This window comes from Methylobacterium oryzihabitans (assembly GCF_004004555.2).
GTDB classification, from domain to species: Bacteria; Pseudomonadota; Alphaproteobacteria; order Rhizobiales; family Beijerinckiaceae; genus Methylobacterium; species Methylobacterium oryzihabitans.
Window position 1 is genome coordinate 1 of sequence record NZ_SACP01000030.1, and the last position, 53,826, is coordinate 53,826.

Below are 53,826 nucleotides of genomic sequence, written 5' to 3' on the forward strand. Positions count from 1 at the left end.
GGCCCGCTGCGCCGCGGCGCGGCGCCCGCGGCCCCGGTTCCTCCGCGGGCCGGGGACGGCGAGGCGATCCTGGCGCCCGGCGCCCTGCGCGGGGCCGGGCGGGGGCGCGATCTCGACCGGCTGTCCCGCACCCTGTTCCTGCGCATCTACCCGGTCATCGGCGCGGTGGTGCTGCTGACCCAGGTCGCGGTCGCGTGGGTCAATTACGGCGACCAGATCCGCCTCTACGGCGAGCGCGCGGCGCTGACCGCGGCCCTCACCGCCAACGCGATCGCCGCGGCGGGCGCGGCCCGCCAGCCCGACGCGGCCCGGTCGCAGCTCCACGCCCTGTCCCTCGACCCCGCCTTCCGCTCCGCCACCCTGCGCGACGGCGCCGGCGCCGTCGTGGCGAGCCTCGGCGAGCCGCCCCGCGGGCGCAGCTTCGAGCTGGTCCAGGTCGCGGTCCCGGTGGCCCAGGCCGGAGGCCCGCCGGGACAGCTCACCGTCGTGCTCTCGGCCGAGGCCCTGCGCGCCGGCGCCGAGAACCAGTTCCTGATCGCTCTCGCCGCATGCCTCGTGCTGATGCTGGCGGTCGTCGTCACCCTCGACGCCACGATGCGCCGCCACGTCATCGCGCCGCTCCGGCGGCTCAACGCGGCGATGCGCGAGGTCGAGCACAAGCGCTGGACCACCGTCGACCTCGGCGGCGGCGCCCGGGCCGGCAACGAGATCGACGCGATCGCCTCGGCCTTCAACCGGATGGTCGAGGGCCTGCGCAGCGGCGACGAGGCCCGGCACCTCCTCGCCGAGCTCGAACGGGCCCATGCCCGCCTCGCCCGGGCCAACGCCCTGGTGCTGGAGAGCATCGGCTACGCCCGCCGGATCCAGGATTCGGTCCTGCCCGACCGCGCCGCCCTGGCCCCGGCCGGGATCGAGGTCGCGGTGCTGTGGGAGCCGCTCCAGGTCGTCGGCGGCGATTCGTTCTGGATCGAGGATCTCGACGGCACCAGCATCCTGCTCGTGGCCGACTGCACCGGCCACGGCGTGCCCGGGGCGTTCCTGACCCTGATCGTGGCGACGGCCCTCGACCGCATCCTGCACGACCACGGCCTGCGCTCGCCCGCCGCGATCCTCGCCGCCCTCGACGGCATGGTGCGGGCGCGCCTGCGCCAGGATCGCCCCGGCTCGGATTCCGACGACGGCCTCGACTGCGCCGTCTGCGTCCTCGACCGGGGCGCCGGGACCTTGCGGTTCGCCGGCGCCGGCCTCGGCCTCGCGGTGATGGCGGAGGGCGGGATCACCCGCATCCGGGGCGCCCGGCGCGGCCTCGGCTACCGGCTCGGCGCCCGCGCCCCGGAGCCGCCCGCCGACGTCGCGGTGCCGCTCGCGCCGGGCGCGGCGTTCTACCTGATGACCGACGGCGTGACCGACCAGATGGGCGGCGAACGCCGCCGGCTGCTGGGCCATTCGGGCGTCGCCGCGATGCTGCTGCGCCACGGCGCCCTGCCGCTCGACGCCCAGGTGCGGGCGCTGGAGGCCGACCTCGCCGCGTGGCGCGGCGACGAGCCGAGGCGGGACGACATGACCCTGCTGGCGTTCCGGCCGCGAGGGTGAGGCGTCCAGGGCAATCGCTCCGAAGCGACTGCCCTGGTGAGGCGTACTCCCCCTGTCGACAAGCCGCCCGCGCTCCTGTATGGAGCCGGCCAACTCACAACAGGATGCCGAAATCCTGCACCGGACCTCATCCCGAGGGCCGGGCGCCCGGCCGGAGCACGACATGAACATCATCCAACAGCTCGATCAGGAACAGATCGCCCACCTCAACAAGACGGTCCCGGACTTCGAGCCCGGCGACACGGTCATCGTGAACGTCAAGGTGAAGGAAGGCGAGCGCACCCGCGTCCAGGCCTACGAGGGCGTCGTGATCGCCCGCGCCGGCGCCGGCATCAACGAGAACTTCACCGTCCGCAAGATCTCCTACGGCGAGGGCGTCGAGCGCGTCTTCCCGATCTACTCGCCGCTGATCGACTCGATCAAGGTGAGCCGCCGCGGCAAGGTCCGCCGCGCCAAGCTCTATTACCTGCGCGATCGCCGCGGCAAGTCGGCCCGCATCGCCGAGCGCGCCGAGCGCGGCTCCGAGAAGGGAAAGAAGACCGTCGCTGCCGAATAATCCGGCGCTCCATCCCGTTTCTCGCGAAGGCCGTCTTCCCCTAGGCAAGGCGGCCTTCGTCGCGTCAGGGTACCGGGCGCGGCTGCGCGAAGGTCCACAGCCGGTGGCCGGCGAAGTTCCAGAACAGGACGAGGCCGGTGGTGAGGAGCTGCGCCGGCAGGTAGGCGAGGCCGGCGCCGCGGGTGAGCCCGCGCATCACGCCCCAGGTCAGGCCGAGCCCGACCGTCGCCACGACGGCGAAGCGCCAGCCCGCCTCGGCGTGGGGCCGCTCGCTGGCATAGGTGAGGCGCCGATTGAGCCCGTAGGAGGCGACGCCCCCGGCGACGTAGCCGGTCATCGCCGACGGGACCGGATCGACCGCCAGCGCCTCGACCAGGAGGACGAGCAGGCCGTAATGCACGGCGAGCGCCACGAGGCTCACCGCCACGTAGACGACGAACTGGCGGCCCAGCGCGGTCAGACCCTCCCTGCGCGACAGGATCGGGCTTCCGGTCACGCGTTCGATTCCCATTCCGCCCCCGCCGGCTCCCGCATCGCGGACCCGTTCCCTGTGGCGGGGCGGGACTGAACCGGAGATGACGGCCTCCGGATCAGCCCTGGATCCGGGCCGCGACCTTGCGGCTGAGGCGCCGCGGCGCGAGGCGGGCGCCGAGCACCGCGGCACGGTTGGCGAGGCCGGTCACCACCACGGCCCGACCGGCGCAATGGCCGTCCACCGCGATCCGCGCCACCGCCTCCGCGCTCATCCCGCCGCGCCGGCGGCGCGATCCCCACTCCCCGGCCCTCGCATTGAACTCCGTCGCGGTCGTCCCCGGGCAGGCGGCGGTGACCACCACCCCGTGCGGCCGCGCCTCCTCGTGCAGGGCTTCCGACAGCGACAGCAGGTACGCCTTGGTGGCGTGATAGACTGCCATGTTGGGCCCCGGCAGGTAGGCCACCACCGAGGCGACGTTCAGGATGCCGCCCCGCCGCCGGGCGATCAGGTCCGGCAGGATCAGGCGCGCCAGCATCGTCGGCGCCGCGACGTTGAGCGCGATCATCCCGGCGACATCCGCCTCGGGATGCGAGACCAGACGCCCGCGAAGGCCGAACCCGGCATTGTTGACCAGCGTGTGCAGGGCGATGCCGCGCTCGGCGACCCGGGCGAGGAGGCGTCCCGGCGCCTCCGGCTCGGCGAGGTCCGCGGGAACCACCTCCACCGGCACGAGGCCGCCCAATTCGGCGGCGAGATCCCGGAGCCGGTCCTCGCGCCGGGCGGTCAGCACCAGGGCGTGACCGCGGGCCGCGAAGGCCCGGGCGATCGCCGCGCCGATGCCGCTCGACGCTCCCGTCACCAACGTCCAGTCGCGTGCGTCCATCGGTGTCTCCGCGTTCCCGTCCTCACGCAGGCCCGACGACCCGTCGAGGGGGGGATCGGCGGACTTGATCGGCAATGCAAATGCATTACCCTCCTGCGGATGCAAGGGACGCGACCATGACCAAGCCGGCTGGCCTTCTGGAGATCCCCGCCACGATCACCGAGCGGGGACAGACCACGGTCCCGGCGGCGGTGCGGCGGATGCTTCGGTTGGGCGAGTCCCGGCGCGTCGTCTTCCGCGGACTCCCCGACGGCACGGTCGTCATCGCCAGGGCGGATCCTCCGGCCGGGGACGATCCGGCGCTCGGTCCGTTCCTGGACCTGCTGGAGCGCGATCTCGCGGAGCGGCCGGAGGCCATCGGGCCCGTTCCCCGAGACCTCTACCGGCGTGCCGCGGCCTTGGTCGAGGGCGTCGAGGTCGATCTCGACCAACCTCTGCCGGACGACGAGGAGTGAGCGACGATCCCCCGGTCATCAACGGGTGGACGATCTACGCGCACCCGCTGTTCCTGAATCAACTCGAAGGCTTCGTCGCCGATGTCGAGAAGGCCAGGTCGAAGGACCCGGAGGGATTTTCGCGGAAGCGCGCGGCCAAGCTGCTCGCGGCGGTCCTGAGGGTCGCGTTCGAGATCATCCCGGAGGACCCGACCCGGCCCGAGTACCGTCAGGGCGGTACCCTCGGCGACGGCCACGCGCATTGGCGCCGCGTGAAGTTCCTGCAGCAGTTCCGGTTGTTCTTCCGCTTCAGGGCCAGCGGCGGGAGCCGGGTGATCGTTCTCGCCTGGGTGAACGACGAGACCACCCTGCGGGCCTATGGACGCCGGTCCGATGCCTATGCGGTCTTCCGGGGGATGCTCCACAAGGGCGATCCGCCCGACGACTGGAGCGCACTGGTGGCGGCTGCGGCCAGCCGATCGGCGCGCGCGCGCCTCGGACGATCCCGCGCCGCGACGCCGGTGCCGGCCACGCCACCGGAGCCGGGGCCGCCGGACGGGGCGGATTGACCCGACGGCGTGCCGGACACCCGGATGCGCCGCCCGGGCCGCTCACCGGATCGTCGCCGTCCACCGTGCCGGCGCTCTCCGATTCCGCCCGCCCTTCCTTTTCGCGCTCGCTCAATGGTATAGGCGCGCAACGACAATCCCCGCCGCTCCGGATCCCCTCGCCCGCGGCCGCCCTCCCGGGTGGCACTTCGCCGGCGCGAAGACCGGCGCGCGCCGCACGAGACCGAAGCGCCCGATGCCCAAGCGCACCGACATCTCCTCCATCCTCATCATCGGCGCGGGCCCGATCGTCATCGGGCAGGCGTGCGAGTTCGACTATTCCGGTACCCAGGCGTGCAAGGCCCTGCGCGAGGAGGGCTACCGGATCGTGCTGGTCAACTCGAACCCGGCGACGATCATGACCGATCCGGAGATGGCCGACGCGACCTATGTCGAGCCGATCACGCCCGAGATCGTCGCCAAGATCATCGAGAAGGAGCGCCCCGACGCGCTGCTGCCGACGATGGGCGGCCAGACCGCGCTGAACTGCGCGCTGTCGCTCAAGCGGATGGGCGTGCTGGAAAAATTCGGCGTCCAGATGATCGGCGCCACCGCCGAGGCGATCGACAAGGCGGAGGACCGCAGCCTCTTTCGCGACGCGATGACCAAGATCGGGCTGGAGACCCCGAAATCGGCGCTGGCCAACGCCTCGGCCGCCAAGAAGGGCGACCGTGACGCCTACCTCGCCGAAATCGCCCGGATCGAGGCCGCCGAGAGCGACCCGGCCGCCCGGAAGGCGGCGCTCGCCGCCTACGAGCGGAAGTGGGCCGCCGGCGAGGCCGACCGGCGCAAGCGCTACAGCGAGCACGCGCTCGGCCAGGCCCTGATCGCGCTCGCCGAGGTCGGCCTGCCGGCGATCATCCGGCCGTCCTTCACCATGGGCGGCACCGGCGGCGGCATCGCCTACAACCGGGAAGAGTTCCTCGACATCGTCGAGCGCGGCATCGACGCCTCGCCGACCAACGAGGTCCTGATCGAGGAATCGGTGCTCGGCTGGAAGGAGTACGAGATGGAGGTCGTCCGCGACAAGGCGGACAACTGCATCATCGTCTGCTCGATCGAGAACCTCGACCCGATGGGGGTCCATACCGGCGACTCGATCACCGTCGCGCCGGCCCTGACGCTCACCGACAAGGAGTATCAGGTGATGCGCGACGCCTCCCTCGCGGTCCTGCGCGAGATCGGCGTCGAGACCGGCGGCTCCAACGTGCAGTTCGCGATCGACCCGAAGACCGGGCGGATGATCGTGATCGAGATGAACCCGCGGGTGTCGCGCTCGTCGGCGCTGGCCTCGAAGGCGACGGGCTTCCCGATCGCTAAGGTCGCGGCCAAGCTCGCGGTCGGCTACACCCTCGACGAGATCGCCAACGACATCACCGGCGGCGCCACCCCGGCCTCGTTCGAGCCGACGATCGACTACGTCGTCACCAAGATCCCGCGCTTCGCCTTCGAGAAGTTCCCGGGCGCCGAGCCGACGCTGACCACCGCGATGAAGTCGGTCGGCGAGGCGATGGCGATCGGGCGCTGCTTCGCCGAATCGCTCCAGAAGGCCCTGCGCTCGCTGGAGACCGGGCTCACCGGCCTCGACGACATCGAGATCGAGGGGCTGGGCAAGGGCGACGACCGCAACGCGATCAAGGCGGCGCTCGGCACGCCGACCCCGGACCGGCTGCTGAAGGTCGCCCAGGCCCTGCGCCTCGGGATCAGCCACGAGGACGTTTACGCCTCCTGCGCCATCGACCCGTGGTTCCTGGAGCAGCTCCAGGCGATCGTCGACCTCGAGACCAAGGTGCGCCGCTTCGGCCTGCCGAAGACCCCCGGCGCCTTCCGCCAGCTCAAGGCCGCGGGCTTCTCCGACGCCCGGCTCGCGGTTCTCGCCCGAACCGACGAGGCGGCGGTGCGCGAGGCCCGGCGGGCGTTGCAGGTGCGTCCTGTGTTCAAGCGCATCGACACCTGCGCGGCCGAGTTCAAGGCGCCGACCGCCTACATGTACTCGACCTACGTCGCGCCCTTCGCCGGCGCGGTCGCGGACGAGGCGCTGCCCTCGGACAAGAAGAAGGTCATCATCCTCGGCGGCGGCCCGAACCGGATCGGGCAAGGCATCGAGTTCGACTATTGCTGCTGCCACGCCTGCTTCGCGCTGTCGGATGCCGGCTACGAGACCATCATGGTCAACTGCAACCCGGAGACGGTCTCGACCGACTACGACACCTCGGACCGGCTGTACTTCGAGCCGCTGACTGCCGAGGACGTGCTGGAGATCATCGAGACCGAGCGGCAGGCCGGCACCCTGCACGGCGTCATCGTGCAGTTCGGCGGCCAGACCCCGCTGAAGCTCGCCCGCGCCCTGGAGGAGGCCGGCGTGCCGATCCTCGGCACCTCGCCGGACGCGATCGACCTCGCCGAGGACCGCGACCAGTTCAAGCGCCTGCTCGATAAGCTGCACCTGAAGCAGCCGAAGAACGGCATCGCCTTCTCGGTCGAGCAGAGCCGGCTCGTCGCCGCCGATCTCGGCCTGCCCTTCGTGGTGCGCCCGAGCTACGTGCTCGGCGGGCGCGCGATGGCGATCATCCGCGACGAGACGCAGTTCGCCGACTACCTGCTCGACACCCTGCCGAGCCTGATCCCGTCCGACGTCAAGGCGCGCTACCCCAACGACAAGACCGGCCAGATCAACACGGTGCTGGGCAAGAACCCGCTGCTGTTCGACCGCTACCTCGCCGACGCGATCGAGGTCGACGTCGACGCGGTCTGCGACGGCACCGACGTCTACATCGCCGGCATCATGGAGCACATCGAGGAGGCGGGCATCCATTCGGGCGATTCCGCCTGCTCGCTGCCGCCGCGCTCGCTACCCCCTGAGACCATCGCCGAACTGGAGCGCCAGACCCGCGCGATGGCCCTGGCGCTGAAGGTCGGCGGCCTGATGAACGTGCAGTACGCGATCAAGGACGGGGTGATCCACGTCCTGGAGGTCAACCCGCGCGCCTCGCGCACGGTGCCGTTCGTCGCCAAGGTGATCGGCGAGCCGATCGCCAAGATCGCCGCCCGGATCATGGCCGGCGAGCGGCTGGCCGATTTCGGCCTCAAGCCCAAGACCTTGGCCCACATTGCGGTCAAGGAGGCGGTTTTTCCCTTCGCCCGCTTCCCAGGCGTCGACGTGCTGCTCGGGCCGGAGATGCGCTCGACCGGCGAGGTGATCGGCCTCGACCGCGGCTTCGGCGTCGCCTTCGCCAAGAGCCAGCTCGGCTCCGGCACCCAGGTGCCGAAGGCCGGCACGGTCTTCGTGTCGGTGCGCGACGACGACAAGGCCCGGATCCTGCCGGCGGTGCGGATGCTGGCCGATCTCGGCTTTTCGGTGCTGGCGACCACCGGCACCCAGGTCTACCTCGCGCGGAACGGCGTCGCGGCGACCCGCATCAACAAGGTGCTGGAGGGCCGGCCGCACGTCGTCGACGCGATCAAGAACGGCGGCATCCACCTCGTGTTCAACACCACCGAGGGCGCCGGGGCGCTGTCGGACTCCCGGTCCCTGCGCCGGGCGGCCCTCTTGCATAAAGTGCCGTACTACACCACTCTCGCCGGTGCCATGGCCGCGGCCGAGGGGATCAAGGCCTATCTCGAGGGAGATCTCGAGGTGCGCGCCCTTCAGGAATACTTCGCGGCGTGAGCGGCAGCGGGACAGGCGCGCCCGCATCCGACACCCCGCGCCGCGCGCGTGGGACGGTTCAGTTCAGGCCCGGTGGAGTGCGGCGGCGCATTCCCCGGGCCCATTGCTTGTGACGCGAGACAACGACGATGGACAAGGTTCCGATCACGATCCGGGGGTTCGCCGCTCTGGAGGAAGAGCTGAAGCATCGCCAGCAGGTCGAGCGCCCGCGCATCATCCAGGCGATCGCCGAGGCGAGGGCGCTCGGCGACCTCTCCGAGAACGCCGAGTACCACGCCGCCAAGGAAGCCCAGTCGCACAACGAGGGCCGGGTCCTGGAACTGGAGAGCCTGATCGCCCGCGCCGAGGTCATCGACGTCACCAAGCTCTCGGGCTCGAAGATCAAGTTCGGCGCCACCGTGAAGCTCGTCGACGAGGACACCGAGGAGGAGAAGACCTACCAGATCGTCGGCGAGCCCGAGGCCGACGTGCGCTCGGGCCGGGTCTCGATCACCTCTCCGATCGCCCGGGCGCTGATCGGCAAGGGCGTCGGCGACACCGTCGAGGTGTCCACCCCCGGCGGCGGCAAGTCCTACGAGGTCGTCGGCGTCCGGTTCGGCGCCTGAGCCGCTCGGGGCCGAAGCGTTGCCGTTCGCTCCCGTCCCGTCTATGCCGCGGGACCGAAGCGGGAGGATCCGATGACGCGATGGTCGAGGCTACTGGTCGCCGCGGGGCTGCTCGCCGCCGGCCCGGCGGCGGCGCAGGACGCGACCCTGGCGCCGGGGACGCGCTTCTCGGCGGTGCGGGTCGATGTCGGCCCGCTCTACGCCCGCGGGCTCGACGTGTTCGCCGATCGGGTCCGGGCCGACCTGCAGGCCGCTCTCGACCAGGCCTTCGCCGACCGGATCGGCGGCCGCGGGCCCTCTCTGGTGGTGCGGGTGACCGGCCTGTCGCTCAATCCCTATGCCGGCAGCGAGAACGGCCGCGGCCGGGGCGGCAACGGCACCAACACCGATTATCTCGACGGCGAGGCGCTGGTGGTCGGCCCGCGCGGCGAGGTGCTCCTGCGCCACCCGCAACTCTCGGCGACGCCGGCGAGCTTCGGTGGGGCCTGGTACGACCCGGCCTCGGAAAGCCGCCGCGTCGTGGCGATCACCCAGCACTACGCGCAGTGGCTGCGGCGGAATCTCGGCGGGGACTGAGCCGGGTCGGGAGCGAGCCGGGGCGTGATGACACGCCCCCGCCCTCAATCGAGATCCAGCATCAGCCGCAGGTTCTGCACCGCGGCGCCCGACGCGCCCTTGCCGAGGTTGTCGAGGCGCGCCACCAGGACCGCCTGCCGGTGGTCGTCCGAGCCGAACACCCGCAGTTCCAGGCGGTCGCTGTCGTTGAGCGCCTCGGGCTCGATCCGCTCGCGATGCGCCCCCTCCTCCGCCCCGGTCACGACCGAGACCTGACCACCGCCGGCGTAGTGCGCCACCAGCGCCGCTTCGAGGTCGCCCGCCGACGGCCGGCCCGGCAGGGTGTCGAGGTGGAGCGCGATGCTCACCAGCATGCCCTGCCGGAAGTTGCCGACCGAGGGAATGAAGATCGGACGGCGGGTCAGGCCGGCATAGGTCTGGAGTTCCGGCAGGTGCTTATGACCGAAGCCGAGGCCGTAGAGCTGGAAGGCCGGCGCGGTGCCGGCCTCGTAATCGGCGATCATCGACTTGCCGCCGCCGCTGTAGCCGCTGACCGCGTTGACGCTGACCGGGTGGTCGGCGGGGAGGAGCCCGGCATCGATCAGCGGCCGCAGCAGCGCGATCGCGCCGGTCGGGTAGCAGCCCGGATTGGCGACCCGGCGCGAGGCGCGGATCGCCGCCTCCTGGCCGGGCGCGAGCTCGGCGAAGCCGTAGGTCCAGCCCGGGGCGACCCGGTGGGCGGTACTGGCGTCGAGCAGCCGCGGCCCGCCATCCGGAAGCGAATCGGCGAGCGCCGCGGTCTCGCGCGAGGCGTCGTCCGGCAGGCACAGGACCACGAGGTCGACTTCGGCCAGCAGCGCCCGCTTGGCCTGCGGGTCCTTGCGCTGCTCGTGCGGGATCGAGCGCAGGGTGAGGTCGTCGAACCCCTGGAGGCGCTCGCGGATGCCGAGACCGGTCGTGCCGGCCTCGCCGTCGATGAAGACGCTGGGACGTTGCAGGGTGGTCATGGCGGAACTTCCGGATCGCCGTCGCGGTCGGAACGGACCCGATCGGCCGCCGGTGGATTGGGGATCCGTGTCGCCCGAGTCAAGCGGGGATATCGCGCCTCGCAGGGGAATCGCTTCAACGATTGTCCTGCGGTCGCCCGCAGGGCGACGCTCGATGGCGGGCGCGAAGAGCGCCCCGCGGAGCAGGTTCGGGCGGACGAATGTCCGCCTGAACGCAGAGCGGAGCGAAAGCCAAAGTCACGGCGACACGACGTGTCGCGCGTGACTGCCGGCGCCTGAGGCCAAGCAAAAAACCAGGGCAATCGCTCTGAAGCGATGGCCCTGTCGCACCTTGCCGGCAAAGCCTCCATCCACACCCGTGACGCAAGGGACTCGGAACCGGCCCGGGCACGCTCCTGTTGACCGGTCGACTCAGCCCAACAGGATCACGCCATGTCCGAGACCGCACAGAAGTCCGACCCGAAGCTGTGGGACAAGGTCAAGAAGAAGGTCACCCAGTCGTCGAAGGGCGGCAAGCCCGGCCAATGGTCGGCCCGCAAGGCCCAGCTCGCGACGCACGACTACAAGGAGGCCGGCGGCGGCTACAAGGGCAAGAAGAGCGACGACAATCATCTGAAGCAGTGGACCGACGAGGAGTGGGGCACCAAGTCGGGGCGTGAGAGCGGCAAGACCGGCGAGCGCTACCTGCCGAAGAAGGCCCGCGAGAGCCTCAGCGACGAGGAGTACGCCCGCAGCACCGCCAAGAAGCGGGCCGACAGCGCCAAGGGCAAGCAGCATTCCAAGCAGCCGAAGGACGTCGCCCGCAAGGCGGCCGCGGCGCGCAAGGACGGCGGCGCCACCAAGGCCGACCTGATGAAGCAGGCGCGGGCGAAGAACATCCCCGGCCGCTCGTCGATGTCGAAGGGCGAGCTGGAGCGGGCGCTCGCCGCCTGATCCGGGAACCCCGCTCGACAAAAAAAGGGTAGGCCCGCGAGGACCTGCCCTTCCCTGTGGCGCGAGGCGCCGGATCAGCGCTTCGAGAACTGGAAGCTGCGGCGGGCCTTCTTGCGGCCGTACTTCTTGCGCTCGACGACGCGGGCGTCGCGGGTCAGGAAGCCCTCGCGCTTGAGCGGCGAGCGCAGCTCCGGCTCGTAGTAGGTCAGCGCCTTGGCGAGGCCGTGGCGCACCGCGCCGGCCTGGCCCGACAGGCCGCCGCCCGCGACCGTGACGACGATGTCGTACTGGTCGATGCGGTTGACGATCTGGAGCGGCTGCTGGAGCAGCATGCGCAGCACCGGGCGGGCGAAGTAGGTGTCGATCGGACGGTCGTTGACCGTGATCTTGCCGGCGCCGGGCTTGATCCAGACGCGGGCGACCGCGTCCTTGCGCTTGCCGGTGGCGTAGGCGCGGCCCTGGGCGTCCAGCTTCTGGACGTGGACCGGGGCCTCGTTCTCGCCCTGCGAGAGGTTGGCCGAGTTGGCCTGGCCGAGATCGGCGAGGGACTGAAGGGTCGCCATCTTACGCGCTCACGTTCTTGCGGTTGAGAGCGGCGACGTCGAGCGTCTCCGGCTGCTGGGCGGTGTGGGGGTGCTCGGTGCCCTTGTAGACCCGCAGGTTGCCGAGGATCTTCCGGAACAGCGGGCCGCGCGGCAGCATGCGCTCCACGGCCTTCTCGACGACGCGCTCGGGGAAGCGCCCCTCGAGGATCGCCTTCGCCGAGCGCTCCTTGATGCCGCCCGGGAAGCCGGTGTGGTGGTAGTACACCTTTTGATTGTACTTGCGGCCGGTGAACTTCACCTTGTCCGCATTGATGACGATGACGTTATCGCCGCAATCGACGTGGGGCGTGTACTGGGCCTTGTGCTTGCCCCGCAGACGCATCGCGATGATCGAGGCGAGACGGCCCACGACGAGGCCGTTCGCGTCGATGATCACCCACTTCTTCTCGACGTCGGCGGGCTTCAGCGAAAAGGTCTTCATCGCGCTGGATCCCGAAGAGCTTGAGGGAAAAACAGGACGCCGCCGCGCTGGGACGCGCGGCGGCGATGGCGGGGTCTCTAGCGCTGGCAAGGACCGGCGTCAAGCCGGTTCGGATCGAATGCGGTCAGGAAAACCCTATGTTTCCGAGCAGGTTCGTCGATGCGGTATCATGATACCGCGTTTTTCTCCGGAGCCGGGATCGCGTAGGTGCCGGTGGCGTGGCAGACGAGGTCGTCGCTCCCGTCGCTGCGGATCAGCACCTCGCCGACCGCGAGGCGCCGGCCGAGCTTCATGATCCGGGCCTCGCCGAGGAGGTCGCGCCGGGCCGGCTTGCGCAGGAAGTTGAACGACAGGCTGGTGGTCACCGCGAGCGGCACCGGGCCGAGCTGGACCAGCAGCGCGACGTAGAACGCCACGTCGGCGAGCATCATCATCGCGGGGCCCGACAGGGTGCCGCCGGGCCGCACGTGGCGGTCGTGGTAGGGCAGCCGCAGGACCGCGCTCATCGGCCCGACCGCGGCGACGACCGGCCCCGGGCCGCCGTGGTGGATCTGCGGAAACACCTCGTCGAGGTAGGCGGCCACGGCGTCGCGGCTCATCACGGGTTCTGTCGTCATGCAGGGCTGGCTCGGCGGGAACCGTCTCCTTGCAGCACGGACCGCCCCGCCCGACAATGGCGCGAAGGAACGGCGTCTCACGGGAGGGGCGCTCCGGGAGCCCGACGATGGACGACAGCCTTCTCCTGCGCAGCGACCGCGACGGGGTCGCGACCCTGACGCTCAACCGGCCGCGCGCCCGCAACGCCCTGTCGGCCGCCCTGCTCGGCGCCCTGCGCGACGCCTTCGCGCGGCTCGCCGACGACGCCTCAATCCGCGCGGTGGTGGTGGCCGCGGCCGGCCCGGCCTTCTGCGCCGGGCACGACCTCAAGGAGATGACCGCCTACCGCGAGGCGCCCGACCGCGGCGCGGCGCAGTTCGCCGCCCTGTTCGACCTGTGCTCGCAGGTGATGATGGCGGTGCCGGCGCTGCCGCAGCCGGTGATCGCGGCGGTGGAGGGCATCGCCACGGCGGCCGGCTGCCAGCTCGTCGCGAGTTGCGACCTCGCGGTGGCCGGCGAGGAGGCGCGCTTCGCCACGCCCGGCGTCCAGATCGGACTTTTTTGCTCGACCCCGATGGTCGCGCTGTCGCGCAACCTGTCGCGCAAGGCCGCGATGGCGATGCTGCTCACCGCCGAACTCGCCGATGCCGAGGAGGCGAGGGCGCTGGGCCTCGTCAACCGGGTGGTGCCGGCCGGTACGGCGCTCGCCGCGGCGCAGGACCTCGCCGCCGGCATCGCGGCGCGCAGCGCCTACACCGTTCGGGTCGGCAAGCGCGCCTTCTACGAGCAGCTCGAGATGCCGCTCGCCGACGCCTACGCCCATGCCGGCCGGGTGATGACCGAGAACATGCTGGCCCGGTCCGCCGAGGACGGCATCGCGGCGTTCCTCGGCCGCAGGGGCGGCTGACCGCGCCCGGGCTACACCACGAGGAAGTCCGCCGCGATCAGCGGCGCCCGGTTGTCGAGGCTGGCGAACTGGATCCGCGCCCCGGCGCCGCTGCCGTCGGCATCATAGAACAGGGCGCCGGTCCTGCCGTCGTAGAGGATGCGGTCGTCGGCGCCGAGCGGATCCGCGCCGACGACCGAGAACGCCGCCGGAGCCAGGGACCCGGGCCTGAGCCCCTTGAAGGCGCTCGCGGCGAGCCGGATCGTGTCGTGGTCGCCGGGGGCGGCGTCGAAGTCGGCGATGTGGTCGATCGTCCCGGCGACGAGCGCGGCGATGACGAAGACGTCGTCCCCGGCACCGCCGGTGAGCGTGTCGGCGCCGCCGCCGCCGTCGAGGACGTCGTCCCCGGCGGCGCCGCGCAGCAGGTTGGCGATCTCGTTGCCGGTCAGCGAGAGCCCGACGCGGGAGTTCGGATCGAGCGCGTAGAGCTTCTCGATCGACTGGCCAGCGGCGAGCCGGTAGTCCGCGCGCGCCTGCACGGTATCGATCCCCTCGCCCGCCGCCTCGATCACGACGTCGTCCTGGCTGTCGATCCGGTAGACGTCGTTGCCGCCGAGCCCCCGCAGCACGTCGCCGCCGCCGCGCCCGTCGAGCCGGTCGGCGCCGGCGCCGCCGACGATGGTGTTGGCGAACTCGTTCCCGTTCAGGATCAGCCCGGCCGTCGCGGTCGGGTCGGCCGCCGCGAGCGTCTCGACCGAGACGCCGCGTCCGAGGCCGTAGCTGACGCGGGCGAGTACCGTGTCGGTCCCCTGCCCGGCCGCCTCGACCACCACGTCCTCGGCCCGGTCGACCTCGTAGACGTCGTTGCCGGTGCCGCCCCGCAGGGTGTCGATGCCGGCCCCGCCGATCAGGGTGTCGGCGCCAGCGCCGCCGTCGAGGAGATTGGCGAGTTCGTTGCCGACCAGAGTGTCGTTGCCGGATCCGGTGATGCCGGTCTCGACCACGGTCCCGAAGGCGATCGCGAGGTTGTTGACGAGCCCGTTGGCGCTGCTGAAGGCGCCGTCGTTGAGGTCGAGCCGCGAGGACCGCGAGAAGCCCGACAGGTCGATCGTGTTGCCGGTGCCCTGGCTGTAGACCGTCACCACCGGCAGCGGGTTGAGGGTGAAGTCGAAGAAGCGCGCCAGCGACCCCGTGATGGTGCTGTTGAAGCCGTAGGTCTGGCCGCCGCGGAACGGCGTCGTCTTGGCGGGACCGTACAATTGCTGGATCGCCAGGATGTCGACCGGCATCCAGGTGTGCGGCGAGTAGATCACCGCGCCTTCGGCCAGGTTGGTCCAGTCGGTGCCCGTGGCGGCATAGCTGTCGCTGTACTTGCCGTACGCCCCCATGCTGGGGCTGATGTAGGACATGATCGTCCACATGCGCAGGTCGTAGGCGCTGAACTGGTCGGTCCCGGGATTGGCGCTGCCGTTGTAGGGACCGGCATGGCCGAGGCCGAGGGCGTGGCCGAGTTCGTGGATGATCGTGCTCATCCCGTAGCCGCCGACGAGGCTCAGCGAACCCGAGAGGTCGAAGCCGTAGCGGGCGGTCTCGATGTTGACGATCGTCTGGCCGGCGAACGAGCCGATCCCGCCTCCCGCCCCGCTGACCGTCGTGCTGCGGGTGTTGGCGCCGGTGTTCTTGGCGCCCCGCGTCAGCCTGATGTCGGCGCCCACGCTCCCGACCACGAATCGCACGTCGGCCACGGCGGACCACATGTCGAGGGCGTCGCGGAACGTCGCCCGCTCGGTCTCGGTGAAGGCCGAGACGCTGTCGAAGGTGTAGGTGACGGTGGCGCCGGTCCCGAGGATCGCCGCGCCGCGCTTGGCCGGCGGCCGGCCCCAGTAGGTCGCGAACGTGTCCTTGGCACGGGTTCCGTCCGGGTTGATCCCGGTGAGGAACGTGACCGTGTCGGTGAGGCTCGGGCTCAGCGGCGCCGGCGGCATCGCGGCCGGCGCGGCCGCCTGCGGGACGCCCTCGTCCGACGGCTCCCCGCCGTGCAGCAGCCGGTCGACCCCGCCCTCGGCGATGCCGCCGAGCGGATCCGCCCCGGCTTCGTGCTGTCTCACCGCCACGCCCCCCTCCATGACGCGAAGTCGATCACCGGACTCCCGGCGACGATTCCGCTGCCGGACGGTCGGCAGCCGAGTCGTCCGTCGCTGCGGCAAGCCCGAAGCCAGATCTCGACGGCGCCCCTCTATAGTCGATCGGACGGTCGGCGATCCAGATGCAAGTTGACGGACCCGAGAGCGGAGCGGCCGGCCGGTTCTCGCGACCCTAGGTCCTTGCCGGCCGGCCGGCTATCCCCGGGGAGTGCTGAGACGGCGGCGCTTCCCGGGGCGGCAGGTCCGCCGTGCCTTGACGCGATCCCCGCCGGAGGCCACAGGACGGCCGCGCCCGACGCCGCGCCCGAGTCCCGCCCATGTCCGACATCCTCGTCATCGACAACTACGATTCCTTCACCTGGAACCTCGTCCACCTGATCGGGCCGCTGGTCGGATCGATCGAGGTGGTGCGCAACGACGCGGTGAGCGTGGACGACATCCGCCGCCTCGCGCCCGACGCCGTGGTGCTGTCGCCCGGGCCGTGCACCCCGAGCGAGGCCGGCATCTGCCTCGACGTGGTGCGCGCGCTCAGCGACAGCGTGCCGATGCTCGGCGTGTGCCTCGGCCTCCAGGCGATCGGGCAGGCCTTCGGGGGCCGCGTCGTGCGGGCGCCGGCGCCGATGCACGGCAAGGTCTCGCAGGTCGAGCACCGGGCACGCGGCCTGTTTCGCGGCATCGACGGTCCGTTCGCCGCCACCCGCTACCATTCGCTGATCGTCGATCGCGGGAGCTGCCCGGCGGATCTGGCCGTCACCGCCGAGGCCGACGGCCTCATCATGGCGCTGGAGCACGCGAGCCGCCCGGTGCACGGGGTGCAGTTCCACCCCGAGAGCGTGCTGTCGCAGCACGGCGAGCGGATGGTGTGCAACTTCCTCGATCTCGCGGCGGCCTGGAACGCCGGCCAGGGTGACAAGCGCGCCCGCGCCGTGCATTGACGGGCCTGCATTCACTCCGCCCGCGCCGACCCACCTAGGCCCGTTCCCGTCATGGACTCGTTCAAGCCCTACCTGGCGAAGGTCGCCACGGGCGCCGCGCTGACGCGCGACGAGGCGCGCCGCGCCTTCGACCACCTGCTGTCGGCCGAGGTCACCCACGCCCAGGCCGGCGCCTTCCTGATGGCCCTGCGGGTGCGCGGCGAGACGGTCGAGGAGATCACCGGCGCGGCGATCGCGATGCGCGAGCGCATGACCCGGGTGACGGCGCCGGCCGAGGCGATCGACATCGTCGGCACCGGCGGCGACCATTCCGGCAGCTACAACGTCTCGACCCTCGCGGCGATCCTGGTCGCGGCCTGCGGCGTGCCGGTGGCCAAGCACGGCAACCGCGCCGCCTCGTCGCGCTCCGGCGCCGCCGACGTGCTGGCCGCCCTCGGCGTGAAACTCGGGCTCGATCCCGCCGGTCTGTCGCGCTGCCTCGCCGAGGCCGGCCTGTGCTTCATGTTCGCCCAGGCCCACCACGCCTCGATGCGCCACGTCGCGCCGGTGCGGGTCGAGCTCGGCACCCGCACCCTGTTCAACGTGCTGGGGCCGCTGTGCAATCCCGCCGGCGTCGGCGGGCAGTTGCTCGGCGTCTACGCCGCCTCCCTGGCCGAGCCGATGACCGCGGTGCTGGGCGAGCTCGGCAGCCGGCGGGTCTGGACCGTGCACGGCTCGGACGGGCTCGACGAGATCACCACCACCGGCCCGACCGCCGTGGTCGCGCTGGAGGACGGGGCGACGCGCCGATTCACCCTCGACCCGCGCGAGTTCGGCATCGCGCTCGCGGCGCCCGAGGACCTGCGCGGCGGCGACCCGGAGCACAACGCGGCGGCGCTCACCGCCGTGCTCGACGGAGCCCGCACCGCCTATCGCGACATCGCGATCCTCAATGCCGCCGCGGCCCTGGTGGTGGCGGGCAAGGCCCCTACCTTGCCGGAGGGCGTTGCCCGCGCGGGGCAGGCGATCGAGACCGGTGCGGCCCGGGCCGTCCTGGCGCGTCTCGTGGCCGTGTCCAACGCCTGAGGTGAGTTTTTCCGTGCTTGCTGCGACTCTCCTCCGGAAGGAGCCGGCCTTGCTCGAGACCGACCCGAACCCCGCCGCCCCCCGGCCCCGCCCGGCCGACGTGCTGGCCCATATCGAGGCCTACAAGCGCCGCGAGATCGCCGAGGCGAAGCTGCGCGTGCCCCTGGCCGAGCTGGAGAAGCGGGTCGCCAAGGCCGATCCGCCGCGCGGCTTCGCCGACGCCCTCGCGGCCCATCTCGCGGCGGACCGCCTCGCCCTCATCGCCGAGATCAAGAAGGCGTCGCCCTCCAAGGGCCTGATCCGGGAGGATTTCGACCCGCCGGCGCTCGCCCGGGCCTACGAGGCCGGCGGCGCCTCGTGCCTGTCGGTGCTCACCGACGAGCCGTCGTTCCAGGGCAGGCCGGACTACCTGCGCGCGGCCCGCGCGGCCTGCGCCCTGCCGGTCCTGCGCAAGGACTTCATGTTCGAGCCCTACCAGGTCTTCGAGGCCCGGGCCTGGGGCGCCGACTGCATCCTCGTCATCATGGCGAGCCTCGACGACGAGGAGGCCGCCGCCCTGGTCGAGACCGCCCACGACCTCGACATGGACGTGCTGGTCGAGGTCCACGACGAGGCCGAGCTCGCCCGGGCGATTCCCCTCGGCGCCCGGATGATCGGGATCAACAACCGCAACCTGCGCACCTTCGAGGTCTCCCTCGACACCGCGATCCGCCTCGCCCCCGGCGCGCCGAAGGACCGCATCCTCGTCGGCGAGAGCGGCATCGCCGGCCATGCCGACGCCCGCCGCCTCGCCGACGAGGCCGGGATCCGCGCGCTGCTCGTCGGCGAGAGCCTGATGCGCGAGGCCGACGTGACCGCCGCGACCCGCCGGCTCCTCTTCGGCAAGACGACCTGATTCCGACAAGACCCGATCCCGCCGGGAGACCCGCCATGGCGAGCCTGACCCACCTCGACGCCGCCGGCGCGGCCAACATGGTCGACGTCACCGACAAGCCGGCGACGGACCGCACCGCGCGGGCGGAGGGTCTGGTGGTGATGCTGCCCGACACGCTGCGGCTGATCCGGCAGGGCGATGCCAAGAAGGGCGACGTGCTCGGCACCGCCCGGCTCGCCGGCATCATGGCGGCCAAGCGCACCCACGAGCTGATCCCGCTCTGCCACCCGCTGCTCCTGACCCGGGTCCGGGTGGAGTGCGAGCCCGACGACGCCCTGCCGGGCATCCGCGTCACCGCCGAGGTCCGGGTCCAGGGCCCGACCGGGGTCGAGATGGAGGCGCTGACCGCCGTCTCGGTCGCCTGCCTCACGGTCTACGACATGGTGAAGGCCGCCGACCGCGCCATGCGGATCGAGGGCGTGCGGCTGCTCGCCAAGAGCGGCGGGCGCTCGGGATCCTTCGAGGCGGAGCCGGCGCCGTGACGCCGCCGCTCCTCCCGGTCGCCGAGGCACTCGCCCGCATCCTCGCCGGCGTGGTGCCGGTCGAGGCCGAGACGGTGGCGATCGACGCGGCCGCCGGGCGCACACTGGCGGCCGACCTGCCGGCGGTTCGCACCCAGCCGCCCTTCGTCACCTCGGCGATGGACGGCTACGCGGTCCGCGGCGAAGACGTGACGACGATGCCCGTGCGGTTGCGGGTGGTCGGCGAGAGCGCCGCCGGCCGCGGCTGGCGCGGCCGGCTCGGCCCGGGCGAGGCGCTGCGGATCTTCACCGGCGCGCCGATGCCCGACGGCGCCGACTCGATCGTGATCCAGGAGGACACCCGCGCCGAGGGCGACCACGTCGTCGTGCTGGAGGCCAACCCGCCCGGCCGCTACGTCCGCGGCAGCGGGCTCGACTTCCGCGAGGGCGACGTGCTGCTGCGGGAAGGCGAGCGTCTCGACGGCTGGCGCACCGCCCTCGCGGCCGCCGGCGGCCACCCGCGGTTGAGCGTGCGGCGCCGGCCGCGGGTCGCGATCCTCGCCACCGGCGACGAGCTGGTGCGGCCGGGCGAGCCGGCGTCCTGGGACCAGATCGTCGCCTCGAACGGCCTCGCGCTCGCGGCGCTCGCCCGCGAGGCCGGGGCGGAGGCGATCGACCTCGGCATCGCCGGCGACAGCTTTTCGGAACTGGAGGCCGCCATCGCCCGGGCGCGCGACGCGCGGGCCGACCTGCTGGTGACCCTCGGCGGCGCCTCGGTCGGCGACCACGACCTGATGCAGTCGGCCCTGGTGCGCCAGGGGCTCGACCTCGGCTTCTGGCGGGTGGCGATCCGGCCCGGCAAGCCGCTGATGCACGGGCGGCTCGGCCCGATGGCGGTGATCGGCCTGCCGGGCAACCCGGTCTCGTCGGTGGTCTGCGGCCTCGTCTTCGTCCGTCCGCTGATCCGCGCGCTCCAGGGCGATCCGTCCGCGGCGGCCGACCGCAGCGAGCCGGCGCTCCTCGGCACCGACCTGCCGGCCAACGACACCCGCCAGGACTACCTGCGGGCGCGCCTCGACACCGCCCCCGACCGGCTGCCGGTGGTGCATCCGGCCCCGCGCCAGGATTCCTCGATGCTGTCGGTGCTGGCGAGCGCCGAGGCGCTGCTGATCCGCGAGCCCCACGCCCCGGCGGCGAAGGCCGGCGATCCCTGCCGCATCCTGCGCCTCGACCGGACCCTGTAGCGCCGGCCCTCGGGCCGGTGCCGGCTCTGGAGCCGGTGCCGGCCCGAGGGCCGGCGCCTGGGCATCAGCCCGGCGACTGCGTGCCGGCGACCGCGGCGACGCGGCAGATGTTGCTCGCCGGACCGAGTTCCGCGAGCGCGGTCGGGCGGGCACGGACCGGCGCCGCATGGGCGACCTGGACCAGAGCCTGACGGAAGGACGGCAGCGGCGCGCCGTGCGCCACCTGGACCGGAGCCGGCGCCGCATCGCGGGCGCGCGGGCGCTTCTCGTAGAAGGCGTTGCCGCCCGCGAAGGCGACGTAGTGCATGTTGTTGTAGGGGAAGCGCAGGCCGGCGGTGTGGAAGAACATCGCGCTGCCGACGCTGCCGTGGCGCTCGCCGGAGAGCAGCGCGTCGGCGACCTCCGCGGCCTTCTCCCGCTCCTTGTCGCGCATCGGCTTCGACAGCACGCCGGGGGCGAACTGGCGCTTCTGCCCGACGACGCCGCAGATCGAGGCCGGGTACTGCTCGGCCTCCAGGCGGTTCATCACCACCGTCCCAACGGCGAACAGGCCCTCCTCGCTGGTCCGGTTCGACTCGAAGTACATCGCCCGGGTCAGGCACTCCTTGTCGGCGGAGGTGACGGCGGCGAGGTGCTTGGTGGTCTTCGGCAGGCTGCCGGTGGTGTCGAAGCCCGGCTGGACCAGGCTGCAGGCGCCCAGGTGGGGGCCCGCGACGGCGACCGCCAGGGCGGCGATGGAGAAGCTCCGGATCCGCGGCATGCAGCCCTCTTGCGTGCAGTGGGTCGGACGGCGCGAACCGTCCCGCTTATCCGGTCACGCTTGTGTCGGAATGTGGCGAAGGCGGGGCGAACCGTTGCCGGCTCGGCGGTGGAGGCGGGCGTGGAGATCGGTTCGGAGGCTACCTGTGGCCGGAAAGCCTCGAAACCGGCGCTCACCGGACCGTGATCCGGGCATCATCACGGCGCCACGAAGGCGGCCGACCGTGAGTTCGGGACGCCCCGGTGTCGGCGAGCGTCCCGCGGAGGCCCGGTGACCGATGGACCTGCTGCAACTCTACTGCCTCGTCGCGCTTCCCGTGGCCGCGCTCGGCCTCTACGGCCTCGCCCGGACCGTCGGACGCCGAGCCCCGCTCTCCGACGACGCCCCCCGCTCGCCGGAGGCCCGGTCATGAGCCGGTTGCGCCTTGACGCCGACGGGCCGAGGGGCTTTTAAGACCGGACGCCCCGGACCGTCGCGGTCCGGCCGTGCCGGTGTAGCACAGCGGTAGTGCAGCGGTTTTGTAAACCGAAGGTCGGGGGTTCGATCCCCTCCGCCGGCACCATCCGGTCTCTCGGCGCCGCACACCGTCACGGCGTCCCGTTCTGGGTCACGGTTCCGCGAAAGACCGCGTTGCCCCGGCTGTCGAGGGACGCCACCGGCTGTCCGTTCCAGATGGTGACGAGGCGCTGCGTGCGGGAATCGTAACGCTGGCAGACGTTGAATCCGGCGAAGCAGACCTGCTGGCCGGGGGCAACGACGAGCGCGGTCGGGGCGCCGCCCTGCGGGTCGATCGTGGCGGCTTGCGTGTCGATCGCGGCGTGCGACTTGTGGCCGGCGACCTGCAGGCTGACCTTGCCGGCCGCGCGGTCGAAGATCAGGGCCTCCGAGAACGTGTCGCCGCCGAGGTCGAGCTGGTTGGCGGCCAGCCCGTATTTCGAGCTGCTGTCGAGCGCAATCAGTGCGTCCGAGGACAGGTTGCGGCCGCTGAAGCGCAGGCCCCAGATGGTCTTGTGGCGCTCCGTGCCGTCGCTGGCGATCTCGATCGCGTGGGTCGCCTTGTTCTCGCCGCCCAGGCCGATCCGCAGCGCCGTGCAGTTGTGGCCGAGCGGACAATCCATCCCCGACTTGTTCGAGAAGTCGAGTTCGGTGTTGATGTTGAAATTCGTCGGCGCCCCGGGCCGCATGATGAAGTTGTTGGCCTGCACCCAGGCATTGCCGGAGCCCGGCATGACCTCGGTCTCGAAATAGGCGGCGAGCTTGGCCGCGATGGCGCCGCGGTTGATCCAGGCCAGCCGGCACGATCCGTCGGCGACGACCGCACCCTTCGGGTCGTTCTGGTCGGGCAAGGCCGGCGCCTTCGTGCCGGAGGTGCAGGCATCCCGGACCCGGAAGACGTTGTCGCCGGACCGGACGTAGACGTTGGCGCCCGCCGCGTAGGAGGCCCCGGCGCGCCAGTCCGTCAGCCGCCCCGTCCGGGAGGTGAGCGACAGCGCGAGGAGCTGCTCCTCGGCCTCGCCGTCGAGCTTCGTCTCGCCGGAGACGACCAGCGAGGCGCGCTGGTTGCGGTCGACCGACCCGACGAGGCAGGCGAGGCCGGGACAGTACGCAACCCCCATGCCGGGGGCGGCGAGGATCGCGTCGGGGTTCGGCGTGCTCTGGAACGTCGTGTCGGTCGGGGCGACGCCGGTCAGCCGCAGGCTGCGGAGCGAGGCGGCGCCGGAGGGCGCGACCGTCACGTCGCCGAGGGCCGGGCGGGCGTCGTCGCGCGCGGCGGCCGACCCGGCCAGGATCAGCAGGAGAGCGAGCGGGCGGAGCATGGACGGGCCTCGGGGCAGGGAGGGTTCGGGCGCCCGATCATCCGGGCTCCACCTCACCCGGCGATGAACGCCCCGGCGATCGCCGCGCTCGTCAGGTTCGACAGGGTGCCGGCGAGGATCGCCCGCAGGCCGAGGGCCGCGACCTCGGAGCGGCGCTCGGGCACGAGGCTGCCGAAGCTCGCGAGCTGGATCGCGATCGACGCGAGGTTGGCGAAGCCGCACAGGGCGAAGCACAGGATCGCGGTGGTGCGGGTCCCGAGTTCGCCGCTCCTCAGCACCGGCGACAGGTTGGCGTAGGCCAGGAACTCGTTGAAGGCGATCTTCTGGCCGATCGCGCCGCCGACCAGCGCCGCGTGCTCGGCTGGGACGCCGAGGAGGCGGGCCAGGGGCGAGAAGACGAGGCCGAGCCCGCCCTGGATCGAGGCGCCGGGCAGGCCGGCGAGGCGGCCGAGCCCGGCCACGCACCCGTCCACCAGCGCGATCAGACCGACGAAGGCGACGAGCATCGCCCCCACCGCCACCGCGACCGCCACCCCCTTCTGGGCGCCGTCGGCGGCGGCCTCGAACAGGTTGACCGCGCGCCGCTCGCCGAACTCGACCCGGGTCGTGGTCACCCCGGTCGGCTCGGTCGAGGGAACCAGGATCTTGGCGTAGAGCAGGCCGCCGGGGATCGCCATGAACGAGGCCGCCAGCAGGTACTCCATCGGCACCCCGAGGGCGGCGTAGCCGGCGAGGATCGAGCCGGCGGTCGAGGCGGCCCCGCTCGTCATCACGGCGAACAGCTCGGCCCGGGTGAGCAGGGCGAGGAACGGCCGCAGGGCCACCGCGATCTCGCTCTGGCCGATGAAGATCGTGACCACCGCCGAGAAGGTCTCGATGCGCGACGTGCCGAGCAGCCGCTGGAGCGCCGCGCCGAGCCCCCGGGCGAGCGCCTGCATCAGCCCGAGATGGTACAGCACCCCGATCAGCGCCGAGACGTAGATGATCGGCACCAGCACCCGGAAGGCGAGCACGAAGCCACCCCCGCCGAACAGCTCCGCCATCCGCGGCCCGACGAGGCCGCCGAACAGGAACTCGGTGCCGCGGTCGCCGTAGGACAGGACGGTCTGCACCCCGGCCGCGACTGCGCCGAGCGCCTCCCGGCCGAGCGGCCAGAACAGCACCAGGGCCCCGACCGCGACCTGGAGGCCGAGGGCGGCGAGCACCGTGCGCAGGCGGATCGCCCGTCGGTCGGTCGAGAGCAGCACCGCGACGCCGACGAACAGCGCGATGGACAACGTTGCGTGGATCACTCGTTCGAACATGCCGGCCCACCGTGACGCTGCGGTCGATCTGCAAGGCCGATGCCGGCCGACGGCTGTTGCGCCGAGCCCACACCCCCGGGCAACACGCAGGAGACCGAGTCCGGATGGTAGCCGGCTTTCGATATCAAGTGGTTGCGATAGGAGGGTTTTTCGCCGCAGCACGGGAGCGGGGGGAGTCTACGTCCCCCCGCGCGGGATTTACAAGCCAAGGTTGGCGTGGATTCAGGACGGACCCTTCCCAAGCGACAGCGGTCGACCATGCCGATGCCCCGCCTCGCCCTCCGCGCCCGGCCGACGATCCTCCCCGCGGTCCTGGCCGGAACGGTCCTGGCGGGCGTCCCGGCGCTGGCGGCGGATCCCGGTATCCGACCGGTGCCGGGTGGCCCGGGGCCGGCCTATATCGACTGGTCGGGCCCGTATCTCGGCCTGGAGGGCAGCGCCGGCGCCTCGTTCGGCGACTATGCCTTCGGGCCGACGACGATCGGCGGGCGCGCGATCCCGGCCTTCCGCTCGGGCGATTCGACCCGCCGCTCGGATGCCGGCCGCGACGCCACCACGGCGGTCGGCGGCGTGTTCGGCGGCCACAACTGGCAATGGGGTCCCTGGCTCGCCGGCGTGGAGGCGGACGTCTACGGCGCCAACCTGAAGCGGCCGGTGCCCTCCACGATCCGGGGCTTCGGCTACGAGGACGCCCCGGCCTTCGCCATCATCCGCGACAAGACCGACGTCTACGGCACTGCCCGGGGCCGGGTCGGCTACGCCTTCGACAGCGCCCTCGTCTACGCCACCTTCGGGCTCGCCGGCGCCAATGCCCGCATCCTCGCCGACTACCCCGACCTCGCCACCGGCGAGGTCGCCAGCGCCCGGCGCGAGCGCTCGTTCCTCGGCTTCACCCTCGGCGCCGGCCTGCAGATCGCGGTCGCCCCGACCCTCTCGCTCGGCCTCGACTACCGCTACGTCGACCTCGGCAGGAGCGGGCGGTTCGCCCTCGGCACCGTGCCGGGGCCGGCCGGCGGGCCGGTCGCGACACAGGCCGCGTTCGCCTCGCACCAGATGATGGCGCGGCTGGCCTGGCACCCGGAGGGCCTGCGCCTGCCGGCGGACGCCGACGTGCCGGACGACCTGTCGAGCCGGTTCTCCCTGCACGGTCAGACCACCTTCCTCAACCAGGGCGTGCCCGGCTTCCGTTCGCCCTATCGCGGCGAGAACAGCCTCGTGCCGCGTCAGGCCCAGGCGACCACCACCGCGACGATCTTCCTCGGCCTCAAGCTCTTCGAGGGCACCGAACTCTACTACAACCCCGAATTCAGCCAGGGCTTCGGCCTGTCGCGGACGCTCGGCGTCGCCGGCTTCGTCAACGGCGAGGCGCAGAAGGCCGGCGCCCCGTTCCCGAAGCTGCGCTCCAACCGCTACTTCGTGCGCCAGACCTTCGGGCTCGGCGGCGAGACCGTGACCGTCCCGGACGGCCCCAACCAAGTCGCCGCCACCTACGACGTCGAGCGCATCACCGTGGTCGCCGGCAAGTTCGCGCTGGGCGACTTCTTCGACGGCAACGTCTACGCCCACGACCCGCGGGTCGATTTCATGAACTGGTCGCTGTGGGCGTCCTCGGCCTGGGACTTCCCGGCCAACCTGCCCGGCTTCACGCAAGGCGTGATGGTCGAGTACAACCGGGCCGAGTTCGCGATCCGCGCCGCCTACACCCAGGTGCCCAAGCAGCCCTCGAACGACGTGCTCGATCCGCGGGTGTTCGAGCGGGCCGGCGTCAACGTCGAGTTCGAGGGGCGCTACACCCTTCCGGTCCTGGCCCAGCCGGGCAAGCTCCGCCTCGGTCTGTTCTCCAATGTCGGCAACTCGGCGAGCTACCGGCAGGTGCTGGCGCTGACCGGGGCGGGCGCCTTCGACGACATCAACGACGCCGCCGAGGCGACCCGCCGGCCGCGGCGCAAGTCCGGCGCCTACGCCAACCTCGAACAGGCAGTGACGGCGGATCTCGGCGTCTTCGCCCGCGCCAGCGCCTCCGACGGGCGCAGCGAGAGCCTGTCCTTCACCGACATCGACCGCAGCCTGTCGGGCGGGATCTCGCTCAAGGGCACGTCGTGGGAGCGGCCCGCCGACACGGTCGGGATCGGCGCCGCCGTCAACGGCCTGACCCGGGCGCACCAGGACTACTTCGCCGCCGGCGGCCTCGGCCTGCTGATCGGCGACGGCCGCCTGAACTACGCCCCCGAGCGCGCCTTCGAGGCGTACTACGCCGCGACGCTGATCCCGCGCGTGGTCGCGACCCTCGACTACCAGTTCGTCGCCAACCCGGGCTACAACCGCGACCGCGGCCCGGCCCACTTCTTCGCCGCCCGGCTGCACGCGGATTTCTGAGCACCGACGTTCCGACATCACCTCCGCAGATTGACTTTTCGCAGTGCCCCTGTCAGTCAGCCGCCTTCGCACCGGGCGGCGCCGCGTCGCCCGGCCCTGGCGTTCGGCCCCGGCCGGCGCGGCGATCCGTTCCACACCCGCCGGACCAAGAGACCAAGACCATGAAGATCCGCAACTCGCTGAAGTCGCTGCGCGGCCGGCATCGCGACAGCCAGCTCGTGCGCCGCAAGGGCCGCGTCTACGTCATCAACAAGACCCAGAAGCGCTACAAGGCCCGCCAGGGCTGAACCCCCGCGCCGGCTTCGCCGCCGCGGCAAGCCATCGCGTTGACGGACCCGCGCCGGCGCCGGAAGGTGCCGGGATGCGCCGTCCGCTTCTCACGATCTGCATCCTCGCGATCACCCAGGCCGGTTTCCTCGGGACGCCGGCCTTTTCCGCGTCCGAGCCGGCCCCGGCCCGCAAGGACGCGCCGCGCCCGCCCGTCACCCTCGACGACCTCTACGCCCGGCTGAAGCAGGCCGGCGACGACGCCGAGGCCAAGGGCGTCGCTCAGCTCATCGAGCGCCGCCTCGACCGCTCCGGCAGCGACACCGCCGACCTGCTGGCGAACCGCGCCGGCGAGGCGCTGAAGGCGAAGGACTATCCGCTGGCGGTCGAACTGCTCGACAGGGTCGTGGCCCTGGAGCCGGCCTGGGCCGAGGGCTGGAGCCGGCGCGCCACCGCCTTCTACCTCCTCGACGACCCGACCGGTGCGGTGGCCGACCTGCACCGGGCGCTGAGCCTGGAGCCGCGCCACTTCGAGGCCTGGGCGGCGCTCGGCCAGATCTACCTCGCGGGCGACGACAACGCCCGGGCACTCGCCGCCTTCCGCCGGGCCGAGGCGCTGTATCCGCGCATGGGCAAGCTGCGCGAGGCGATCGAGCGCCTCGCGCCCGACGTCGACGGCCGCGATCTTTGACGCCCGGTGACCGGCGCACGAGATGGCGGCGGGTCGGCCGCGTGACCGCGATCCTGGCCGGGATCCTCCTCGGGCTTCCCTTCCTCGTGCTGGCCGGCGCGGCGGTGGCGACCCTCGTCATCACGAGCCAGATCGAGGCGCGCTATCCGCCGGCCGGGCGCCGGGTCGCGGTGCCGGGCGGCCATCTCGCGGTGATCGAGGCCGGGCCCGGCGAGGGCGCGGCGAGCCGCGGCACCGTGGTGCTCCTGCACGGCGCGTCCGCCAACGCCATGGACCCGATGCAGGCGATCGGCCGGCGGCTCGCCGGCGACGGCTTCCGGGTGCTGTCCTTCGACCGGCCGGGATTCGGCTGGAGCGACCGGATTGAGGGCGCGGCCGCCGCCTCCCCCGCCGTGCAGGCCCGGCTGATCGCCGCCGGGCTCGGCGCCCTCGGGGTCGGCCCGGCCCTGGTGGTCGGCCATTCCTGGTCTGGGGCGCTCGCCGCCACGCTCGCCCTCGACGCGCCGGAGCGGGTGGCCGGGCTGGTGCTCCTCGCCCCCGCCACCCATCCCTGGCCCGGCGGCACCGTGCCGGGCTATGCCGGCTGGTACCGCTCGGTCTTCGGCCGGACGCTGCTCTGGATCGCCGCGCGCACCGTGGCGGCGCCGTTCGGACTCTACGCCCTCGACCGTTTCGCCGCCGTGGTGTTCAAGCCCGACCCGATGCCGCCGGGCTACGCCGACGCCGCCCGGGTCCCGCTGGTGCTGCGGCCCTCGACCTTCGAGGCCAATCTCCAGGATCTCGACGGGCTCTACGAGTTCCTGGCCCGGCAGCGCCCGCGCTATCCGCAGATCGCGGCTCCGACCGTCATCATCGCCGGCGATGCCGACCCGATCGTGCGCACCCCGGTCCACGCCGAGGCGATGGCCCGCGACGTGCCGGGCGCCCGTCTCGTGGTGCTGCCCGGCACCGGCCACATGCTGCACTACACCGCGAGCGACGCGGTGGTGGCCGAGGTGGAGGCGCTCGCGGCGCGGGTGCGGGCGGGGGCGGAGTAGGCGGTTCGGGAGGCGCAGACTCGACGCCCGAACCCTCCCCCCTCTGCGGGGAGGGTGCCCGGCGGATGCCGGGCGGGAGAGGGGATGCCGTTTCCGGAGAAGCCGCGACCCTGGTCAACGCCGCTACGTTCTGAACCGTCGCGTTCCCCTCTCCCGGCTCACTCCGCTCGCCACCCTCCCCGCAGAGGGGGGAGGGTCGAGGTTGCGGCCGCTTCGACCGACCGTCCGGAGCCGTGACGAGTCTCCCGGTTCGGAGCACTCCCCGCACCCCCTCCCGCTCACACCTCGCGGGCGATCATCATCTTCTTGATCTCGGCGATCGCCTTCGCCGGGTTCAGCCCCTTCGGGCAGGTGTTGGCGCAGTTCATGATCGTGTGGCAGCGGTAGAGCCGGAAGGGATCGTGCAGCGTGTCGAGCCGCTCGCCGGTGTGCTCGTCGCGGCTGTCGATCAGCCAGCGATAGGCCTGGAGCAGGGCCGCCGGGCCGAGGAAGCGGTCGCCGTTCCACCAGTAGCTCGGGCACGAGGTGGTGCAGCAGGCGCACAGGATGCACTCGTACAGCCCGTCGAGCCGGGTGCGGTCCTCCGGCGTCTGGCGCCACTCCTTCTCGGGGGTCGGCGACTCGGTCTGGAGCCAGGGCTCGATCGCGGCGTGCTGGGCGAAGAACGCGGTCAGGTCCGGCACCAGATCCTTCAGCACCGGCATGTGCGGCAGCGGGTAGATCTTGATCTGGCCCGACTGGCAATCGTCGATGCCGAGCGTGCAGGCGAGGGTGTTCTGCCCCATGATGTTCATGGCGCAGGAGCCGCAGATGCCCTCGCGGCACGAGCGCCGGAAGGTCAGGGTCGGATCGATCTTGTTCTTGATCCACAACAGCGCGTCGAGCACCATCGGACCGCAATCGTCGCGATCGACGTAGTAGGTGTCGATGCGCGGGTTGGCGCCGTCGTCCTGGTTCCAGCGGTAGATCCGGAACTCCTGGACGTTCTGACCGGCAGGCCGGGGCCAGGTCTTGCCCTCGGTGTACTGCGAGTTCTTGGGAAGGTTGAACTGGGCCATGGCTTGAGCGAACTCCGGATCAGTAGAGGGTGCGGTGGCCGACGGCGGTGTGCCAGGGCGCCGTGTCGGGGCGCTTCTCGAAAACCACCATGCTGTCGTGGAAGGCGATGCCGTGGGTCATGTCGGCGAAGGCGGTGTCGCGGTCGGCCGCATCGCCCTCGACGACGTAGCGGGCATTGAGGCGGTCGAGCTGGCGCTTGGCGAACTCGACGAACGAGCCCGGCCGGCGCAGTCCCCCCTGGAACTCGGGCCAGTACGAGCTGTGCACGTCCTCGACGACGTAGACCCCGTCCGGCGCGATGCGCGGGTAGAGGTGCTCGAACGAGGCGATCTGGTGATCGTTGCGGTGGCTGCCGTCGTCGATGACGACGTCGACCCCGCCCATCGCGGCCATGGCCCGATCCAGCACAGCCGGATCGGCCTGACTGCCGATATGGACGTGCAGTCCGGGATCGTCGAAGGCGGCGCAGCGCGGGTCGACGTCGATGCCGTGGATCACCGCCGCCTCGCCGAAGTAGCGCCGCCACATCTGCAGCGAGCCGCCGTGGAACACGCCGAGTTCGAGCAGCCGAACCGGCTTGCCGCGGTAGCGCGACAGGTGGCGGTCGTAGACTTCGAGGTAGTGGTGCCACTTCAGCGCGAGGCAGTCGGTCTGGGCGTAGAACGCCGCCTCGGCCGGGTTGCGGGCCCGCGCCAGTTCCGCCGCCTGATCGACCGCGACCTGACGGCTGCGGACGATCTCGGCCCAGGCCGGGCTCGCGGCCTCCGCCGCGGGGCGCCGCCAGAACTTCAGCATGACAGGGTTTCCCGAGGGGGCCGGCGCCACCCGGATCCGGGCGGCGCGCGGCGGCGCATCAGTACACGCGGGCCTTAATACACACGAGCCTTGGGCTCGATGTACGAGATGTCGTTCGACATCGTGTAGGTGTGGACCGGCCGGTAGTCGATCGCGACCTTGCGGGCGTCGGGGTCGAGCCACGCCAGGGTGTGCTTCATCCACTGCTTGTCGTCGCGGTCCGGGAAGTCCTCGCGGGCATGCGCGCCGCGCGACTCGGTCCGGTTGGCGGCTGATTCCATCGTGACCACCGCCTGACCGATGAGGTTGTCGAACTCCAGCGTCTCCAGGAGGTCGGTGTTCCACACCAGCGAGCGGTCGGTGACCCCGACATCCTCCGAGCCGGCCCAGACCTTGTGGATCAGGCCCTTGCCCTCCTCCAGCACCTCGCCGGTGCGGAACACGGCGCAGTTGTTCTGCATCGTCTTCTGCATTTCGAGGCGGAGTTCCGCGGTCGGGGTGGCGCCATCGGCGTAGCGGAAGCGGTCGAGGCGGGCGAGCGCCCTGTCGGCCGAGTCCGCCGGAAGGTCGGGCTGGCGGGCACCGGCCTCGACGATCTCGGCGCAGCGCAGGCCCGCGGCGCGGCCGAACACCACGAGGTCGATGAGCGAGTTCGAGCCGAGGCGGTTGGCGCCGTGCACCGACACGCAGGCCGCCTCGCCAATCGCCATCAGGCCCGGCACGACGTGGTCGGGATTGCCGTCCTTCAGCGTCAGCACCTCGCCGTGATAGTTCGTCGGGATGCCGCCCATGTTGTAGTGCACGGTCGGGATGACCGGGATCGGCTCCTTGGTCACGTCGACGCCGGCGAAGATCTTCGCGCTCTCCGAAATGCCGGGCAGGCGCTCGTGCAGGATCTTCGGGTCGAGGTGGTCGAGGTGCAGGAAGATGTGATCCTTGTTCTTGCCGACGCCGCGGCCGCCCCGGATCTCCATGGTCATCGAGCGCGAGACCACGTCGCGGGAGGCGAGGTCCTTGGCGGACGGTGCGTAGCGCTCCATGAAGCGCTCGCCCTCGGAGTTGGTCAGATAGCCGCCCTCGCCGCGCGAGCCCTCGGTGATGAGGCAGCCGGCGCCGTAGATGCCGGTCGGGTGGAACTGGACGAACTCCATGTCCTCGAGTGCGAGGCCGGCCCGCAGCACCATCGCGTTGCCGTCGCCGGTGCAGGTATGGGCCGAGGTCGCCGAGAAGTAGGCCCGGCCGTAGCCGCCGGTGGCCAGCACCGTCGTGGCGGCGCGGAAGCGGTGGATCTCGCCGGTCGCCTGATCGAGGGCGATCACGCCGCGGCAGCGCCCCTCCTCGTCCATGATGAGGTCGAGGGCGAAGTACTCGATGAAGAACTCGGTCTTCGCCTTCACCGCCTGCCCGTAGAGGGTGTGCAGCATGGCGTGGCCGGTGCGGTCGGCCGCCGCGCAGGTGCGCTGCGCGGTGCCCTTGCCGTACTCGGTGGTCATGCCGCCGAACGGGCGCTGGTAGATCTTGCCCTCGGCGGTGCGCGAGAACGGCACGCCCCAGTGCTCGAGCTCGTAGACGGCGGCCGGGGCGTTGCGCACGAGGTACTCGATCGCGTCCTGGTCGCCGAGCCAGTCCGACCCCTTCACGGTGTCGTACATGTGCCAGCGCCAGTCGTCCGGCCCCATGTTGCCGAGCGAGGCCGAGATGCCGCCCTGGGCCGCCACGGTGTGCGAGCGGGTCGGAAACACCTTGGTGATGCAGGCGGTGCGAAGCCCCGCCTGCGAGCAGCCGACGGTGGCGCGCAGGCCCGCGCCGCCGGCGCCGACGATCACGACGTCGAAGGTGTGGTCGATGATGGGGTACGCCTTGCCGTTCTGGGCCGGCGCGGCGGTTCCGTTGGTGGCCATGGGCGAATTCCCTGACAGGTTACGCGAGGGCCGGAGCGCGGTTCGATCGCGGCGATCGGACCCTGCTCCGGATCGTTGACTTTGCCGCATCGTCCGACGAAGCGGTCTCCACTGCGTCGGACAGGGCTCTAGAGGCTCACCCGCAAGATGGCGTAGAGACAGGCGACGGCGACTGCGACACAGTAGAAGTTGTTCGCCATCACCGCGGCGATCTTCAGGCCCTTGTCGTGGACGTAGTCCTCAATGACGATCTGGAGCCCCATCCGCATGTGGTTTGTCACCGAGATCACCGCCAGGATCAGCAGGATCGCGACGAGCGGGTGCGAGATCAGCGCGACCGCCTCCGGGTAGGGGCGGCCGGCCATCTTGGCGATGATGACCACGAAGGCGAGGATCAGCGGGACGTTGGAGACCGCGGTGACCCGGTGCAGCCACCACTCGCTGGTGCCGTGATGGGCCGGGCCGAGGCCCTTCACGCGGGCGCTGGCGGTGCGGATCGAGGGGCGGATCTCGGGGCGGTTGTCGGCCATCGGGCGAACTCCTCAGCGGGCCAGCAGGGCGACGGCCCAGACGACGACCGTCAGCGCGGCCGAGCCGACCAGCGTGTACTTGGCCATGGCGATGCGGGTGCCGGGCTCCATGCCGTGGCCGAAGTCCCAGACGAGGTGGCGGATGCCGCCGAGCATGTGGTGGAGCAGGATCCAGGTGTAGACGAAGATCACCAGCCGCCCGAGGATCGAGCCGTAGAGCCACGCCACCGGGTCGTAGGCGCCCGGACCGGAGGCCAGGGCGACGAGCCAGACCGCGACCAGGAAGGTGCCGGCATACAGCGCCACGCCGGTGATGCGGTGGAACACCGACATCGCCATGGTCCAGGTCCAGCGGTAGATCTGGAGGTGGGGCGACAGCGGACGGACCACCGGGCTGCCGGCGGCGGGGGACCTGGCGGGTTCGGCCATCATGCGTTCCTTGTCGCGTCCCGAGGACGCTGTAGCGGCTCTAAACTGGGCTTCCCTACCGGGTCCGCCGCCGGCCCGCAACGCGGCGGGTCGCGGGCTCGGCACCCGGGCAACGGATGGTTCGACCGTATCTCTTCCTTGGAACTGGTCCGGTTCGCAATACGGCTCTCGTTGACGCTCCCTTCGCGAACCGCGAAGGGTGGCACGGGCCGGACGTTCGGCCGGGGCGGATGGCATCGTCCCGGCTTTCGCGTCCGGCGCAAGCAGCCCGGGACCGCCATGCATTTCGACCTCGTCGACCTCAGCCTGTTCCGCCACGTCGTCGAGGCGGGGTCGATCACCCACGGCGCCGGGCGGGCGAACCTCGCGCTGGCGGCGGCGAGCCACCGCATCCGCGCGATGGAGGCTTCGCTCGGGGCCTCGCTCCTGACGCGCGCCCGCCAGGGCGTCACCCCGACCCCGGCCGGGCGCGCCCTGCTGTCGCATGCCCGCGCGATCCTCTCCGACGTCGAGCGGCTGCAGAGCGACCTGTCGGCCTTCGCCGGCGGCGCCTCGGGCCTGATCCGGGTCCTGTCCAACACCAATGCGCTCACCGAATTCCTGCCCGAGGCGCTGTCGGCCTACCTCACCGAGCATCCCGGCGTGAGCGTCGACATCGAGGAGCGGCTGTCGGACGAGATCGTCGGGCTGGTCGCCGAGGGGGCGGCCGATCTCGGCCTCGTCGCCGGCACGGTCGAGACCGGCACGCTCGAGACCTTCCCGTTCCGCCGCGACCGCTTCGTCGTAGTGGTGGCGCAGGACCACCCGCTCGCCGCCCGCGCGGCGGTCGACTTCGCCGAGGTGCTGGAGCACGACCTCGTCGGGCTCGACCGGGCGAGCGCGCTGACCCGGTTCCTCGCCGTCAAGGCGGCGCGGGCCGGCCGGCCCCTGCGCCTGCGGGTGCAGTTGCGCGGCTTCGACGCGGTCTGCCGCCTCGTCGAGTGCCGCGCCGGCCTCGGCATCGTCCCCGAGACCACCGCCCGCCGGGCCGCCCGCACCATGGCGATCGCGGTCGTGGCGCTCGCCGATCCGTGGGCGGTGCGCGACCTCACGATCTGCCTGCGCAGCCTCGCGGGCCTGCCGCCCTTCGCGCAGGACTTCGTCGCGCATCTGCGGGCGGGAGTGGAGTGAGCGTGGCCGGCTCCACGCCGGCAGACCAAGCCGCCGGCCTGACCCCGCCTAACCTTCCGGCGGCTCCGGCGGGGGCGCCTCCGGTGCCGGTGGCGGCGGGCCGTGGTCGGTGCGCCACTGCGCGAACAGGCTCTGGAGCACCGCCACGGTGTCGCGCACCGCCTTGGCCTCGTCCTCGACCGAGACTCCCTCGGAGACCGAGTTGCGGGTGGCGAGCAGCGCCCGCTCCTCGATCTCGGCGAGGCGCTCGAGGTAGTCGGGGCGCTCGGCGAGCAGGCTGAGGGCGTCGCCCATCGCGGTGGCGAGGGTGGTGGCGAGGAGCCCGGCGGTCGCGACGTCGCCGACCGAGGCCTCGTAGGGCTCGTCCAGCTCCTCGTCGCTCTCCTCGGCCTCCGCCTCGGCGGCGGCCTGGAGCCCCTCGACCAGCGCTTCCAGCAGTTCCGCCGCGGTGTCGTCCGGCACCGCGAGGCGCAGGGCGATCTCGGGCTCGGCCGCCTCGAAGCCGGCGGTGCCGAGGGTGACCTGAAGGATGCCGGGCCGGCGCAGGCTGAGGCCCATCAGGGCGTTGGCGTAGATCGTCGGCGCGTCGGACGCCATCGGGGGTCCTCCGAAGGATCAGTCGATCGGCGAGGTGCGCATCGCGTCGCCGTCGAGCCAGACATGGACCGGACGGCCGATCAGCGACGGGTCGATGTCGTCGGCGATGCGGTAGAGCCCGTCGATGGCCAGCAGCTCGGGCTCGAACCGGCGGCAGACGATGCGGGCGTTGGCGTTGCCGCTGGCGCCGGCGATCGCCCGCCCGCGCAGGGCGCCGTAGACGTGGATCGAGCCGCCCGCGATGATCTCGGCGCCCGAGGCGACCGAGCCCATCACGGTCACGTCGCCCTCCGGGAACAGGATCGCCTGCCCCGAGCGCACCGGCTGGTCGAGGACGAGCGACCCGGTGGCCTTCGGGCGCTCGGCCGGGGCGGGAGCCGGGTCGTCCGGGGTCGGGATCGTCTCGGCCGGGCGCCCGCCGCTCAGGGCCGGCGGCAGGCCGTCCCCGGCGGCGCCGCCCGCCCCTTCCAGGCCCATGATCGGGATGTCCCGGGCCCGGAGGGCGCCGACGAGGTCGATCAGGTCGTCGCGGCCCGGCGCGAGGCCGGTGACGTCGAGGATGACGGCGCGGCCGGCGAAGAAGGCCGGCGAGCGCCGGGCCAGGGCGTCGAGGTCGGCGAGCCAGTCGGCGACCGGGGCGGAGGGCGCGAGCACCACCGCCATGAACGAGCGGCCACGGAAACGGATCGGCGGGCGGGAGGGACTGGGGGTCTGCACGGGTTTACCGCTTGTTTACCGGCCCATCAGGAGCCCGCAGGGTTAGCGAAGCGTTAACGCGGCGCCGATTCGGATGCCTGCGCGATCGTCCGCTCGATGTGGCGCGCGAGGCCCGGATCGAGCCCGAGGCGCCGGGCGAGGTCGTCGAGGTAGCGCCGCTCCGGCTCGGTGTCGACCCGGATCGCCATCACCGACGCGGCGTAGATCTCCGTCGCCTCCTCGGGCGAGCGGGCGAGGCGGGCGACGGCGTCGATGTCGAGGGGCGCCCGCAGGGCGTCCATCAGGAAGGCCTTGTCGTCGGGGTCGAGGTCGTGGCGATCCATCTCCCCGAAGATCCGCGCCTGCTCGTCGGCGTCGATCTGCCCGTCGGCCTTGGCGGCGGCGATCATCGCGGTGAGCAGCGCGCGGGCGAGCGTCTCCTCGTCGGCCGTCGAGGCCGGGGCGAAGCGGGTGCCGCCGAGCATCGCGGCGGCCTCCTCGGCGCTCGGCAGGAAGCCGCCGGAGCGCTGCGGCGCCGCGGCCGGCACCGGCGCGAAGGCGCCGTGGCGCTGCCCGCCGAAACCGCCCGGCCGACCGCCGCCCTGGGGCGCCGGCGGCCGGTTCGCCTCCCACTGCCGGTAGGCCTGATAGGCGAGCGAGGCGATCATCGCGAGGCCGCCGGCCCTTCCCGTCCGGCCGCCCATCATGCCGCCGCCGAGACCCCCGCCCATTCCTCCGCCCATCATGCCGCCGCCGAAGCCGCCGCCGCGGCGCCGGCCGCCGAGGACCAGCGAGGCGAGGCCGCCGAGGATCGCGCCCTTGGCGCCGTCGCCGCTGAGGGACCGGGCGAGCTGGTCGAGGGGCGCGCCGGAGGAGGGGCCCGGATGGCCGCCCCATTGCCCGCCGCGATGGCCGCCGCCACCGAGGAACTGGTCGAGGAGGCGCTTGGCGTCGAACATCGGCGTCGGTCTCCGGCGGGCCGCGGGGCACCCGCGGCCGGTCGGTCCGAGGTGGGGTGGAGAAGGCCCGGCGCCAAGGTCCGCCTCGGCCCGCATCCTCACACGTAGCGGGCGTCGCCCTCCAGCAGGTGGAGGTGGTCGTGCAGGCGGTTGCGCTCCAGCCAGTCGAGGGCGGCCTCGAGTTCGGCGGCGCTCATCTCGGCCCGGCTGCGGCCGGAGACCCGCTTGAGCACCGCGTTGTAGCGGTGGGGCAGGCCGCCGCGGCGCGGCACCCGCAGGTCGGCCGCGTCCTCCGCCGCCTGCGCGGTCACCAGGGCGGCGACGCGGGCGCGCAGGCGGTCCTCGGCCCGCGAGGGCGGCTCGGCCGGGGCCGCGACGGCGGCCGGAGCAGCCGGTGTCGGCTCGGCCTCCGGGGCGGGTGCGGCGGGGCGCGGGCGCAGCATGAGGTAGCGCAGCCCGATGGCGTTGCTCTCCAGCGGCACGATGCCGTCGTCGGGTCCCTCGCGCACCGGGCCGTTGGCGGCGCCGACCGGGCGCGGCGGGCGGCGGCCGGGGGCGGTGGCCTGCTCGGCCTCGACCCGGGCGCGGAAGCGCGCGAAGAGCGGGTCGTCGGGGTGGAACACCAGGGCATGCTGGTCGGCGTAATCGCCGGCATGGGGATCGACCCGGGTCGCGCGGGCGATCATCTGTTCGAGCCAGGGCCGGCTGCGGATGTGGGTCAGCGCCGCCACCACGGCGACCTCCGGGGCGTCGAGCCCCTCGTAGGCCATCGCCACCGTGACCAGCACGGCCGGCTCCGGCCGCAGCCGGAACGCCGCCAGCGCCGCGTGGGCGCCGGGCTCGTCGGAGATCGCGAGGCGGATGTCGCGCTCGGCCTGTCCGGGCGGCATCCAGCCGCGCAGCATCGCGTGGTAGCGCTGGGCGCTGGCCTGATCGGGGGCGACGACGAGGAGCTTGCCGAGGCCGCTCGCCGCCTCGCCGGTGGGCAGCCCCCGCGCCTCCCGGCGCGCCGTGCGGAGGCGGCGGGTGGCGAAGAACGCCTCGCGCAGGAGGTCGCGGGCGAAGCCGGTGCGGAGCGCCGTGAACAGGGCCGGGCGGGTGGTCGCGCCCCGGGCCGACAGCCGGTGCGGGCCGACCCGGGCCTGCTCCGAGGCCCGCCCGCCCTCGAGCCAGCTCGCCTCGCCGTCGAGGGCGCCGAAGCTCACCGGCAGCACCGCTCGCTCGGCCAGGGCGTCGGAGCGCGAATAGCCGATCACCGCCCAGCCCGGCGCGTCGAGGTCCGGCAGCGGCCGGGCGCCCGGGCCGGCCGCTGCGTAGGGCAGCCACAGGATCCGTCGGCCGTCGGCCCGCTCCAGGGTGCCGGAGAGCAGCAGCCGCAGGCGGGCGTGGCGCAGCAGCGGCAGCAGCGCCCGGCTCCACCCCGCCTCCTCGGCGCCGGGATCGCCCTCGGCGAGGACCGGCAGGTGGTGGACCTCGTCGAGCACGAGCAGGGTCGGGACCCGGCGGATCTCGGCGAGGTGGAGGTCGGGCGCCGCCGCGACCGCCTGATAGGTGGTGACGTAGCCGTCGAGGCCGCGGGCCGGGTCGGGCCGGTTCTCCGCCGCCCGCACTGCCAGGGAATGCCCGAGGGCGGCGCGCCAGACCGGATCGGCGAACGCCTCCTCGGCCTGGAGCCGCAGGGAATCCCGCGGCACCACCCAGACCACCCGGGCGACGAGGCCCGCCGCGACGAGCCGGGCGGCGGCGATGACCGGCAGCAGCGACTTGCCCCCGCCCGGCGTGACCGCCGCCAGGATGTCGGCGACCTCGCCGGCCTCGCCGCGCGCGAGGGCGGCCGCCAGGGCGGCGAGGCTGCGCTGATGGCGGCGCAGGGGACGGGGGACGGTCACGGCGGGTTCGCGGGCACCATGGCGGCGAGGATGGCCGACGCGGGCCGGGAAGGGAATCCGGATGGGCGCCGCGGATGGCGGTTGCCACCAGGGAAGATCGGGAGGATCGGAAGCTGACGGTTCCGATCGAATCAGCTTCTGGGTGGTGCGTCAGGCAGGGGGCCGATGCAGGGGCAAACCCACGCCCCTTCGCCCGGCAAGGTAGCAGGACCAAGGTGTCCGCATCCCGTTCCTTGAGATATCTGTACCCCCAGTAATTTGTCCTGCCGGGTCGGAGCGTGTGGGATGAGCCCAACCGGCAAAGGAACCTGAAGCCGGAGCCAGAGGGTCACGGCCTGGACTTCATGGCCGTGGAAGCCGGCTTCGATCTCAGCTCCGCGCTGTTCGTGCCCGCGGCGCCTGGCCGCGATGGGCGTCCCCGCTTCCTCGCACTCGGACTGTTCGGGGAGCGGTTACGTGCCCTTGTTTTCGCGCCGCTCGGTTCCGAAGCCATTTCCCTCATCAGCTTCCGCCGCGCCAGCGCGAAGGAGCGTAAGGTCTGTCATGACGCGCAAGGCGAGTGTTCCGCCCCTCTCGGATGAAGAGGAGGCCCGCATCCAGGCTCAGATCGCCAACGATCCCGACAGCCCGGAAATCACGGATGAGGAAGCCCGGCAGCCTCGACCCTTCGCCGAGGCCCTGCCCGAACTCCACGCCGCCTGGATGCGCAATCGCGGCCGGCCCAGGGCCGACGTGACGAAGGTGGCGGTGAAGCTGCGGCTCGACCCGGACATCGTGGAGAGCCATCGCGCCGGCGGCCCCGGTTGGCAGACGCGGATGAACGACTTGCTGCGCGAGGGGATGAACAGCCATCCCGACCGCGCACGGCAGGGCAAACGCCGCTGAATCCCCTCCCCTGCGTGGCCGTGGCTGCCGGGCCGGCCGCTTCGGGGTGGCTCAGTTCGCCAGTTCCACGCCCCCCGCCGCGAGCGTCGCGTCGATGACGTGGGCCGGCGGCACCACCGGCTCCGCGACCGGGACGGTCAGGATCGGATCCGCCTCGATCGGATCCGGCTTGGCGTAGGCGCGGCCGTAGCAGCGGCAGATCGCCTGCCAGAACAGGTCCTGCTGGTCTTCCGGGAAGCGCCCGAGGCAGGCCCGGAGCGCCGCCTCGCCAGCACTCGCGTAGGTCTCGCGCTGGTCGGCGTCGAGGAGTTCGGGACCCGGGGACGGTTGCATCGCGTCGGCCTCGCTGCGTGGATACGCTCGCGTTGCAACGCGCAACCCGCGGTTTCGATCCGGCCACGGCCGCGTTTCGTGCGCGGCGCTCAGGGCAGCGTCAGGGTGAAGCGGTGGGTGAGCGCGTCGGCGCCGCCGCGGCGGACCGCGAAGGTCGCGGCGTAGGTCCCCGGCGGCCAGCCGCCGGCGGGGCGCTTGCGGCCGGCGAACAGCAGCGACTGCGCCCGTGGCCGGGCCAGGGCTGGCTCCTCCCGCTCGGCGATCACCCGGCCGTCGGGACCGGCGAGGCTGAGGCGCTGGACGTCGCCGGTGTCGAGCCCGATCGCCCGGATCCAGGCCACCAGGGCGTCGGGGTCGCGCGGCACCGCGCCGACCGCCTCGCCCTCGACCGCCTCCATGGTCACCGGGCCGGGCGCGAAGCCGGCATTCAGCACCGTACCGGCCCGGTAGGCCAGGGCGCGGCGCGCCGCCTCGTTCCACAGCGAGCCGTCCAGGGAGGCCGCCGCAGTGCAGGACCCCGCCGCGAGGCCCGGGGCGAACGGGTCGATCGTCCGGCCGTTGCGGCGCAGGGTGAAGTGCAGGTGCGGGAACTCGGTCGCGCCCGACAGGCCGACCTGTCCGAGCGGCTGGCCGGCGGCGACCCGGTCGCCGGGCCTCACCCGCAGGCTTCCCTTCGCGAGGTGGCAGTACTGGGTCTCGTCGCCGTCGGCATGGGCGATCACGAGGCCGTTGCCGCACTCGACCCCGGCGACCGCCCCGCGCCCGGTCTCCCGCACCGAGACGTCGGGCGCGTCGTTGCGGGTGCGCAGCACCCGGCCGTCGGCGGCGGCCAGCACGGTGCCGGGGCCGCGCGCCGCCTCGGGCCGGGTCGTCAGGCGGAAGTCGGTGCCGTCGTGGCCGTCATAGGTGCGCGGGCCGCAGGCGTGGTCGCGGGCGCCCGAGGACGGGTCGTGGTCGACATAGTGCTGCACGAAGCAGGTCCGGCCCGGCGTGCAGGCGAGCGGCAGCGCCAGCGAGATCGTCTGGGCCCGCGCCGCCGGGGCGAGGGCGAGGACGGCGAGAAGGCCCGGCAGGCGGGCGATGCGACGCATGGGAACCCCGCTCCGGATCGGTCGCCCGCCTATAGGATATGCGGCAGCGCCCGGCTACGCGGCGGCCTACTGGGCCGGATCGACGAGCGTCAGCTTGCCCTCGAATGGCTTCGACTGCGCGTTCACGCTGGTGCAACCCCAGGTGTAGTTCCCCGGCGCGATGGTGCGCAGGCGGATCTCGCCCTTGCCCTTCGCCTTGACGAGGTAGGCGTCGTTGCTGGCGACGTGGACGACGTCGCCGTCGTGGTGCAGCACGTTCTTGTTCTGGAAGATCTGCGGCGCGGTGATCGAGACCTGGGCGTCGGACTGGTTGACCACCTGGAGGCTCACGTTGCTCTGGGCCGGGAGTCGCAATTCGGCCGGGGCGCAGTCGGCGGCGCCGTCCTTCGTGCTGATCGTCACCTCGACCGGGGGCATCACCTCGCCGCCGGCCTTCGGCGGCGGCAGGTCGTTGGCGGCCAGCGCCGGGACCGCGAGGGCGACGAGGCCGGCGAGCGGGAGCGCGGTGGTGAGGCGGGCGGGCATGGGGAACTCCGGGTGCAGCGATCTGCGTCAGGCCAGAACGCGGCGCCCGCTGCGGCGTTTCAGGGCGCGACCCCGTGGCCCATCCGGCCTCAGCGGCGCACAGGGAGCGGCAGCGGCGCCGCCTCCTTGAGGGTGTGCAGCACCACCGAGGAGCGGACATGGGCGACGCTCTCGTGCGGCAGCAGCGCGTCGTTGACCACCGCCGAGAGGGCGGCGAGGTCGGGCACGATCATCTTCAGCAGGTAGTCGCTGTCGCCGGTGAGGGCGTGGGCCTCCAGCACGCAGTCGAGGCCGCGCACGAGGTCGGCGAAGCGCCGGGCGTTGTCGCGGCTGTGGGCGGCGAGCGCGACCTTGGTGAACACCACGATGCCGAGGCCGAGCAGGCCGGGGGCGAGGTCGGCCCGGTAGCCGCGGATCACCCCGCGCTCCTCCAGCCGCAGGCGCCGGCGTGAGCACTGGCTCGCCGACAGGTTCACCCGGTCGGCCAGCTCCTGGTTGCCGAGGCGCCCGTCCGCCTGCAAGGCCGCGAGGATCTTCAGGTCGAACCCGTCCAGATCCACCGAATCCGCCATGACCGCCCCTCCGGATGCACGATCCGCGCATCGAACGCCGGCCGTGGCCCTGCCTTCGCACGCCTCGCGCGGGCGAACCATGCTGTTCTCCCCGCCAGCAACAGGAGGATGGCATGGGCCCCTACCCGCACGGCGCGCCGGCACCGGTGATCGGCGACGACAACCCGATGGGCACCGACGGCTTCGAGTTCGTCGAGTACGCCCACCCGGAGCCGCAGGCCCTGCACGACCTGTTTCGCGCCATGGGCTTCAGCGCGGTGGCGCGCCACCGCAGCAAGGCGATCACGGTCTACCGCCAGGGCGACGTGAACTACCTCGTCAACGAGGAGCCCGGCAGCCACGGCCACCGCTTCGTCGCCGCCCACGGCCCCTGCGCCCCCGCGATGGCGTTCCGGGTGGTCGACGCGCAGGCCGCCTATGCGCGGGCGATCGCCCTCGGGGCCGAGCCGGCCGACCCGGCGGAGGGCGGCAAGACCCTCGACGTGCCGGCGATCAAGGGCATCGGCGGCTCGCTGCTGTACTTCGTCGACACCTACGGCGCGAAGGGCTCGCCCTACGCGGCGGAGTTCGAGTGGCTCGGCGAGCCCGATCCGCGGCCCGCCGGCGTCGGGCTGTTCTACCTCGACCACCTCACCCACAACGTCCATCGCGGCCGGATGAGCGTCTGGGCCGGGTTCTACGAGCGGTTGTTCAACTTCCGGCAGATCCGCTACTTCGACATCGAGGGCAAGCTCACCGGCCTGTTCTCCAAGGCCCTGACCTCGCCGGACGGCAAGATCCGCATCCCGATCAACGAATCGGCCGACGCGAAGAGCCAGATCGAGGAATACCTTCACGCCTACAACGGCGAGGGGATCCAGCACATCGCCTGCGGCTGCCGCGACATCTACGCGACGATCGAGACCCTGCGCGAGCGCGGGGTGGCGTTCATGCCCTCGCCGCCGGGCCTGTACTACCGCCGCATCGACCGCCGGGTGCCCGGCCACGGCGAGCCGGTGGAGCGGCTGGAGCGCAACGGCATCCTCATCGACGGCGAAGGCGTGGTCGAGGGCGGGACGACCAAGATCCTGCTGCAACTGTTCTCGGCCAACGCGATCGGGCCGATCTTCTTCGAGTTCATCCAGCGCAAGGGCGACGACGGCTTCGGCGAGGGCAACTTCAAGGCCCTGTTCGAGTCGATCGAGGAGGACCAGATCCGCCGCGGCGTTCTGGCCGAGCCGAGCGCCGCCTGAAAGCCGCGCCGCGCCTCATACGAAATCCGGATGATCGCTCGGCGATCCTGCCGGATCGCTTTCGCGATGCGGATTTCAGCTTCGCTCAGACGCCGCGCGGGCTTCGATACGATTTTCGGAACCGATCGTCCGAAAATCGTATCACCCGGCCAAGAGCGGGTCGAGGCGGCCGGCGCGGTCGAGGGCGTAGAGGTCGTCGCAGCCGCCGACATGGGTCTCGCCGACGAAGATCTGCGGCACGCTGGTGCGCCCGCCGGCCCGCTCGGTCATCTCCTTGCGGGCGCCGGCCTTGGCCTCGACGTCGATCTCGGTGAAGGCGGCGCCCTTGTCGCGCAGCAGGGTCTTGGCCGCCGTGCAGTAGGGGCACCAGCTCGTGGTGTAGATCGTGACCGGCTGCATGGCGTGGCGTCTCGCGGGACCCGTCTGGGCGCGAGGCTCCATATAGGCGGATCGCGCCGCCGCGCCTATGCCGGGGGCGCAACGGTCCGCGCGGGAGCGGCCGTTCAGGCCGCCATCAGCTTCTCGACCTCGTTGACCAGTTCGCGCAGGTGGAACGGCTTCGACAGCACCTTGGCGTCCTTGGGCGCCTTGGAATCGGGGTTCAGCGCCACCGCGGCGAAGCCGGTGATGAACATGACCTTGATGTCGGGGTCGAGTTCGGTCGCGCGCCGCGCCAGCTCGATGCCGTCCATCTCCGGCATCACGATGTCGGTGAGCAGGAGCTCGAACGGCTCCTCGCGCAGCCGGTTGTAGGCGGAGAGACCGTTGTCGAACGAGGCGACGTCGTAGCCGGCGTTCTGCAGCGCCTTGGCCAGGAAGCGACGCATGTCGTTGTCGTCTTCCGCGAGCAGGATCTTCATCGAGCGGGTTCCGCGCTGTCGATTCGCAGGGTTTCTTCCATAAAGCGCCGGCTTGGTAAACAAGTGGTTGACGGCGGGGGCGCGGGCGTGCCGGCCACGATCCAGTGGACAGGGCCCGGGCGGAGCGCCAGATTGGACGAATGAGACCGTGCCCCCGTTCCCGCTCCACGGCCGCAGCCCGGATGGCCGGATGAGCGAGACCTCGCCCTCGTCGCTGTTCGATCCGCCCTTCGTGGTCGACGAGCCGGAGCGGCACGCCCTGCCCTACGTGTTCAACACTGGGCATTCCGGCGCGGTCTACCCGCCCTCCTTCGTCGCCGCCTCGCGCCTCGACGCCGTGACCCTGCGCCGGTCGGAGGACGCTTTCGTCGACCGCCTGTTCGCCCCCGTCGTCGGGCTCGGCGCGCCGCTGATGCGGGCCTGCTTCCCGCGCGCCTATCTCGACGTCAACCGCGAGCCCTACGAGCTCGACCCGCGGATGTTCGACGGCCGCCTGCCGCCCTTCGCCAACATCCGCTCGATGCGGGTCGCCGGCGGGCTCGGCACCGTGCCGCGGGTGGTCGCCGACGGGCAGGAGATCTATCGCGGCCGCCTGCCGGTCGAGGAGGCGGTGGCGCGGATCGAGGGGCTGTACAAGCCCTATCACGCGGTGCTGCGCGGCCTCGTCGCCCGCACCGCCCGGGCCTTCGGCCACGCGGTGCTGATCGACTGCCACTCGATGCCCTCGACCAGCCTCGGCCGCGAGGAGGGCGCGCGCACCGACATCGTGCTCGGCGACCGCTTCGGCACCTCCTGCGCCCCGGAACTCACCGATTGCGTCGAGGGCGCCCTGCGGGCCGAGGGGTTCCGGGTGGTGCGCAACCGGCCCTATGCCGGCGGCTTCGTCACCGAGCATTACGGCGAGCCGAGCCTCGGCCGCCACACGCTCCAGATCGAGATCAACCGCGGCCTCTACATGGACGAGCGCAGCCTGACGCCGAAGCCGGCCTTCGACGGGCTGAGCGCGCGGCTGCACGCGGCCGTCGGCCGGGTCGCGGCCGAATCCCTCGACCTCGCGCCCCGGCGCATCGCCGCCGAATAGTCACATCGTCCGATGCGGCGGGGGCCGCGTTGCCGCGGCGGCAGTCGTGGGACTAGAAGCGGGCTGTCCTCCCGACCCACGAACCGGACGCCACCGATGACGGATCTCCGCCTGCGCCGCAGCGTGCTCTACATGCCCGGCTCGAACCAGCGCGCCCTCGACAAGGCGAAGTCGCTGCCCGCCGACGCCCTGATCCTCGACCTCGAGGACGCGGTGGCGCCCGACGCCAAGGAGACCGCCCGCGAGCAGGTCTGCGCCGCGGTCCGGTCCGGCGGCTACGGCGACCGCGAGCTCATCATCCGGGTCAACGCCCCGCAGACCCCCTACGGCGAGGCCGACCTCAAGGCGGCGATCGAGGCCGGGCCCGACGCGATCCTGATGCCGAAGGTGTCGTCGCCGGCCGTCCTGGAGAACATCGCCGACCGGCTCGAGGCCCTCGACGCGCCGCCCGGCATCAAGGTCTGGGCGATGATCGAGACCCCGGCGGCGATCCTCAACATCGCGGCGATCGCGGCGGCGCGGCGCAACGCGGCGACCCGCCTGACCTGTTTCGTCCTCGGCACCAACGACCTCGCCAAGGACACCTGGACCCAGATCGTCCCGGGCCGCGCCCCGATGATGCCGTGGCTGATGACCGCCCTCGCCGCCGCCCGCGCCGAGGGCCTGACGATCCTCGACGGCGTGTTCAACGACTTCTCCGACGTCGAGGGCTTTCGCGAGGAGTGCCGGCAGGCCCGGGTGCTGGGCTTCGACGGCAAGACCCTGATCCACCCGAATCAGGTCGAGCCGGCCAATACCTGCTTCGCCCCGACCGAGGCCGAGGTGTCGATCGCCCGCAAGGTGATCGAGGCGTTCGAGCGGCCGGAGAACGCCAGGCGCGGCGCGATCCAGATCGAGGGCCGGATGTTCGAGCGCCAGCATATCGGCATGGCCCGCCGCGCCGTGACCTGGGCCGACGTGATCGCGGCGCGGGGCCGCTGACCGCTCAGCGGGCGTCCGAGAACGTCTCGTCGAACGAATAGCCCGATCCGCGCACGGTGCGGATCGGATCGGTCTGGCTCGGCCGGTTGAGGGCCTTGCGCAGGCGGCCGACATGGACGTCGACGGTGCGCTCGTCGATGTAGACGTCGTGGCCCCACACCCCGTCGAGGAGCTGCTCGCGGGAGAAGACCCGGCCGGGACTGCGCATGAGGTATTCGAGCAGCTTGAACTCGGTCGGGCCGAGATGGAGCTCCTGCCCCTCCCGGCGGACCCGGTGGCTCGCCCGGTCGAGTTCGATGTCGCCGGCGATCAGCAGCTCGGCGACGTGGGCGGGCTTGGTCCGCCGCAGCAGCGAGCGCACCCGGGCCAGCAGCTCGGGTACCGAGAACGGCTTGACGACGTAGTCGTCGGCGCCGGTGGCGAGCCCCCGCACCCGGTCGCCCTCCTCGCCGCGGGCGGTCAGCATGATGACCGGCAGGCGCTCGGTCTCGCGGCGCGCCCGGATGCGGCGGCACAGCTCGATCCCCGACAGGCCCGGCAGCATCCAGTCGAGCAGAACGAGGTCGGGCACGCTCTCGCGCAGGCGCAGTTCGGCCTCGTCGCCGCGGGCGACCGCGTCGACGGTGAAGCCCTCCGCCTCCAGGTTGTAGCGCAGCAGGAGGGTGAGGGCGTCCTCGTCCTCGACGATCAGGATGTGGGTGCTCATCGGGTCATCCACGGCCGGCCCCGGGGCGGGGCCGGATGTCGCTCGGATCGGGCCCGTCGGGCTCAGGCGGCCGGGTTCTGCGGCGCCGGCGGCTCGACGGTGGTCTGGCTCGACCGGTCGTTCTTGGGCCGGTCGGTCGGCAGGGTCTCGCCGGTGGCGAGGTAGTGGATCGTCTCGGCGATGTTGGTGGTGTGGTCGCCGATCCGCTCGACGTTCTTGGCGCAGAACAGCAGGTGCGTGCAGAACGAGATGTTGCGCGGATCCTCCATCATGTAGGTCAGGAGCTCGCGAAACAGCGAGGTGTAAAGCGCGTCGATGCTGCCGTCCCGCTCCCACACGTCGTGGGCAGCGACGACGTTCTGGGTGGCGTAGGCGTCGAGCACGTCCTTGAGCTGCTCCTGGACCAGCTCGCTCATGTGCTGGACGCCGACGACGATCTTCTGCGGCTGGACCTGATCGCTGATCGCGACGGCGCGCTTGGCGATGTTCTTGGCGAGGTCGCCGATGCGCTCGAGGTCGCCCGACACGCGAATCGCCGAGATCGTCTCGCGCAGGTCGATCGCCATCGGCTGGCGCCGGGCGATCAGCAGGATCGACCGCTCCTCGATCTCGCGCTGGAGCGCGTCGAGGCGCTGGTCGGCGGCGATCACGGCCTGGGCCAGGGCGGAATCGCGCCGCACCAGGGCGGTGGCCGCCTCGTCCATCATCTTCTCGGCGATCCCGCCCATCTCGGCGATCGAGCGCCGCAGATTCTGCAGGTCGGTGTCGTAGGACGTCACGATGTGGTTCGACATGGCGTTCCTGGCTCCGGCGGCGGTGCCTTCCGGCTCCGCCGCGAAGGATGGGGCGGGGCGTGCTCTAACCGAACCGGCCGGTGATGTAGTCCTGGGTCTGCTGCTTGGCCGGGTTCATGAACATCCGGGTCGTCTGCCCGAACTCGATCAACTCGCCGAGATACATGAAGGCGGTGAACTGCGAGATGCGGGCCGCCTGCTGCATGTTGTGGGTCACGATCGCGATCGTGAACTCGCTGCGCAACTGCTCGATCAGCTCCTCGATGCGGCCGGTCGAGATCGGGTCGAGGGCCGAGGTCGGCTCGTCGAACAGGATCACCTCCGGGCGCTGCGCCACCGTGCGGGCGATGCACAGGCGCTGCTGCTGGCCGCCGGACAGGCCCATGCCGGACTGCCTGAGCTTGTCCTTCACCTCGTCCCACAGGGCCGACTTGCGCAGGGCCTCCTCGACGCGGGCGTCGAGGTCGGCCTTGCCGAGGCGCTCGTAGAGCCGGATGCCGAACGCCACGTTGTCGTAGATCGACATCGGGAACGGCGTCGGCTTCTGGAACACCATGCCGACCCGGGCGCGCAGCTCGTTGAGGTCGATCGACGGGTCGAGGATGTTGCGACCGTCGAGCAGGATCTCGCCCTCGGCGCGCTGCCCCGGATAGACGCTGTAGATCCGGTTGAAGGTGCGCAGCAGGGTGGACTTGCCGCAGCCCGACGGGCCGATCAGCGCCGTCACCTGCCGGTCGTGGAAGTTCAGGTTGATGTTCTTCAGGCCTTGGAAGCCGTTGTCGTAGAAGAAGTTGAGGTTCTTGACCGCGATGCGGACCGGGGCGGTCTCGTCGGCGCGGCTCGCGCCGGGGGTCGGCGCGACGGTGGCGGTGGCGCTCATCGGGTGGGCTCCGGCAGAGGTCTGGGTCGGATCAGGGGCATTCGTCGCTCAGCGGGACTTCCTGCTCAGCGGGACTTCTGTCCTCAGCGGGACTTCCTACTCAGCGGGACTTGCCGCCGCGCAGGACGACGCGGGCGACGATCGACAGGGCGAGGATGGCCGCGGTGATGAGCAGCGCCCCGGCCCAGGCGAGCTGGCGCCAGTTGTCGTAGGGCGAGAGCGCGAACTGGTAGATCATCACCGGCAGGTTCGGGACGCCGCCCATGAGGTTCGGGCTGAACCAGGAATTGTTGTTGAGCGCGGTGAACAGCAGCGGCGCGGTCTCGCCGGCGATGCGGGCCAGCGCCAGCAGCACCCCGGTGACCATGCCGGTCTGCGCCGCCCGCCAGGTGACCTGGCGGATCACCACCGAGGCGGGCGCGCCGAGCGCCGCGCCGGCCTCCCGCAGGGCGCCGGGGACGAGGCGCAGCATGTCCTCGGTAGTGCGCACGATGACCGGGGTGGCGATGATGGCGAGCGCGACGCCGCCGGCCCAGCCCGAGTAGCTGCCCATCGGCCGCACCATCAGGGTGTAGACGAACAGGCCGATCAGGATCGAGGGCGCCGACAGCAGGATGTCGTTGAGGAAGCGGATCAGCGCGGCGAGCTTCGAGGTGCGGCCGTACTCGGCGAGGTAGGTGCCGGCCATCACGCCGACCGGCGTCGCGATGACGATGCCGATCGCCGTCATCACGAGGCTGCCGAGGATCGCGTTGGCGATGCCGCCGCCCTCGGAGCCCGGGCCGGGGGTCGGCTCGGTGAACAGAGCCGGGGTCAGCCCGCGGACGCCCTCGACGATGAGCATCAGCAGGATCGAGCCGAGCACCACCGCGCCGAGCACGGTGGCGGCGGTGGCCAGCACCTTGAGCGCCCGGTCGGCGGAGCGGCGCCCGGAGCGGACGCGGCCCCAGGCCTGCATCGCCGGGACGGTGGCGGGAGTGGACGAGGCGGTCATCGGCGGGTCTCCGTCTCGGCTCGCTCAGGCCACCTTCGCGCGGCGCACCAGCAGCCGGGCGACGATGAGGACGATGAAGGTGATGACGAACAGGATGCAGCCGAGCGCCATCAGGGCGTTGAGCTGCATGCCGTCGGCCTCGTTGAACTCGTTGGCGATGCGCGACGCGATGGTCGAGCCGGGATCGAAGATCGAGGCCGACAGGCGGTTGGCGTTGCCGATCACGAAGGTGACCGCCATCGTCTCGCCGAGGGCCCGGCCCAGGCCCAGCATGATCGCGCCGATGATCGACACCGAGGCCTGCGGCACCAGGACGTGGCGCACGACCTCCCAGGTGGTGCAGCCGATGCCGTAGGCGCTCTCGCGCAGCACGGTCGGGATCTGGTCGAGCATGTCGCGGGTGATCGACGCGACGAACGGCACGATCATGATCGCCAGGATGATGCCGGCGGTGAGCACGCCGACGCCCGAGGGCACCTGGGCGTAGAGCAGGGTGCCGACGATCGGCATCCCCTCGACGAGGTTCGAGACCGGCACCTGCACGAAGCGGGCGAAGAGCGGCGCGAAGACGAACAGGCCCCACATGCCGTAGATGATGCTGGGCACCGCAGCGAGCAGCTCGATCGTCATCGCCACCGGCCGGCGCGCCCAGCCCGGGCAGAGCTGGGTGAGGTAGATCGCGATGCCGAGGGAGATCGGCACGCCGATCACCAGCGCCAGCACCGCCGAGACCAGGGTGCCGATGATCGCCACCAGGGCGCCGTATTCCTCGCGCCCGACGTTCCAGGCGCTGGAGGTGAGGAAGCCCGGCCCGAAGGTCTGGAAGGCCGGCCAGCCGCCATAGGCGATCGCCGCCAGGATGCCGGCGAGCACGACGAGGACCAGCAGCGCGCTGCCGAGGGCCGCGGCGCGGAAGATGCGGTCCCCGAGGCGGCTCGGGGCCCGCCGGGTGGCCGCGGGACTCGTGGCGAGAGCGACGTTCTCAGTCAACGCGACCATCCGGGTGTCTCTTTTCGCTGGGCGGCGTGTCTAGGGTCTGGCGGGCCGCAGGGGAAGCGGTCGCGCGGCATCGACCCGCGACACCGGGAGGAGCGCTGCGGCGCCGGCGGACCCGCGAGGTACGGGCCCGCCGGCCGGGAGCCGGGGCGTTCGCCCCGGCCCCGGATCACATGCCGAGGACCGGCTTGCCGTCCTTGCCGACGACCTTCTTCCATTCGTCCTTGACCTGGGTCACCACCGCCTCGGGCAGCGGCACGTAGTCGAGGTCGCTCGCGAGCTTGTCGCCGTTCTGGTAGGCCCAGTTGAAGAACTTCAGCACCTCGCCGCTGCGGGCGGCATCGGCGGAGTTCTTGTGGACCAGGATGAAGGTCGCGGCGGTGATCGGCCACGCCTTGGCGCCGGCCTGGTTGGTCAGCGAGATGCCGAAGCCCGGCTCCGACTTCCAGTTGGCGTTGGCGGCGGCGGCCTGGAACGCCTCGTCGCCCGGCATCGGGTACTGGCCGTCCTTGTTCTGGATCAGCACCACCGGCAGGTTGTTCTGCTTGGCGTAGGCGTACTCGACGTAGCCGATCGCGTTCGGGACCTGCTTGACGACGGCGGTGACGCCCTCGTTGCCCTTGCCGCCCTGGCCGGCCGGCCAGCTCACCGTGGTCGAGGCGCCGAACTCGGACTTCCAGCCCGACGACACCTCGGACAGATAGGTGGTGAAGATGTTGGTGGTGCCCGACGCGTCCGAGCGGTAGACCGGGGTGATCGCGGCGTCGGGAAGCTTCACGCCCTCGTTGAGCTTGGCGATCTTGGGGTCCGACCACTTGCGGATCTTGCCCTGGTAGATCTCGGCCAGGACCTCGCCGGTCAGCTTGACCTCGCCGGTCTTGACGCCGGCGACGTTCGCCACCGGCACCACGCCGCCCATGACGGTCGGGAACTGGACGAGGCCGTCCTTGTCGAGGGCGGCGCCCTTCAGCGGGGCGTCGGTGGCGCCGAAATCGACCGTCTTGGCCTGGATCTGCTTGATGCCGCCGCCCGAGCCGATCGACTGGTAGTTGAGGCCGGTGCCGGTCTCCTTGCGGTAGGCCTCGGCCCACTTCGAGTAGACCGGGAACGGGAAGGTGGCGCCGGCGCCGGTGATGTCGGCGGCGAAGGCCGAGGTCGCGATCTGGGCGGCTGCGAGGCCGGCGGCGATCGCGTAGGAGAAGGGCTTCACGGGGCTCTCCACGGTGTGTGTGGCGGTCTTGTCGTGTGGCGGTCTTGCGCGCGCATCCCCGGACACCGTTCCGGCCCGGACGTCGCTGCGAGGGGGCGTATCCCCTGAACGCCGCCGCCCGTATGACACGCGCGTGACGTTTGCATGACACCGGCAGAACCCGGCCGGGTCGAGTCCGGTTCGATGCGACTTCTTCCGGGGATCGCGCGTTGACCGGTCGCGCCCGCTGCGACGGCGCGACGGAACGGGATGACGATGGACGCGGCGGAGGTTTCGAGGGCGGAGGGCGACGCGCGCCGCGAGGCGCTGCTCGCCCTGCACGCCGAGCGCGAGACGCTGGAGCGACGCCTCGCGCTGGCGCGCCAGCAGCGCCTCTACCTCACGGACGAGGGCGCGACGCGGGCGGCGCAGGACGACGAGCGGGCCCTGCTGCGCGATCTCGACCGGGTGATGACCCGGATCCGGGCGGCGGAGGTCCAGAGCCGGCCCGGGAGCCGGAAGTGGTGATACCGCGCGGCGCTTGAGCGTGGCCGAAATCCCCACGGCGAGGCAACCGATCGGATTTCCCACGAGGCGGCTGTGGACGGAGGAGCCCGCGGGGGAACCTTGACCATGGCCCGCCGTTGCCCGGGCACCGCGCGGTCCATCCGGCCGCGCCGCGAGGAGGACGCGATGGCGATCGACAAGGACCGGATCGAGGGCGCGGCCGAGCAGGCCAAGGGGCTCGCCAAGGAAGTCGCCGGCAAGGTGACGGGCGACGCCAAGCTCGAGGCCGAGGGCAAGGCTCAGAAGGCGGGCGGCAAGGTCCAGAACGCCGCCGGCGGCGTCAAGGACGCGCTCAAGGGCGAGTGAAGGCCTGACGGAGTGCGGCGATGCCGCGCCTCGACGGCGACGGCCCGCGCTCCATGTTCCCGGTCGTGCTCGACGCAACCCGCGTTGGTCGGGCGGGATATCACTGTCCCGTCCGATCGTTTATCTGTTCTGCGAGAGGCCGCATGCTATCGAATACCTCCGCCGATGCCGGATCCGACGATCTCAGGCCGTCCCTGACGGCCTCGATCCAGCGGCATCTCGGCCTCCAGCTCCGCGACGCCTACGCCGTCGAGGCCGGCGTCCCGGCCGTGTTCAAGGATCTCATCGAGAAGCTCGAAGCGGCGCTCGCCGAGCAGGGCCGCGTCGTCGAGCCGGAGTTCCGCCAGGGGATGCTGGCCGCCCTCCCCTCGCTCCGCGCCTTCGCGCTCTCGCTCACCAACAACGCCGCGCGGGCCGACGACCTGGTCCAGGACACGATCCTGCGCGCCTGGCAGAACCAGCACCGGTTCCAGCCCGGCACCAACCTCAACGCCTGGCTGTTCACCATCCTGCGCAACGCGTTCTATTCCGAGCAGCGCAAGCGCATGCGCGAGGTCCAGGACGAGGACGGGTCCTACGCCGCCCGCCTGTTCACCGCCCCCGACCAGGGCCACCGCCTCGACGTGCAGGACCTGCGCGCCGGCCTCGCGAAGCTGCCGCCGGACCAGCGCGAGGCGCTGATCCTCGTCGGGGCCGAGGGTCTGTCCTACGAGGAGGTGGCGCGGATCTGCGGCGTCGCCATCGGCACCATCAAGAGCCGCGTCAACCGCGCCCGCAACCGGCTGGCCGAGATGCTCGGCTACTCGGACGACGACCTCGCCTCCGACCGGATGATGCAATCGGCGATGGGCGAAGGGGCCTGAGCGTCCCGGCCCATCGTCCGTGAAACGGTCGCCGCCGCGCGGTGACCGGGTTCGTGTCAGCGGGCGCGTTGCAACTCGCGCTC

Annotated in this window: 60 protein-coding genes and 1 tRNA gene (1 of these 61 only partly in view); 29 read left to right on the plus strand and 32 right to left on the minus strand. The window is 72.0% G+C overall.

Features of this window, described 5'->3' with window-relative positions:
• Together EOE48_RS22895 and rplS are read left to right on the plus strand one after the other, a co-directional pair.
• Positions 1-1,593, plus strand: a 1,593-nt coding sequence (locus EOE48_RS22895) for a SpoIIE family protein phosphatase (protein WP_127733203.1), incomplete at its 5' end; no start/stop codon positions are given.
• A gap of 163 nt (positions 1,594-1,756) precedes the next feature.
• Positions 1,757-2,149 carry a 50S ribosomal protein L19 gene (gene rplS, locus EOE48_RS22900; RefSeq protein ID WP_127733204.1) on the plus strand — a complete coding sequence of 131 codons (393 nt, stop codon included), beginning with the start codon at positions 1,757-1,759 and terminating at the stop codon, positions 2,147-2,149.
• Between the two features lie 64 nt (positions 2,150-2,213).
• Here the strand turns inward: rplS and EOE48_RS22905 are convergent, their stop codons facing one another.
• Positions 2,214-2,645 (minus strand): GtrA family protein, encoded by a 432-nt coding sequence (locus tag EOE48_RS22905; RefSeq protein ID WP_246154721.1) that lies wholly within the window; start codon positions 2,643-2,645, stop codon positions 2,214-2,216.
• 94 nt (positions 2,646-2,739) lie between these two features.
• On the minus strand, positions 2,740-3,507 hold the full coding sequence (locus tag EOE48_RS22910; RefSeq protein ID WP_127733206.1) for an SDR family NAD(P)-dependent oxidoreductase: 768 nt from the start codon (positions 3,505-3,507) through the stop codon (positions 2,740-2,742).
• A gap of 116 nt (positions 3,508-3,623) precedes the next feature.
• On the opposite strand from EOE48_RS22910, the gene EOE48_RS22915 reads away from it, so the two are divergent.
• The 5 genes from EOE48_RS22915 (at position 3,624) to EOE48_RS22935 (ending at position 9,400) form a co-directional block, all read left to right on the plus strand.
• Complete coding sequence (locus EOE48_RS22915) at positions 3,624-3,962, plus strand: type II toxin-antitoxin system PrlF family antitoxin (RefSeq protein WP_127733207.1); 339 nt, start codon at positions 3,624-3,626, stop codon at positions 3,960-3,962.
• A complete protein-coding gene (locus EOE48_RS22920) occupies positions 3,959-4,510 on the plus strand; it encodes a type II toxin-antitoxin system YhaV family toxin (protein WP_127733208.1) in 552 nt (183 codons plus the stop codon). The genes EOE48_RS22915 and EOE48_RS22920 overlap by 4 nt, the downstream gene beginning before the upstream one ends.
• A gap of 235 nt (positions 4,511-4,745) precedes the next feature.
• Positions 4,746-8,219, plus strand: coding sequence for a carbamoyl-phosphate synthase large subunit (gene carB / locus EOE48_RS22925; RefSeq protein ID WP_127733209.1), 3,474 nt, complete (start codon positions 4,746-4,748; stop codon positions 8,217-8,219).
• Between the two features lie 128 nt (positions 8,220-8,347).
• Complete coding sequence (gene greA / locus EOE48_RS22930; RefSeq protein ID WP_127733210.1) at positions 8,348-8,824, plus strand: transcription elongation factor GreA; 477 nt, start codon at positions 8,348-8,350, stop codon at positions 8,822-8,824.
• A 72-nt stretch (positions 8,825-8,896) separates the two neighbouring features.
• Entirely contained in the window at positions 8,897-9,400 is a 504-nt protein-coding gene (locus EOE48_RS22935) for a hypothetical protein (RefSeq protein WP_127733211.1), read from the plus strand.
• 44 nt (positions 9,401-9,444) lie between these two features.
• On the opposite strand, the gene argC is transcribed toward EOE48_RS22935, so the two are convergent.
• Positions 9,445-10,386 (minus strand): N-acetyl-gamma-glutamyl-phosphate reductase, encoded by a 942-nt coding sequence (gene argC, locus EOE48_RS22940; RefSeq protein WP_127733212.1) that lies wholly within the window; start codon positions 10,384-10,386, stop codon positions 9,445-9,447.
• A 432-nt stretch (positions 10,387-10,818) separates the two neighbouring features.
• Between argC and EOE48_RS22945 the strand changes: the two genes are divergently transcribed.
• The gene (locus EOE48_RS22945) at positions 10,819-11,319 is read left to right on the plus strand and encodes a hypothetical protein (RefSeq protein WP_127733213.1); all 501 of its coding nucleotides are present in this window, start codon (positions 10,819-10,821) and stop codon (positions 11,317-11,319) included.
• 74 nt (positions 11,320-11,393) lie between these two features.
• On the opposite strand, the gene rpsI is transcribed toward EOE48_RS22945, so the two are convergent.
• From rpsI to EOE48_RS22960, 3 genes are all read right to left on the minus strand, one after another.
• Positions 11,394-11,882, minus strand: coding sequence for a 30S ribosomal protein S9 (gene rpsI, locus EOE48_RS22950; protein ID WP_127733214.1), 489 nt, complete (start codon positions 11,880-11,882; stop codon positions 11,394-11,396).
• Position 11,883: 1 nt separating this feature from the next.
• Positions 11,884-12,345 (minus strand): 50S ribosomal protein L13, encoded by a 462-nt coding sequence (gene rplM / locus EOE48_RS22955; protein ID WP_127733215.1) that lies wholly within the window; start codon positions 12,343-12,345, stop codon positions 11,884-11,886.
• 167 nt (positions 12,346-12,512) lie between these two features.
• Positions 12,513-12,962 (minus strand): PaaI family thioesterase, encoded by a 450-nt coding sequence (locus EOE48_RS22960; protein ID WP_127733216.1) that lies wholly within the window; start codon positions 12,960-12,962, stop codon positions 12,513-12,515.
• Between the two features lie 107 nt (positions 12,963-13,069).
• Here EOE48_RS22960 and EOE48_RS22965 point away from each other — a divergent pair, with 107 nt between their 5' ends.
• Positions 13,070-13,849 carry an enoyl-CoA hydratase gene (locus EOE48_RS22965; protein WP_127733217.1) on the plus strand — a complete coding sequence of 260 codons (780 nt, stop codon included), beginning with the start codon at positions 13,070-13,072 and terminating at the stop codon, positions 13,847-13,849.
• Positions 13,850-13,860: 11 nt separating this feature from the next.
• Here EOE48_RS22965 and EOE48_RS30295 read toward each other — a convergent pair whose 3' ends face one another.
• Positions 13,861-15,936, minus strand: a complete 2,076-nt coding sequence (locus EOE48_RS30295) for a M10 family metallopeptidase C-terminal domain-containing protein (RefSeq protein WP_187371518.1) — start codon at positions 15,934-15,936, stop codon at positions 13,861-13,863.
• Positions 15,937-16,289: 353 nt separating this feature from the next.
• Between EOE48_RS30295 and EOE48_RS22975 the strand changes: the two genes are divergently transcribed.
• The 5 genes from EOE48_RS22975 to EOE48_RS22995 are packed head-to-tail and all read left to right on the plus strand — an operon-like array spanning position 16,290 to position 20,611.
• Positions 16,290-16,907, plus strand: coding sequence for an anthranilate synthase component II (locus EOE48_RS22975; protein WP_127733219.1), 618 nt, complete (start codon positions 16,290-16,292; stop codon positions 16,905-16,907).
• Between the two features lie 51 nt (positions 16,908-16,958).
• Positions 16,959-17,972 carry an anthranilate phosphoribosyltransferase gene (gene trpD / locus EOE48_RS22980; RefSeq protein WP_127733220.1) on the plus strand — a complete coding sequence of 338 codons (1,014 nt, stop codon included), beginning with the start codon at positions 16,959-16,961 and terminating at the stop codon, positions 17,970-17,972.
• 49 nt (positions 17,973-18,021) lie between these two features.
• Positions 18,022-18,867 carry an indole-3-glycerol phosphate synthase TrpC gene (gene trpC, locus EOE48_RS22985; RefSeq protein ID WP_127733221.1) on the plus strand — a complete coding sequence of 282 codons (846 nt, stop codon included), beginning with the start codon at positions 18,022-18,024 and terminating at the stop codon, positions 18,865-18,867.
• Between the two features lie 35 nt (positions 18,868-18,902).
• Positions 18,903-19,388, plus strand: a complete 486-nt coding sequence (gene moaC, locus EOE48_RS22990) for a cyclic pyranopterin monophosphate synthase MoaC (RefSeq protein ID WP_127733222.1) — start codon at positions 18,903-18,905, stop codon at positions 19,386-19,388.
• The gene (locus EOE48_RS22995; RefSeq protein ID WP_127733223.1) at positions 19,385-20,611 is read left to right on the plus strand and encodes a molybdopterin molybdotransferase MoeA; all 1,227 of its coding nucleotides are present in this window, start codon (positions 19,385-19,387) and stop codon (positions 20,609-20,611) included. The genes moaC and EOE48_RS22995 overlap by 4 nt, the downstream gene beginning before the upstream one ends.
• A 64-nt stretch (positions 20,612-20,675) precedes the next feature.
• On the opposite strand, the gene EOE48_RS23000 is transcribed toward EOE48_RS22995, so the two are convergent.
• Positions 20,676-21,371, minus strand: a complete 696-nt coding sequence (locus EOE48_RS23000) for a cell wall hydrolase (protein WP_127733224.1) — start codon at positions 21,369-21,371, stop codon at positions 20,676-20,678.
• Between the two features lie 277 nt (positions 21,372-21,648).
• On the opposite strand from EOE48_RS23000, the gene EOE48_RS30300 reads away from it, so the two are divergent.
• Positions 21,649-21,783 carry a hypothetical protein gene (locus tag EOE48_RS30300; protein ID WP_281292798.1) on the plus strand — a complete coding sequence of 45 codons (135 nt, stop codon included), beginning with the start codon at positions 21,649-21,651 and terminating at the stop codon, positions 21,781-21,783.
• A gap of 75 nt (positions 21,784-21,858) precedes the next feature.
• A tRNA-Thr gene (locus EOE48_RS23005) sits at positions 21,859-21,933 on the plus strand.
• A gap of 25 nt (positions 21,934-21,958) precedes the next feature.
• Here EOE48_RS23005 and EOE48_RS23010 read toward each other — a convergent pair.
• On the minus strand, positions 21,959-23,188 hold the full coding sequence (locus tag EOE48_RS23010) for a hypothetical protein (RefSeq protein ID WP_127733225.1): 1,230 nt from the start codon (positions 23,186-23,188) through the stop codon (positions 21,959-21,961).
• Positions 23,189-23,241: 53 nt separating this feature from the next.
• Positions 23,242-24,492, minus strand: coding sequence for a NupC/NupG family nucleoside CNT transporter (locus EOE48_RS23015; protein WP_127733226.1), 1,251 nt, complete (start codon positions 24,490-24,492; stop codon positions 23,242-23,244).
• Between the two features lie 258 nt (positions 24,493-24,750).
• Here EOE48_RS23015 and EOE48_RS23020 point away from each other — a divergent pair, with 258 nt between their 5' ends.
• From EOE48_RS23020 to EOE48_RS23035, 4 genes are all read left to right on the plus strand, one after another.
• Complete coding sequence (locus EOE48_RS23020; RefSeq protein ID WP_246154736.1) at positions 24,751-26,868, plus strand: carbohydrate porin; 2,118 nt, start codon at positions 24,751-24,753, stop codon at positions 26,866-26,868.
• Between the two features lie 161 nt (positions 26,869-27,029).
• On the plus strand, positions 27,030-27,155 hold the full coding sequence (gene ykgO, locus EOE48_RS23025) for a type B 50S ribosomal protein L36 (protein WP_127733227.1): 126 nt from the start codon (positions 27,030-27,032) through the stop codon (positions 27,153-27,155).
• 74 nt (positions 27,156-27,229) lie between these two features.
• Positions 27,230-27,826: a tetratricopeptide repeat protein gene (locus tag EOE48_RS23030; RefSeq protein ID WP_127733228.1), complete on the plus strand. Its 597-nt coding sequence runs from the start codon at positions 27,230-27,232 to the stop codon at positions 27,824-27,826.
• Complete coding sequence (locus EOE48_RS23035) at positions 27,823-28,863, plus strand: alpha/beta fold hydrolase (protein WP_127733229.1); 1,041 nt, start codon at positions 27,823-27,825, stop codon at positions 28,861-28,863. The genes EOE48_RS23030 and EOE48_RS23035 overlap by 4 nt, the downstream gene beginning before the upstream one ends.
• Before the next feature lie 278 nt (positions 28,864-29,141).
• Here EOE48_RS23035 and EOE48_RS23040 read toward each other — a convergent pair whose 3' ends face one another.
• The 5 genes from EOE48_RS23040 to sdhC form a co-directional block, all read right to left on the minus strand.
• Positions 29,142-29,921 carry a succinate dehydrogenase iron-sulfur subunit gene (locus tag EOE48_RS23040; protein ID WP_127733230.1) on the minus strand — a complete coding sequence of 260 codons (780 nt, stop codon included), beginning with the start codon at positions 29,919-29,921 and terminating at the stop codon, positions 29,142-29,144.
• 19 nt (positions 29,922-29,940) lie between these two features.
• A complete protein-coding gene (locus tag EOE48_RS23045) occupies positions 29,941-30,717 on the minus strand; it encodes a class I SAM-dependent methyltransferase (RefSeq protein WP_127733231.1) in 777 nt (258 codons plus the stop codon).
• 74 nt (positions 30,718-30,791) lie between these two features.
• Positions 30,792-32,618 carry a succinate dehydrogenase flavoprotein subunit gene (gene sdhA, locus EOE48_RS23050; RefSeq protein ID WP_127733232.1) on the minus strand — a complete coding sequence of 609 codons (1,827 nt, stop codon included), beginning with the start codon at positions 32,616-32,618 and terminating at the stop codon, positions 30,792-30,794.
• A gap of 128 nt (positions 32,619-32,746) precedes the next feature.
• Positions 32,747-33,148, minus strand: a complete 402-nt coding sequence (sdhD, locus tag EOE48_RS23055) for a succinate dehydrogenase, hydrophobic membrane anchor protein (RefSeq protein ID WP_127733233.1) — start codon at positions 33,146-33,148, stop codon at positions 32,747-32,749.
• A gap of 12 nt (positions 33,149-33,160) precedes the next feature.
• Positions 33,161-33,577: a succinate dehydrogenase, cytochrome b556 subunit gene (sdhC, locus tag EOE48_RS23060; RefSeq protein ID WP_127733234.1), complete on the minus strand. Its 417-nt coding sequence runs from the start codon at positions 33,575-33,577 to the stop codon at positions 33,161-33,163.
• A 279-nt stretch (positions 33,578-33,856) separates the two neighbouring features.
• Between sdhC and EOE48_RS23065 the strand changes: the two genes are divergently transcribed.
• A complete protein-coding gene (locus EOE48_RS23065) occupies positions 33,857-34,747 on the plus strand; it encodes a LysR family transcriptional regulator (RefSeq protein ID WP_127733235.1) in 891 nt (296 codons plus the stop codon).
• Positions 34,748-34,795: 48 nt separating this feature from the next.
• On the opposite strand, the gene EOE48_RS23070 is transcribed toward EOE48_RS23065, so the two are convergent.
• The 4 genes from EOE48_RS23070 to EOE48_RS23085 all read right to left on the minus strand — a co-directional run bounded on the left by EOE48_RS23070 (position 34,796) and on the right by EOE48_RS23085 (position 38,888).
• Positions 34,796-35,344, minus strand: coding sequence for a hypothetical protein (locus EOE48_RS23070; protein WP_127733236.1), 549 nt, complete (start codon positions 35,342-35,344; stop codon positions 34,796-34,798).
• 18 nt (positions 35,345-35,362) lie between these two features.
• A complete protein-coding gene (minC, locus tag EOE48_RS23075) occupies positions 35,363-36,061 on the minus strand; it encodes a septum site-determining protein MinC (RefSeq protein ID WP_127733237.1) in 699 nt (232 codons plus the stop codon).
• Positions 36,062-36,114: 53 nt separating this feature from the next.
• A complete protein-coding gene (locus EOE48_RS23080; RefSeq protein ID WP_127733238.1) occupies positions 36,115-36,999 on the minus strand; it encodes a tellurite resistance TerB family protein in 885 nt (294 codons plus the stop codon).
• Between the two features lie 98 nt (positions 37,000-37,097).
• Positions 37,098-38,888 (minus strand): DEAD/DEAH box helicase, encoded by a 1,791-nt coding sequence (locus tag EOE48_RS23085; RefSeq protein ID WP_187371519.1) that lies wholly within the window; start codon positions 38,886-38,888, stop codon positions 37,098-37,100.
• 278 nt (positions 38,889-39,166) lie between these two features.
• Here EOE48_RS23085 and EOE48_RS23090 point away from each other — a divergent pair, with 278 nt between their 5' ends.
• Positions 39,167-39,469: a BrnT family toxin gene (locus tag EOE48_RS23090; RefSeq protein WP_127733239.1), complete on the plus strand. Its 303-nt coding sequence runs from the start codon at positions 39,167-39,169 to the stop codon at positions 39,467-39,469.
• Positions 39,432-39,773: a BrnA antitoxin family protein gene (locus tag EOE48_RS23095; RefSeq protein WP_127733240.1), complete on the plus strand. Its 342-nt coding sequence runs from the start codon at positions 39,432-39,434 to the stop codon at positions 39,771-39,773. The genes EOE48_RS23090 and EOE48_RS23095 overlap by 38 nt, the downstream gene beginning before the upstream one ends.
• Positions 39,774-39,824: 51 nt before the next feature.
• On the opposite strand, the gene EOE48_RS23100 is transcribed toward EOE48_RS23095, so the two are convergent.
• The 4 genes from EOE48_RS23100 to EOE48_RS23115 all read right to left on the minus strand — a co-directional run bounded on the left by EOE48_RS23100 (position 39,825) and on the right by EOE48_RS23115 (position 42,294).
• Complete coding sequence (locus tag EOE48_RS23100; protein WP_127733241.1) at positions 39,825-40,106, minus strand: hypothetical protein; 282 nt, start codon at positions 40,104-40,106, stop codon at positions 39,825-39,827.
• 89 nt (positions 40,107-40,195) lie between these two features.
• Entirely contained in the window at positions 40,196-41,197 is a 1,002-nt protein-coding gene (locus tag EOE48_RS23105) for a M23 family metallopeptidase (RefSeq protein WP_127733242.1), read from the minus strand.
• A gap of 66 nt (positions 41,198-41,263) precedes the next feature.
• Entirely contained in the window at positions 41,264-41,722 is a 459-nt protein-coding gene (locus tag EOE48_RS23110; protein WP_127733243.1) for a hypothetical protein, read from the minus strand.
• Positions 41,723-41,811: 89 nt separating this feature from the next.
• Complete coding sequence (locus EOE48_RS23115; RefSeq protein ID WP_127733244.1) at positions 41,812-42,294, minus strand: Lrp/AsnC family transcriptional regulator; 483 nt, start codon at positions 42,292-42,294, stop codon at positions 41,812-41,814.
• Positions 42,295-42,407: 113 nt separating this feature from the next.
• Here EOE48_RS23115 and hppD point away from each other — a divergent pair, with 113 nt between their 5' ends.
• Positions 42,408-43,526, plus strand: coding sequence for a 4-hydroxyphenylpyruvate dioxygenase (gene hppD / locus EOE48_RS23120; RefSeq protein WP_127733245.1), 1,119 nt, complete (start codon positions 42,408-42,410; stop codon positions 43,524-43,526).
• Between the two features lie 141 nt (positions 43,527-43,667).
• On the opposite strand, the gene grxC is transcribed toward hppD, so the two are convergent.
• Positions 43,668-43,925, minus strand: coding sequence for a glutaredoxin 3 (gene grxC, locus EOE48_RS23125; protein ID WP_127733246.1), 258 nt, complete (start codon positions 43,923-43,925; stop codon positions 43,668-43,670).
• Between the two features lie 104 nt (positions 43,926-44,029).
• Positions 44,030-44,386: a cell cycle two-component system response regulator CpdR gene (cpdR, locus tag EOE48_RS23130; RefSeq protein WP_012334928.1), complete on the minus strand. Its 357-nt coding sequence runs from the start codon at positions 44,384-44,386 to the stop codon at positions 44,030-44,032.
• A gap of 190 nt (positions 44,387-44,576) precedes the next feature.
• Here cpdR and EOE48_RS23135 point away from each other — a divergent pair, with 190 nt between their 5' ends.
• Together EOE48_RS23135 and EOE48_RS23140 are read left to right on the plus strand one after the other, a co-directional pair.
• Positions 44,577-45,467, plus strand: a complete 891-nt coding sequence (locus EOE48_RS23135) for an N-formylglutamate amidohydrolase (RefSeq protein WP_127733247.1) — start codon at positions 44,577-44,579, stop codon at positions 45,465-45,467.
• 96 nt (positions 45,468-45,563) lie between these two features.
• Complete coding sequence (locus EOE48_RS23140) at positions 45,564-46,448, plus strand: HpcH/HpaI aldolase/citrate lyase family protein (RefSeq protein ID WP_127733248.1); 885 nt, start codon at positions 45,564-45,566, stop codon at positions 46,446-46,448.
• Positions 46,449-46,452: 4 nt separating this feature from the next.
• On the opposite strand, the gene phoB is transcribed toward EOE48_RS23140, so the two are convergent.
• From phoB to pstS, 6 genes are all read right to left on the minus strand, one after another.
• The gene (gene phoB, locus EOE48_RS23145; protein ID WP_127733249.1) at positions 46,453-47,154 is read right to left on the minus strand and encodes a phosphate regulon transcriptional regulator PhoB; all 702 of its coding nucleotides are present in this window, start codon (positions 47,152-47,154) and stop codon (positions 46,453-46,455) included.
• Between the two features lie 62 nt (positions 47,155-47,216).
• Positions 47,217-47,948 (minus strand): phosphate signaling complex protein PhoU, encoded by a 732-nt coding sequence (gene phoU / locus EOE48_RS23150; RefSeq protein ID WP_127733250.1) that lies wholly within the window; start codon positions 47,946-47,948, stop codon positions 47,217-47,219.
• 64 nt (positions 47,949-48,012) lie between these two features.
• Positions 48,013-48,828: a phosphate ABC transporter ATP-binding protein PstB gene (gene pstB / locus EOE48_RS23155; protein WP_127733251.1), complete on the minus strand. Its 816-nt coding sequence runs from the start codon at positions 48,826-48,828 to the stop codon at positions 48,013-48,015.
• 100 nt (positions 48,829-48,928) lie between these two features.
• Positions 48,929-49,822 (minus strand): phosphate ABC transporter permease PstA, encoded by an 894-nt coding sequence (gene pstA, locus EOE48_RS23160; RefSeq protein WP_127733252.1) that lies wholly within the window; start codon positions 49,820-49,822, stop codon positions 48,929-48,931.
• Between the two features lie 24 nt (positions 49,823-49,846).
• Positions 49,847-50,821, minus strand: coding sequence for a phosphate ABC transporter permease subunit PstC (gene pstC / locus EOE48_RS23165; protein WP_127733253.1), 975 nt, complete (start codon positions 50,819-50,821; stop codon positions 49,847-49,849).
• A gap of 166 nt (positions 50,822-50,987) precedes the next feature.
• Positions 50,988-52,028: a phosphate ABC transporter substrate-binding protein PstS gene (pstS, locus tag EOE48_RS23170; RefSeq protein WP_127733254.1), complete on the minus strand. Its 1,041-nt coding sequence runs from the start codon at positions 52,026-52,028 to the stop codon at positions 50,988-50,990.
• A 249-nt stretch (positions 52,029-52,277) separates the two neighbouring features.
• Here pstS and EOE48_RS23175 point away from each other — a divergent pair, with 249 nt between their 5' ends.
• From EOE48_RS23175 to EOE48_RS23185, 3 genes are all read left to right on the plus strand, one after another.
• On the plus strand, positions 52,278-52,535 hold the full coding sequence (locus EOE48_RS23175) for a hypothetical protein (RefSeq protein WP_246154737.1): 258 nt from the start codon (positions 52,278-52,280) through the stop codon (positions 52,533-52,535).
• Between the two features lie 171 nt (positions 52,536-52,706).
• Complete coding sequence (locus EOE48_RS23180) at positions 52,707-52,880, plus strand: CsbD family protein (RefSeq protein ID WP_127733272.1); 174 nt, start codon at positions 52,707-52,709, stop codon at positions 52,878-52,880.
• A 143-nt stretch (positions 52,881-53,023) separates the two neighbouring features.
• Entirely contained in the window at positions 53,024-53,743 is a 720-nt protein-coding gene (locus EOE48_RS23185; RefSeq protein WP_127733255.1) for a sigma-70 family RNA polymerase sigma factor, read from the plus strand.
• Positions 53,744-53,799: 56 nt separating this feature from the next.
• On the opposite strand, the gene EOE48_RS23190 is transcribed toward EOE48_RS23185, so the two are convergent.
• On the minus strand, positions 53,800-53,826 hold the end of the coding sequence (locus EOE48_RS23190; RefSeq protein WP_127733256.1) for a hypothetical protein. It continues 177 nt past the right edge of the window; 27 of the gene's 204 nt are visible here — the last part of the coding sequence; its start codon lies off the right edge, out of view; it ends in the stop codon at positions 53,800-53,802.

Coding starts and splice junctions, on each gene's coding strand:
- hppD (WP_127733245.1), top strand. CDS start 42,408: ATGGGCCCCTACCCGCACGGCGCGCCGGCACCGGTGATCGGCGACGAC.
- EOE48_RS22960 (WP_127733216.1), bottom strand. CDS start 12,962: ATGACGACAGAACCCGTGATGAGCCGCGACGCCGTGGCCGCCTACCTC.
- EOE48_RS23140 (WP_127733248.1), top strand. CDS start 45,564: ATGACGGATCTCCGCCTGCGCCGCAGCGTGCTCTACATGCCCGGCTCG.
- EOE48_RS23135 (WP_127733247.1), top strand. CDS start 44,577: ATGAGCGAGACCTCGCCCTCGTCGCTGTTCGATCCGCCCTTCGTGGTC.
- moaC (WP_127733222.1), top strand. CDS start 18,903: ATGGCGAGCCTGACCCACCTCGACGCCGCCGGCGCGGCCAACATGGTC.
- pstB (WP_127733251.1), bottom strand. CDS start 48,828: ATGAGCGCCACCGCCACCGTCGCGCCGACCCCCGGCGCGAGCCGCGCC.
- EOE48_RS23070 (WP_127733236.1), bottom strand. CDS start 35,344: ATGGCGTCCGACGCGCCGACGATCTACGCCAACGCCCTGATGGGCCTC.
- ykgO (WP_127733227.1), top strand. CDS start 27,030: ATGAAGATCCGCAACTCGCTGAAGTCGCTGCGCGGCCGGCATCGCGAC.
- pstA (WP_127733252.1), bottom strand. CDS start 49,822: ATGACCGCCTCGTCCACTCCCGCCACCGTCCCGGCGATGCAGGCCTGG.
- EOE48_RS23100 (WP_127733241.1), bottom strand. CDS start 40,106: ATGCAACCGTCCCCGGGTCCCGAACTCCTCGACGCCGACCAGCGCGAG.
- EOE48_RS22935 (WP_127733211.1), top strand. CDS start 8,897: ATGACGCGATGGTCGAGGCTACTGGTCGCCGCGGGGCTGCTCGCCGCC.
- EOE48_RS23045 (WP_127733231.1), bottom strand. CDS start 30,717: ATGCTGAAGTTCTGGCGGCGCCCCGCGGCGGAGGCCGCGAGCCCGGCC.
- sdhC (WP_127733234.1), bottom strand. CDS start 33,577: ATGGCCGAACCCGCCAGGTCCCCCGCCGCCGGCAGCCCGGTGGTCCGT.
- EOE48_RS23175 (WP_246154737.1), top strand. CDS start 52,278: ATGACGATGGACGCGGCGGAGGTTTCGAGGGCGGAGGGCGACGCGCGC.
- EOE48_RS30300 (WP_281292798.1), top strand. CDS start 21,649: ATGGACCTGCTGCAACTCTACTGCCTCGTCGCGCTTCCCGTGGCCGCG.
- pstC (WP_127733253.1), bottom strand. CDS start 50,821: ATGGTCGCGTTGACTGAGAACGTCGCTCTCGCCACGAGTCCCGCGGCC.
- EOE48_RS23030 (WP_127733228.1), top strand. CDS start 27,230: ATGCGCCGTCCGCTTCTCACGATCTGCATCCTCGCGATCACCCAGGCC.
- EOE48_RS23010 (WP_127733225.1), bottom strand. CDS start 23,188: ATGCTCCGCCCGCTCGCTCTCCTGCTGATCCTGGCCGGGTCGGCCGCC.
- rpsI (WP_127733214.1), bottom strand. CDS start 11,882: ATGGCGACCCTTCAGTCCCTCGCCGATCTCGGCCAGGCCAACTCGGCC.
- EOE48_RS23095 (WP_127733240.1), top strand. CDS start 39,432: ATGACGCGCAAGGCGAGTGTTCCGCCCCTCTCGGATGAAGAGGAGGCC.
- greA (WP_127733210.1), top strand. CDS start 8,348: ATGGACAAGGTTCCGATCACGATCCGGGGGTTCGCCGCTCTGGAGGAA.
- EOE48_RS22910 (WP_127733206.1), bottom strand. CDS start 3,507: ATGGACGCACGCGACTGGACGTTGGTGACGGGAGCGTCGAGCGGCATC.
- cpdR (WP_012334928.1), bottom strand. CDS start 44,386: ATGAAGATCCTGCTCGCGGAAGACGACAACGACATGCGTCGCTTCCTG.
- phoU (WP_127733250.1), bottom strand. CDS start 47,948: ATGTCGAACCACATCGTGACGTCCTACGACACCGACCTGCAGAATCTG.
- grxC (WP_127733246.1), bottom strand. CDS start 43,925: ATGCAGCCGGTCACGATCTACACCACGAGCTGGTGCCCCTACTGCACG.
- trpD (WP_127733220.1), top strand. CDS start 16,959: ATGGACTCGTTCAAGCCCTACCTGGCGAAGGTCGCCACGGGCGCCGCG.
- rplS (WP_127733204.1), top strand. CDS start 1,757: ATGAACATCATCCAACAGCTCGATCAGGAACAGATCGCCCACCTCAAC.
- EOE48_RS23110 (WP_127733243.1), bottom strand. CDS start 41,722: ATGCCCGCCCGCCTCACCACCGCGCTCCCGCTCGCCGGCCTCGTCGCC.
- EOE48_RS22945 (WP_127733213.1), top strand. CDS start 10,819: ATGTCCGAGACCGCACAGAAGTCCGACCCGAAGCTGTGGGACAAGGTC.
- EOE48_RS23000 (WP_127733224.1), bottom strand. CDS start 21,371: ATGCCGCGGATCCGGAGCTTCTCCATCGCCGCCCTGGCGGTCGCCGTC.
- rplM (WP_127733215.1), bottom strand. CDS start 12,345: ATGAAGACCTTTTCGCTGAAGCCCGCCGACGTCGAGAAGAAGTGGGTG.
- EOE48_RS23185 (WP_127733255.1), top strand. CDS start 53,024: ATGCTATCGAATACCTCCGCCGATGCCGGATCCGACGATCTCAGGCCG.
- EOE48_RS23105 (WP_127733242.1), bottom strand. CDS start 41,197: ATGCGTCGCATCGCCCGCCTGCCGGGCCTTCTCGCCGTCCTCGCCCTC.
- EOE48_RS23080 (WP_127733238.1), bottom strand. CDS start 36,999: ATGTTCGACGCCAAGCGCCTCCTCGACCAGTTCCTCGGTGGCGGCGGC.
- EOE48_RS23040 (WP_127733230.1), bottom strand. CDS start 29,921: ATGGCCCAGTTCAACCTTCCCAAGAACTCGCAGTACACCGAGGGCAAG.
- EOE48_RS23015 (WP_127733226.1), bottom strand. CDS start 24,492: ATGTTCGAACGAGTGATCCACGCAACGTTGTCCATCGCGCTGTTCGTC.
- phoB (WP_127733249.1), bottom strand. CDS start 47,154: ATGAGCACCCACATCCTGATCGTCGAGGACGAGGACGCCCTCACCCTC.
- EOE48_RS22965 (WP_127733217.1), top strand. CDS start 13,070: ATGGACGACAGCCTTCTCCTGCGCAGCGACCGCGACGGGGTCGCGACC.
- EOE48_RS23065 (WP_127733235.1), top strand. CDS start 33,857: ATGCATTTCGACCTCGTCGACCTCAGCCTGTTCCGCCACGTCGTCGAG.
- argC (WP_127733212.1), bottom strand. CDS start 10,386: ATGACCACCCTGCAACGTCCCAGCGTCTTCATCGACGGCGAGGCCGGC.
- sdhA (WP_127733232.1), bottom strand. CDS start 32,618: ATGGCCACCAACGGAACCGCCGCGCCGGCCCAGAACGGCAAGGCGTAC.
- carB (WP_127733209.1), top strand. CDS start 4,746: ATGCCCAAGCGCACCGACATCTCCTCCATCCTCATCATCGGCGCGGGC.
- sdhD (WP_127733233.1), bottom strand. CDS start 33,148: ATGGCCGACAACCGCCCCGAGATCCGCCCCTCGATCCGCACCGCCAGC.
- EOE48_RS22915 (WP_127733207.1), top strand. CDS start 3,624: ATGACCAAGCCGGCTGGCCTTCTGGAGATCCCCGCCACGATCACCGAG.
- EOE48_RS22975 (WP_127733219.1), top strand. CDS start 16,290: ATGTCCGACATCCTCGTCATCGACAACTACGATTCCTTCACCTGGAAC.
- EOE48_RS23115 (WP_127733244.1), bottom strand. CDS start 42,294: ATGGCGGATTCGGTGGATCTGGACGGGTTCGACCTGAAGATCCTCGCG.
- EOE48_RS23020 (WP_246154736.1), top strand. CDS start 24,751: ATGCCGATGCCCCGCCTCGCCCTCCGCGCCCGGCCGACGATCCTCCCC.